Source organism: Actinomadura spongiicola, assembly GCF_003432485.1.
GTDB classification, from domain to species: Bacteria; Actinomycetota; Actinomycetes; order Streptosporangiales; family Streptosporangiaceae; genus Spirillospora; species Spirillospora spongiicola.
Genome location: NZ_QVNQ01000011.1, coordinates 224,568 through 282,238, shown reverse-complemented (window position 1 = coordinate 282,238; position 57,671 = coordinate 224,568). Strand labels below are relative to the sequence as shown.

At 71.8% G+C, this 57,671-nt stretch carries 44 protein-coding genes (1 of these 44 only partly in view); 32 read left to right on the top strand and 12 right to left on the bottom strand.

The window, feature by feature from the left end:
• On the bottom strand, positions 1–1,353 hold the 5' portion of the coding sequence (locus tag D0T12_RS30250; RefSeq protein WP_117403898.1) for a class I adenylate-forming enzyme family protein. The gene continues 228 nt to the left of window position 1, outside the view; the window shows 1,353 of its 1,581 coding nt (coding positions 1–1,353); it begins with the start codon at positions 1,351–1,353; its stop codon lies beyond the left edge, outside the window.
• 160 nt (positions 1,354–1,513) lie between these two features.
• On the bottom strand, positions 1,514–2,236 hold the full coding sequence (locus tag D0T12_RS30245; RefSeq protein ID WP_117403896.1) for a TetR/AcrR family transcriptional regulator: 723 nt from the start codon (positions 2,234–2,236) through the stop codon (positions 1,514–1,516).
• 117 nt (positions 2,237–2,353) lie between these two features.
• On the opposite strand from D0T12_RS30245, the gene D0T12_RS30240 reads away from it, so the two are divergent.
• The 15 genes from D0T12_RS30240 (at position 2,354) to D0T12_RS30180 (ending at position 29,678) form a co-directional block, all read left to right on the top strand.
• Positions 2,354–3,193 carry an alpha/beta fold hydrolase gene (locus D0T12_RS30240; RefSeq protein WP_117403894.1) on the top strand — a complete coding sequence of 280 codons (840 nt, stop codon included), beginning with the start codon at positions 2,354–2,356 and terminating at the stop codon, positions 3,191–3,193.
• Positions 3,190–3,483: a hypothetical protein gene (locus tag D0T12_RS30235; RefSeq protein WP_117403892.1), complete on the top strand. Its 294-nt coding sequence runs from the start codon at positions 3,190–3,192 to the stop codon at positions 3,481–3,483. Before D0T12_RS30240 ends, D0T12_RS30235 begins: the two co-directional genes overlap by 4 nt.
• A 2-nt stretch (positions 3,484–3,485) precedes the next feature.
• Positions 3,486–4,328: a DODA-type extradiol aromatic ring-opening family dioxygenase gene (locus D0T12_RS30230; RefSeq protein ID WP_117403890.1), complete on the top strand. Its 843-nt coding sequence runs from the start codon at positions 3,486–3,488 to the stop codon at positions 4,326–4,328.
• Positions 4,318–4,677, top strand: coding sequence for a non-heme iron oxygenase ferredoxin subunit (locus tag D0T12_RS30225; protein WP_117403888.1), 360 nt, complete (start codon positions 4,318–4,320; stop codon positions 4,675–4,677). The genes D0T12_RS30230 and D0T12_RS30225 overlap by 11 nt, the downstream gene beginning before the upstream one ends.
• Positions 4,674–5,981, top strand: coding sequence for an aromatic ring-hydroxylating oxygenase subunit alpha (locus D0T12_RS30220; protein ID WP_117403886.1), 1,308 nt, complete (start codon positions 4,674–4,676; stop codon positions 5,979–5,981). The genes D0T12_RS30225 and D0T12_RS30220 overlap by 4 nt, the downstream gene beginning before the upstream one ends.
• Positions 5,978–6,484 carry a 3-phenylpropionate/cinnamic acid dioxygenase subunit beta gene (locus tag D0T12_RS30215; RefSeq protein WP_117403885.1) on the top strand — a complete coding sequence of 169 codons (507 nt, stop codon included), beginning with the start codon at positions 5,978–5,980 and terminating at the stop codon, positions 6,482–6,484. Before D0T12_RS30220 ends, D0T12_RS30215 begins: the two co-directional genes overlap by 4 nt.
• Before the next feature lie 21 nt (positions 6,485–6,505).
• Complete coding sequence (gene hcaB / locus D0T12_RS30210; RefSeq protein ID WP_117403884.1) at positions 6,506–7,339, top strand: 3-(cis-5,6-dihydroxycyclohexa-1,3-dien-1-yl)propanoate dehydrogenase; 834 nt, start codon at positions 6,506–6,508, stop codon at positions 7,337–7,339.
• Entirely contained in the window at positions 7,336–7,980 is a 645-nt protein-coding gene (locus D0T12_RS30205) for an LLM class F420-dependent oxidoreductase (RefSeq protein WP_233526368.1), read from the top strand. The genes hcaB and D0T12_RS30205 overlap by 4 nt, the downstream gene beginning before the upstream one ends.
• Before the next feature lie 6 nt (positions 7,981–7,986).
• Positions 7,987–8,316 carry an LLM class oxidoreductase gene (locus tag D0T12_RS36820; RefSeq protein WP_233526367.1) on the top strand — a complete coding sequence of 110 codons (330 nt, stop codon included), beginning with the start codon at positions 7,987–7,989 and terminating at the stop codon, positions 8,314–8,316.
• The gene (locus D0T12_RS30200; protein ID WP_117403883.1) at positions 8,313–9,464 is read left to right on the top strand and encodes an NAD(P)/FAD-dependent oxidoreductase; all 1,152 of its coding nucleotides are present in this window, start codon (positions 8,313–8,315) and stop codon (positions 9,462–9,464) included. The genes D0T12_RS36820 and D0T12_RS30200 overlap by 4 nt, the downstream gene beginning before the upstream one ends.
• A 148-nt stretch (positions 9,465–9,612) precedes the next feature.
• The gene (locus tag D0T12_RS36815) at positions 9,613–9,930 is read left to right on the top strand and encodes a beta-lactamase family protein (protein ID WP_233526366.1); all 318 of its coding nucleotides are present in this window, start codon (positions 9,613–9,615) and stop codon (positions 9,928–9,930) included.
• Positions 9,927–10,301 (top strand): serine hydrolase, encoded by a 375-nt coding sequence (locus D0T12_RS30195; protein WP_233526365.1) that lies wholly within the window; start codon positions 9,927–9,929, stop codon positions 10,299–10,301. Before D0T12_RS36815 ends, D0T12_RS30195 begins: the two co-directional genes overlap by 4 nt.
• Before the next feature lie 11 nt (positions 10,302–10,312).
• Positions 10,313–11,854: an alpha/beta fold hydrolase gene (locus D0T12_RS30190; RefSeq protein WP_117403882.1), complete on the top strand. Its 1,542-nt coding sequence runs from the start codon at positions 10,313–10,315 to the stop codon at positions 11,852–11,854.
• A gap of 164 nt (positions 11,855–12,018) precedes the next feature.
• Positions 12,019–19,596, top strand: coding sequence for a SpvB/TcaC N-terminal domain-containing protein (locus tag D0T12_RS30185; protein ID WP_117403881.1), 7,578 nt, complete (start codon positions 12,019–12,021; stop codon positions 19,594–19,596).
• A gap of 11 nt (positions 19,597–19,607) precedes the next feature.
• Positions 19,608–29,678 (top strand): Tc toxin subunit A-related protein, encoded by a 10,071-nt coding sequence (locus D0T12_RS30180; RefSeq protein WP_117403880.1) that lies wholly within the window; start codon positions 19,608–19,610, stop codon positions 29,676–29,678.
• 73 nt (positions 29,679–29,751) lie between these two features.
• Here D0T12_RS30180 and D0T12_RS30175 read toward each other — a convergent pair whose 3' ends face one another.
• Entirely contained in the window at positions 29,752–30,774 is a 1,023-nt protein-coding gene (locus D0T12_RS30175) for a threonine ammonia-lyase (protein ID WP_117403878.1), read from the bottom strand.
• A 413-nt stretch (positions 30,775–31,187) separates the two neighbouring features.
• On the opposite strand from D0T12_RS30175, the gene D0T12_RS30170 reads away from it, so the two are divergent.
• The 3 genes from D0T12_RS30170 (at position 31,188) to D0T12_RS30160 (ending at position 33,570) form a co-directional block, all read left to right on the top strand.
• Positions 31,188–31,835 carry a DUF4360 domain-containing protein gene (locus D0T12_RS30170; protein ID WP_199487782.1) on the top strand — a complete coding sequence of 216 codons (648 nt, stop codon included), beginning with the start codon at positions 31,188–31,190 and terminating at the stop codon, positions 31,833–31,835.
• Positions 31,836–32,139: 304 nt separating this feature from the next.
• Positions 32,140–32,673, top strand: a complete 534-nt coding sequence (locus tag D0T12_RS30165) for a hypothetical protein (RefSeq protein WP_117403874.1) — start codon at positions 32,140–32,142, stop codon at positions 32,671–32,673.
• Between the two features lie 291 nt (positions 32,674–32,964).
• On the top strand, positions 32,965–33,570 hold the full coding sequence (locus tag D0T12_RS30160) for a TMEM175 family protein (protein WP_117403949.1): 606 nt from the start codon (positions 32,965–32,967) through the stop codon (positions 33,568–33,570).
• Between the two features lie 32 nt (positions 33,571–33,602).
• On the opposite strand, the gene D0T12_RS30155 is transcribed toward D0T12_RS30160, so the two are convergent.
• Positions 33,603–35,393 (bottom strand): family 20 glycosylhydrolase, encoded by a 1,791-nt coding sequence (locus D0T12_RS30155; RefSeq protein WP_117403872.1) that lies wholly within the window; start codon positions 35,391–35,393, stop codon positions 33,603–33,605.
• Positions 35,394–35,665: 272 nt separating this feature from the next.
• Between D0T12_RS30155 and D0T12_RS30150 the strand changes: the two genes are divergently transcribed.
• Positions 35,666–36,187: an alpha-ketoglutarate-dependent dioxygenase AlkB family protein gene (locus tag D0T12_RS30150; protein ID WP_117403870.1), complete on the top strand. Its 522-nt coding sequence runs from the start codon at positions 35,666–35,668 to the stop codon at positions 36,185–36,187.
• Positions 36,188–36,370: 183 nt separating this feature from the next.
• Here the strand turns inward: D0T12_RS30150 and D0T12_RS30145 are convergent, their stop codons facing one another.
• On the bottom strand, positions 36,371–36,733 hold the full coding sequence (locus D0T12_RS30145) for an SbtR family transcriptional regulator (RefSeq protein ID WP_117403868.1): 363 nt from the start codon (positions 36,731–36,733) through the stop codon (positions 36,371–36,373).
• Here D0T12_RS30145 and D0T12_RS36060 point away from each other — a divergent pair.
• Positions 36,653–37,123: an MFS transporter gene (locus tag D0T12_RS36060; protein ID WP_199487781.1), complete on the top strand. Its 471-nt coding sequence runs from the start codon at positions 36,653–36,655 to the stop codon at positions 37,121–37,123. The two genes, D0T12_RS30145 and D0T12_RS36060, sit on opposite strands and share 81 nt — an antisense overlap.
• 173 nt (positions 37,124–37,296) lie before the next feature.
• Here D0T12_RS36060 and D0T12_RS30135 read toward each other — a convergent pair whose 3' ends face one another.
• Positions 37,297–38,232 (bottom strand): NAD-dependent epimerase/dehydratase family protein, encoded by a 936-nt coding sequence (locus D0T12_RS30135; protein WP_117403865.1) that lies wholly within the window; start codon positions 38,230–38,232, stop codon positions 37,297–37,299.
• Between the two features lie 474 nt (positions 38,233–38,706).
• Entirely contained in the window at positions 38,707–39,048 is a 342-nt protein-coding gene (locus tag D0T12_RS30130; protein WP_233526364.1) for an ArsR/SmtB family transcription factor, read from the bottom strand.
• A gap of 82 nt (positions 39,049–39,130) precedes the next feature.
• Between D0T12_RS30130 and D0T12_RS30125 the strand changes: the two genes are divergently transcribed.
• Positions 39,131–40,204: a flavin-containing monooxygenase gene (locus D0T12_RS30125; protein ID WP_233526363.1), complete on the top strand. Its 1,074-nt coding sequence runs from the start codon at positions 39,131–39,133 to the stop codon at positions 40,202–40,204.
• Here D0T12_RS30125 and D0T12_RS30120 read toward each other — a convergent pair.
• Positions 40,167–40,541 carry an ArsR/SmtB family transcription factor gene (locus tag D0T12_RS30120; RefSeq protein ID WP_117403862.1) on the bottom strand — a complete coding sequence of 125 codons (375 nt, stop codon included), beginning with the start codon at positions 40,539–40,541 and terminating at the stop codon, positions 40,167–40,169. The two genes, D0T12_RS30125 and D0T12_RS30120, sit on opposite strands and share 38 nt — an antisense overlap.
• 78 nt (positions 40,542–40,619) lie before the next feature.
• On the opposite strand from D0T12_RS30120, the gene D0T12_RS30115 reads away from it, so the two are divergent.
• Entirely contained in the window at positions 40,620–42,182 is a 1,563-nt protein-coding gene (locus tag D0T12_RS30115; RefSeq protein WP_117403860.1) for an FAD-dependent oxidoreductase, read from the top strand.
• Complete coding sequence (locus D0T12_RS30110; protein WP_117403858.1) at positions 42,175–43,410, top strand: MFS transporter; 1,236 nt, start codon at positions 42,175–42,177, stop codon at positions 43,408–43,410. Before D0T12_RS30115 ends, D0T12_RS30110 begins: the two co-directional genes overlap by 8 nt.
• Here D0T12_RS30110 and D0T12_RS30105 read toward each other — a convergent pair.
• Positions 43,407–44,216 carry an SMP-30/gluconolactonase/LRE family protein gene (locus D0T12_RS30105; RefSeq protein WP_117403856.1) on the bottom strand — a complete coding sequence of 270 codons (810 nt, stop codon included), beginning with the start codon at positions 44,214–44,216 and terminating at the stop codon, positions 43,407–43,409. The two genes, D0T12_RS30110 and D0T12_RS30105, sit on opposite strands and share 4 nt — an antisense overlap.
• Positions 44,213–45,163, bottom strand: a complete 951-nt coding sequence (locus tag D0T12_RS30100) for a hypothetical protein (protein ID WP_117403854.1) — start codon at positions 45,161–45,163, stop codon at positions 44,213–44,215. Before D0T12_RS30100 ends, D0T12_RS30105 begins: the two co-directional genes overlap by 4 nt.
• A gap of 123 nt (positions 45,164–45,286) precedes the next feature.
• Here D0T12_RS30100 and D0T12_RS30095 point away from each other — a divergent pair, with 123 nt between their 5' ends.
• From D0T12_RS30095 to D0T12_RS30055, 9 genes are all read left to right on the top strand, one after another.
• The gene (locus D0T12_RS30095; protein ID WP_117403853.1) at positions 45,287–46,051 is read left to right on the top strand and encodes an IclR family transcriptional regulator; all 765 of its coding nucleotides are present in this window, start codon (positions 45,287–45,289) and stop codon (positions 46,049–46,051) included.
• Between the two features lie 84 nt (positions 46,052–46,135).
• Positions 46,136–47,203, top strand: coding sequence for an amidohydrolase family protein (locus tag D0T12_RS30090; RefSeq protein WP_199487780.1), 1,068 nt, complete (start codon positions 46,136–46,138; stop codon positions 47,201–47,203).
• Positions 47,200–48,624: an aldehyde dehydrogenase (NADP(+)) gene (locus D0T12_RS30085; protein ID WP_117403852.1), complete on the top strand. Its 1,425-nt coding sequence runs from the start codon at positions 47,200–47,202 to the stop codon at positions 48,622–48,624. The genes D0T12_RS30090 and D0T12_RS30085 overlap by 4 nt, the downstream gene beginning before the upstream one ends.
• Positions 48,621–49,967: an alpha-galactosidase gene (gene melA, locus D0T12_RS30080; protein WP_117403851.1), complete on the top strand. Its 1,347-nt coding sequence runs from the start codon at positions 48,621–48,623 to the stop codon at positions 49,965–49,967. The genes D0T12_RS30085 and melA overlap by 4 nt, the downstream gene beginning before the upstream one ends.
• Positions 49,964–51,259 (top strand): ABC transporter substrate-binding protein, encoded by a 1,296-nt coding sequence (locus D0T12_RS30075; RefSeq protein WP_117403850.1) that lies wholly within the window; start codon positions 49,964–49,966, stop codon positions 51,257–51,259. The genes melA and D0T12_RS30075 overlap by 4 nt, the downstream gene beginning before the upstream one ends.
• 3 nt (positions 51,260–51,262) lie before the next feature.
• A complete protein-coding gene (locus D0T12_RS30070) occupies positions 51,263–52,153 on the top strand; it encodes a carbohydrate ABC transporter permease (RefSeq protein ID WP_117403849.1) in 891 nt (296 codons plus the stop codon).
• Complete coding sequence (locus D0T12_RS30065) at positions 52,150–53,031, top strand: carbohydrate ABC transporter permease (RefSeq protein WP_117403848.1); 882 nt, start codon at positions 52,150–52,152, stop codon at positions 53,029–53,031. Before D0T12_RS30070 ends, D0T12_RS30065 begins: the two co-directional genes overlap by 4 nt.
• Before the next feature lie 39 nt (positions 53,032–53,070).
• The gene (locus D0T12_RS30060) at positions 53,071–54,144 is read left to right on the top strand and encodes an alanine racemase (RefSeq protein ID WP_117403847.1); all 1,074 of its coding nucleotides are present in this window, start codon (positions 53,071–53,073) and stop codon (positions 54,142–54,144) included.
• Positions 54,132–54,884, top strand: coding sequence for an SDR family NAD(P)-dependent oxidoreductase (locus D0T12_RS30055; RefSeq protein WP_117403846.1), 753 nt, complete (start codon positions 54,132–54,134; stop codon positions 54,882–54,884). The genes D0T12_RS30060 and D0T12_RS30055 overlap by 13 nt, the downstream gene beginning before the upstream one ends.
• Before the next feature lie 74 nt (positions 54,885–54,958).
• On the opposite strand, the gene D0T12_RS30050 is transcribed toward D0T12_RS30055, so the two are convergent.
• Both D0T12_RS30050 and D0T12_RS30045 read right to left on the bottom strand, forming a co-directional pair.
• A complete protein-coding gene (locus tag D0T12_RS30050) occupies positions 54,959–55,978 on the bottom strand; it encodes an endo alpha-1,4 polygalactosaminidase (protein ID WP_117403844.1) in 1,020 nt (339 codons plus the stop codon).
• A gap of 121 nt (positions 55,979–56,099) precedes the next feature.
• Positions 56,100–57,602, bottom strand: coding sequence for a PepSY-associated TM helix domain-containing protein (locus tag D0T12_RS30045; RefSeq protein ID WP_117403842.1), 1,503 nt, complete (start codon positions 57,600–57,602; stop codon positions 56,100–56,102).
• Between the last annotated feature and the right edge of the window lie 69 nt (positions 57,603–57,671).

Genomic DNA, 57,671 nt, shown 5'->3' with positions numbered 1-57,671 from the left:
GTCGGGGACGCCGACCGTGGCGGACTCGGCCACGGCCGGGTGCGCCAGCAGCACGTCGTCGATCTCGCGTGGATAGACGTTGAAGCCGCCCACGATGATCATGTCCTTCTTGCGGTCGACGATGTGCAGGTAGCCGTCCTCGTCGAAGCGCCCCATGTCGCCGGTGTGGAACCAGCCGTCGGTGAGCGCCTCGATCGGCGCGCCGTCCAGCCCGAGGTAGTGGCGCAGCATGTGCGGGGCGCGGACGCGGATCTCGCCCGTCATGCCCGTCGGCAGCGGCTCGTGGCCGGTCAGGTCGACGATCTGGATCTCGACGCCCGGGGTGGGCAGCCCGACCGAGCCGGGCCGCGGGGGCGCGTCGGGCGGGTTGCAGGCGATCGGCGCCAGCTCCGTCATGCCGTACGCCTCGTGGATGGACAGGCCGGTCGTCGCCCGCCAGCGTTCCTGGAGGTCCGCGGAGATCGCCGAACCGCCTCCCTGGCAGACCCGCAGCGCCGACAGGTCGACGTCCGCCAGCGCCGGGACGGACAGGACGCCGCCGTAGACGGCCGCAGGACCGCCGCTGAACATGGTCGCGCGGTGCCGTTCCAGTTCTTGGACGACGGTCGCGGGAACGAACCGGGGAACCATGACCAGGCCGCCACGCGCGTACACCGGGTGCAGGAAGCCGATCGCGAGGCCCCAGATGTGGAACATGGGCGCCACGTTGAGCCAGATCTCCTCGTCCAGCCGGGTCGGCCAGCACAGTTCGGCGCCCTCGACCGTGCTCAGCAGGGCCTCGTGGGTGTACTCCACGCCCTTGGGCAGGCCGGTGGTGCCGCCGGTGAACAGCAGCGCCGCCCGGTCGCCGGGCGCGGGGTCGCTCACCGCCTCGGGGGTGGAGCCGCCGTCCGGGCGCAGGTCCTGGTCGGTGACCGGAAGGATCGTCAGCCCGAGTTCGGTGGCGGCGTCGTGCGGTCCGGGCGCCTCGGCCGCCGCGTCGGTGAGCACGAGCGCCGGTGCCGACGCTCGTAGCAGCGGGGTCAGCTCGGCGGGGGTGTAGCCCGGGTTCAGGCAGGCGACGCGGCCGCCCGCGGCCCAGACCGCGAAGATCGCCACCGCCATGCGCGGCGAGTTGGGCATCGCGAGCGCGACCGTGCCGCCGCGTGCGCCCGCCGCCGCCAGCCGTGCCGCGAGGACGTCCGCGGCCCGGCCGAACTCGGCGTAGGTCAGGGTCTGGTCGCCGCACGTCACGGCCGTCCGCCCGGGGGCGTGGGCGACCGCGTCGCGCAACGCCCCGACGATCGTGGTGACGCGGCGGCCCTCCGCCATCGGCCGCTCACCACCGGGGACGGTCTCGTCCAGAGCAGGCATGGGGTTCTCCTCTCACCCGCGGTGGATTTTTTCTATCGTTCAATTGATTGAACGTCAACACCCACATCGACGCAGGTCGAACCCGCGAGGCGGACGAGAGGCGACCGGGAGGCGACCGGGAGGCGAGCCAAGGACGGCGCCGCCGGGTCGGCCGGACGGGTCAGTCGCCGGGCGCCGGGGGCAGCCCGATCAGATCGCAGAACGCGGCGGCGACCTGGTCGGCGTCGAACTCGTCGGGCTTGAACCACCAGTGCATCCAGCTCATCATTCCGAGGATCCCCTCGCTGACGACGCGCGTCGGATGCCCGGACGGCAGGATCCCCTGTTCCTGGGCGCGTGCCACCACCTCCTCGACCCGGACGACGAAGTCTCGCTCGTGGCCGCTGACCTCGCGGCCGACGTCCTTGGGCAGCGAGCGGAACTCCTTCCAGTACACCGCGAACGTGCGCTGGTTGAGCGCCAGCGCGCGCACGAACGCCTCGATCATGCGGCGCAACTGGATCTCGGGTGGGGCGGGCTCGGCGAGCGCGTCGTCCAGGGCGCCGGTGAAGTCGCGGTCGACCTGCCGCGCGATCTCCGTCATGAGGACTTCCTTGGAGCCCACATAGTGGTAGATCGTCGGCTGGCTCATCCCGGCCCGCTCGGCGATCTCCTTGGTGGTGCCCCGCTCGTAGCCTCGGGTGAAGAACACCTCGGCGGCCACGTCGAGGATCCGGCGGCGCTTGACCTCCCAGTCGTCGGCGCGGCTGCCGGGCTTGCGTCCCGGCCGCCTTCGCGTCGCCTTCACGCCGTTCCCGGTGCCGTTCTTTTCGCCGTTCGGTGCCTGGTCAGCGACCCCGCCGGGGGCCTGTTCCGTCTGTGGTGCCGCCTTCTCCGGTGTCATCCGCCGATGGTACCCAACGTCCGATCGGTCGACCGATCGGCTTTACAGTGCGGGGACTCGGCTGCTAACTTCCGTTTTATTCGATTGATCGACCGACCGAATTGAGGGGTGGTGTCGATGGACAGCGGGCTTCGCGACGAGGCCGCCCGGACCCGCCGGATCATGGCCGCCGGGCACGAGACCGTCTACCACGAGGCGGGCTCCGGACGGCCCGTGGTGCTGCTGCACGGGTCCGGGCCGGGCGTGTCCGCCTGGTCCAACTGGTCGCGGACCCTGCCGGAGCTGGCGCGGCACCACCGGGTGCTCGCCCCCGACATCGCCGGGTTCGGCCGCACGAGCTTCCAGGAGGACGCCACCTACGGCATCAAGCTGTGGGTCCGGCACCTGTTCGGGTTCCTGGACGCCCTGGCCATCCCGTCCGCGGTGCTGGTCGGCAACAGCTTCGGCGGCGGTCTGGCGCTGGCCGCCACGTTGCGCGACCCGTCCCGCGTGGACGGTCTGGTCCTGCTCGGCACCCCGGCCGGGACGTTCACGATGACCGAGGGGCTCCGGGCGGGCTGGCACTACGAGCCGGACCTCGACGAGATGCGCCGCATCCTGCGGCTGTTCCCGCACGATCCCGACCTGGTCACCGACGAGATGGTGCGCGCACGGTACGAGGCGAGCGCCCGTCCGGGCGCGCAGGACGCGTACCGCAAACTGATCCCCGAGCCCGCGCCGGGGGACACGCCCATCAGAGGCGTCCCCGAGGAGCGGCTCCGGACCATCGACCGTCCCACCCTGGTCGTGCACGGCCGCGAGGACGGCGTCATCCCGGTCGAGCTGGGCTGGCGCCTGGCCCGCGAGATACCGTCCGCCGACCTGCACGTGTTCGGCCACTGCGGCCACTGGGTGCAGTTGGAGCGGCACGCCGCCTTCACCGCCCTCGTCGACGACTTCGCCGGACGGCTGTCATGAGCCTCGCGGGCGTCGAGAAGGCGCTGTACGACCTGAACACCGACCGGCGCGCCCGGGAGACGTTCACCGAGGACCCCGACCGCTTCGCCCGCCGCTACCGGCTCACCGGCGGCGAGCTGCGCCTGCTCACCGACCGGGACGTGCGCGCCCTGGCCGGGCTCGGCGCCAACCCGATGCTGGTGTGGGGCTTCTGGCTGATGCTCCCCGCCGCGGGCGAACGGGGCGACAAGGCATATCTGGCCCGGATGCGCGGTGACGTCCCCGCGTCCGGCGGACCGAGGGGAGAGTGACCATGGGCACCGTCGTCGGCGGCTTCCTGCTGCCCCACGACCCGATGATGCTCACGCATCCGGACGCGCCGCCCGCGCCGGTGCGCGACCGGGTGCACCACGCCTACGCGGAGATCTCGCGGCGGCTCGCCGCGCTGGACCCCACCACCGTGCTGATCATCGGCGCGGACCACTACATCCTGTTCGGCCCCGGCTGCCTGCCGCAGATGCTCATCGCCACCGGCGACCTGGACGGCCCCGTCGAGCGGCTTCCCGGGCTGACGCGCGGCCCGCTGCCCGACAACGCGCCGCTGGCCCGGCACATCGCCGCCCACGGGCACCGCAACGGCGTCGACTGGGCGGTCGCGCCGACCTTCACCGCGGACCACTCCGTCGTCATCCCCTACCACCTGGTCGCCGAGCCGCTCGGCGTGCCCGTGATCCCCGTCTACCTGGCGTGCGGCGTCGAGCCGCTGATCCCGTTGCCGCGCGCCGTCCGCGTCGGCGAGGCGATCCGCGCGGCCGTCCAGGACGCGGACGAGGACGAACGCGTCGTCGTCATCGGCAGCGGCGGCATCAGCCACTGGGTCGGGACGGAGCGGATGGGCGAACTCAACACCGACTTCGACCGGATGGTCCTCGACCGCGTCACGGCGGGCGACACCGCCGGGCTCGCCGGGCTCGACGACGGGCGGATCCAGGCGGAGGCGGGCAACGGCGCCCTGGAGATCCGCACGTTCGTCGCGGCGATGGCGGCCGTCGGGCCGTGCCGGGGCGAGGTCATCGGCTACGAGGCGGTCCCCGAGTGGATCACCGGCCTCGGGTTCGCCGAGCTGCTCCCGCTGGAGACGGCCGATGCGCTCTGACGTCACCGACCGCGGGTGCCGCACGGTCCTGTGCCGCCTCGCGGACGTGCCGCCCGGACGGATGCTGCGCGTGGTCACCGAGGAAGCGGGCCCGGTCCTGGTCGCCAACGTGGACGGGACCGTGCACGTCACCGACGACACCTGCACGCACGCCGAGGCGTCCCTCAGCGACGGCGACCTGGAAGGCGACCGGGTGGTGTGCCCCGTCCACTGGGCGGAGTTCGACCTCGCGAGCGGGCGGCCCCTGTGTTTCCCGGCGACCCGTCCCCTCACCGTCTACCCGGCGGCCGTCGAGGACGGTCACGTCGTCGCCCACCTCGCCCCCTCGGCCCAGGAGGCATCCTCATGACCACCGGAACCGACCCGGAACTGCTTTCCCTCTGCGGCTTGGACGACGGCTGGCTCGACCGCCGCGTCTTCTGGGACCAGGCCGTCTACGAACTGGAACTGGAACGCATCTTCGCCCGGTGCTGGTTGTTCGTCGCGCACGAGTCCCAGCTGCCGAAGCCCGGGTCGTTCCTCACCACCTGGATGGGGGAGGACAACGTCCTCGTCGTCCGGCGGCGTGACGGGTCCATCGGCGCCTACCTCAACAGCTGCCCCCACCGGGGCAACCGAGTGTGCACCGCCGAGGCCGGGACCGCCCGCGGATTCGTGTGCAACTACCACGGCTGGTCGTTCGGCCTGGACGGGACGCTCAACGGCGTCCACGAATCGGCCGCGTACGGACGCGAACCCACCTTCGACCAGGCCCGGCTCGGCCTCACCCCCGTCGCGCGGCTCGACACCTACAAGGGACTGGTGTTCGCCACGTTCGACCCCGACGCGCCGCCGCTGCGCGACTACCTCGGCGAGTTCACGTACTACCTCGACGTGATGCTCGACAACGACGCGGGCGGGACCGAGTTCGCGGGCGGTTCGATCAAGTCCGTGCTGGGCTGCAACTGGAAGATCGCGGCGGAGAACTTCGCGGGCGACGCGCTGCACGCCGGATGGACGCACGCGTCCGGCGCGGAGGCCATGATCGGACGCGGTGTCGCCGAACTCGGCGCGGACGACGCCGATAGCTACCACGTCAACGCGCACGGCCACTGCTGGGAGTTCAACCTCGACGGCGTCGGCAACGCCGCCACCCTCGGCGACAAACGGATCATGAACTATCTGCGGGAGAACCAGGAACGGGTCGCCGAACGGCTCGGCGAGCTGCGCGCCCGCATGGTCGGGTCGATCAGCTCGGTGAACGTCTTCCCGAACTTCTCGTTCCTCCCGGGCCAGAACACGTTCCGCACCTGGCAGCCCAAGGGCCCGCACCGCACCGAGCTGCACACGTGGGTGCTGGTCAACCGGAACGCTCCACCGGAGGTCAAGGACGCCTGGCGCAAGGGCGCGATGATGACGTTCTCCCCGTCCGGCGTCTTCGAGATGGACGACGGCGAGAACTGGGAACTCGCCACACGCTCCAACCAGGGCGTGGTGACGCGGCGGCAGCGGCTCTACTACGGTCTCGGGTCCGACACCGCGATCGACCACCCCGAACTGCCGGGGAACGTGCACCGCGGCCAGATCAACGACGCCAACCAGCGGGCGTTCTACCGGCGCTGGTCACAACTGCTGCGCGCCGCGACATGGGACGACCTGGAGAAGACGCGATGACCTCGGCGGAGGTGTACTGGGAGGTCCACGCGTTCCTGGCGTACGAGGCGCGGCTGCTGGACGAGGAACGCTACCCCGAGTGGCTCGACCTGTTCTGCGACGACGCCCACTACTGGGTGCCCGGGGTGGAGAACCGGGGCCGGGCCGACACCGAGGGCAGCTACGCCCCGTCCCGCATGGCCTACTTCGACGACACGCTCGACGACCTGCGCCGCCGGGTCGTCCGGTTCACGGCCCCGACCGCGTGGGCGGAGGACCCGGCGACCCGGCACCTGCACGTGGTGTCCAACATCGAGGTCGAGGACACGGACACGGCGGGGGAACTGCTCGTCCGCTCGGTCATCGTCAACCATCGCGGACAGGGCGACATCGACTCGGCCACCCTGTACGGGCGGCGCGAAGACGTGTTGCGCCGCACCCCCGAGGGGTTGCGCATCGCGCGGCGGCTCGTCGTGCTGCGGCACGCGGTCCTGCCCGCCAAGAACATCAACACCTTCTTCTGACCCGCGAGGACGGCGACTGGAATGACGGCACAGCAACGACCCGCCGGGCCGCCCGGTCGGCTCGACGGCCGGGTGGCGCTGGTGACCGGCGGCGGCAGCGGCATCGGCCGCGCGGTCGTCGACCGCTACGTCGCCGAGGGCGCCCGTGTCGGCGTCCTGGAACGCGATGCCGGGCGGGCCGCCGCGCTCACCCGCGACCACGGCGACCTGGTCACGGTCGAGGTCGGCGACGTCCGGGCGGCGGACGCCCACGCCGCGTCCGTCGCCCGGACCCTGGACGCGTTCGGCCGCCTCGACGCCTACGTCGCCAACGCGGGCGTCTACGACTACGCGGCGTCCTTCGAGGACATGGACGGCTTCCGGCTCACCGGCGCGTTCGACGAACTGTTCCGCACGAACGTGCTCGGCCCGATGCTCGGTGCGCACGCGGCGCTGCCCGCGCTCCGCCTGACCGGCGGCACGCTCATCTTCACCGTGTCGTCCAGCGGCCTGTACGCGGGCGGCGGCGGGACGCTGTACGTCGCGTCCAAGCACGCGGTCATCGGTTTGATCCGGCAGCTCGCCCACGAACTGGCGCCCGAGATCCGGGTGAACGGCGTGGCCCCGGGCGCCACCCGCACGGCCCTGGCCGGGCTGGACGCGCTCGGCAGCGCAGGTCACCGCCTGGACGAGCGGCTCGGACGGATCGCCCGGCACATCCCCCTCGGGTTCGTCAGCGACGCGGACGACCACGCCGGGCTGTACGTCCTGCTCGCCGACCCCCGCGACTCCCGTTTCATGACCGGGACGGTGCTGCCCAGCGACGGCGGCCTGGAGGTTCGCGGCGGACGCCCCCGGACGGAGGCGGCCCGATGACCACCGGACCGGCCGCACGACTGTCGGTCTCCCTCGGCCTCTGGCAGGACAGGCCACCGGGGGAGGCGCTGGACACGGCCGTCCTCGCCGACGCCCTCGGATTTCCGGAGCTGTGGATCGGGGAGATGGCCACCTACGACGCGTTCGCGCTGGCGACGGCGATCGCCGCGCGAACCGGGTCGATCGCGCTGACGACCGGGCCGCTGCCGGTCGCGGTCCGCGACCCGGTGATGATCGCGATGGGGGTCGCGTCGCTCGCGGACCTCACCGGCCGTCCCGTCGCGGTGGCGCTCGGCAACTCCAGCCCCCATGTCGTCGAGCAGTGGCACGGCCGCGACCGGCGCAACCCGCCGGAGGCCCTCGCGGAATCGGCGCGGCTGGTCCGGCGCCTGCTCGCGGGCGACCGCCCGGACTTCGAGGGCAAGGTGCTGCGCACGCACGGATACCGGCTGCGGCTGCCCCCACCCGCGGCGCCCATCACCATCGCCGCGTTCGGACCGGCCGCGATCCGCGTCGCCGCGCGGCAGGGTGACCGGATGGTGGTCAGCCTCGTCACGCCGGAGGCGGCCGGGCGGCTCGCCGCGTCACTGCTGTCCGAGGCACTCGAACTCGACGTCGAGGTGCCGCCCGTCGCCGCGTGAGTCCCGGTGGCCGTGGACGGAGGCGACCAGGCCCGCGAGCAGGTCCGCCGGGCCGTCGTCGGCTACCTGGCCGCCCCCGGCTATGCCCAGATGTTCGAGGAGGCCGGGTTCGGGGACGTGGTCGCGTTCGCCCGGAGTCGCCCGCACCCCGGTGAGCTGCTGGCGGCCGTCCCGGACGAACTCGTCCACGCGATCGCGGCACTCGGCGACGAGGAGGCGGTCGGTGAACGCCTCGCGTCCTACGACGTCGACGAGATCGCCGTCCTGCCCTGCTGCACCGACGACGACCCGGCGGGCGAACGCACCCTGCGCGCGCTGACCCGGCACCTGTCATGAGCGGCGACACCCCGCGCCGCGTCGTCATCGTCGGCGGCGGCCTCGCCGGGCACACCGCCGCCGTGACGCTGCGCGCGGCGGGCTACGACGGCGGTATCACCCTGCTCACCGCGGAACCGCACCCGCCCTACGACCGTCCGCCGCTGTCGAAGGAACTACTGGCCGGGACGGTCGACGACACCACCCTCCCGACCGACCTCGCGGACCTCGACGTCGACCTGCGGCTACGGTGCCGTGCCCTGCGGCTGCGCCCGGACGCCGTGGAGAGCACCGGCGGCGCCCACCGCCACGACGCCGTCATCCTCGCGACCGGCTCGTCACCCATCGGGCTGGCCGGGGCGTCCCGCGCCGTCCACGAACTGCGCACGGTCGAGGACGCGCGGCGGCTGCGCGCGGCACTGCGGGAGGCCGACTCGGTCGCGGTCGTCGGCGCGGGCTGGGTCGGCAACGAGGTGGCCACCCGGGCCGCCGCCCTGAACCTGAAGGTCACCGTCGTCGACGCCGCGCCCACGCCCCTCGCGCGGGCGCTGCCCGCCGCGCTCGGCGAGCACCTCGTCCCGTGGTTCGCCGCGCAGGGGATCGATCTCCGGCTGAGAACGCTCGTCGACGGCGTGGACGAGCGCGGCGTCCGCCTCACCGACGGCGGCCGTGTGGACGCCGACATCGTCGTGACGGGCATCGGCGCCCGGCCCGACACCGGCTGGCTCCTGGGAAGCGGCGTCCCCCTTTCGCCGGACGGCGCCGTCGAGGCCGACGCGACCCTGCGCGCCGGGCCGGGCCCGGTGTACGCGGCCGGGGACATCGTCCGGTGGCCGTCCCGGCTGTTCGGCGCCCGGATCCGCGTCGAGCACTGGGACCACGCCGCGGCGTCCGCCCGGACCGCCGCCCGCAACCTCCTCGGCCACGCCGAACCCTACGACCCGGTGCCGTACTTCTGGTCCGACCAGCTCGGGCACCGCCTCCAGTACGTCGGCCACCACCACGGCGCCGACCGGCTCGTCCTGCGCGGCGACCCGGCCGGGGAGGACCCCTGGACGGCCCTGTGGTTCCACGGCGAACGGCTCCGCGCGGCGCTCGCCGTCGACGACCCGCGAGGCGCCCGCGACGCCCGCCGCCGCATAGCCGAACCGGACACTCGAAGTCGATGAGGGTGTCCCGAAGATCACCATAGGGGTGCCCCCACGGTCGCTCAGGGTGATCCCCGCAGTGTGCCCGGGTCGGCGACGATCTAGATTCGCCGATATGGACACGGGGGAGTCAGCGAGAAGTCATAGCCTTCGTCAAGGTGCCGTCGCGGTGCTGGCGGTCGCGGCCGCGATCGGAGGGACGGTCGCGGCCCCGCCCGCGCTGGCCGAGAGCCCGGCGCGCCGGTGCGACGATCGGGGCGCCGTCCGGCACGTCTTAAACCGGGTGACGGGCGTCCACGGCCTGACCGGGGCGACCGTTCGCGTGGACGATCCGCGGTGCGGAACGTGGACGGCGACGAGCGGGGTCGCCGACCGGCGCACCGGACGGCCGATGAACGCCGACCCGCGGTTCCGGGTCGGCAGCATCACCAAGACGTTCACCGCGACGACGGTCCTGCGGTCCGCTGGGACGACTACACCGAGATGAACACGTCCACGGCCTGGACCGGCGGCGCGTTGATCTCCACCATGCGGGACGTGAGCGTGTTCTACGACGCGCTCCTCGGCGGACGGCTGCTGCCGCCGAAGTCGCCGGCGGAGATGAAGGTGACCGTCGCCCTCGACCCCGACCGTGTCTGGGACGGCGCCGCGTACGGGCTCGGGCTGATCGGCACGCCGCTGCGCTGCGGCGGAACGTGGTGGGGCCACGCCGGTGACATCGACGGCTTCACCACGATCTCGGGTGTCGCCCCGTCCGGCCGCCGCGTCGCCATCGCCTTCAACGAGAACCCCTCGACCAAGGCGGCGTTCGACGAAGAGTTGAACCTCGTCCAGACCGCGCTGTGCGACCCGCGATGAACGGAGCGACCATGACGACGCTGCGCACCGCCGCCGCGCTGATGACCGGCGGCGCGGTGGCCGCCACGACGCTGGTGTCGATGGGCCCGTCCGCGGGTGGCGCCCCGGCCGGGCCGCTGAGCCGCTTCCACCAGCAGCGCCTCGTCTGGAAGGCGTGCACGCTGGGCCCGGACGACCAGGTCGGCAAGGACCTGGACGCGGCCGGTGCCCGGTGCGCGGACGTCACCGTCCCGCTGGACTACTCCCGGCCGGACGGCCGCACCATCAAGGTCGCGATCTCGCGGCTGAAGGCGTCCGGTGGGCAGCGACGGCTCGGCATGATGCTCATCAACGGAGGCGGACCCGGCCCGTCCCTCGACATGCCGCCCCACATACGGCAGGTGATGGGGGCGGCCGGGCCGCGCTACGACCTGGTCGGCATGGACCCGAGATCGCTCGGGCGCAGCGCCCCGGTCGACTGCGGATGGAAGGTCGGCACCTGGATCAAGGGCGCCGGGACGACCCGCCGTTCCTTCGAGAAATCCGCATGGTTCGCCAAGGACCTGGCGGACCGGTGCGCCAAGACGAACCGCGCGTTGCTGCCGCACATCAGCACGCGCAACATCGCCCGCGACATGGACGTCGTCCGAAGCGTGCTCGGCGAGCGGAAGATGTCCTACAACGGCGCGTCGTACGGCACCTACCTCGGCGCGGTGTACGCGACGATGTTCCCCGGACGGCTCGACCGCGTCCTCCTGGACAGCTCCATGGACCCCGACGTCTGGGGGGCGCGCCTGTTGGCGCCCGCAGTGGACGCCAACGAGAAGGCGCTCGCCGCCTGGGCCGAATGGGCGGCGAAACGCGACGCCGAGTACGGCTTGGGCGACACCGGGGCCGAGATCCTCAAGCTGGTGCGCCGCATCCACGCGGTGTCCGGCGAACGGCCGCTGAAAATAGGTCGGTACCGGGTGGACGCCACTCTGGTGCCGGTCGTCCTGGTCGACTTCCTCGGCACCGACGAGGACTCGTCACGTGCCTCCCTCGCCGGGGCCGTGCGGGTGATGCGGGAGGCGGCGGCGGGACGTCCCGCCGCGCCCACCCCCGACCTGGCCGACGAACTCGCGTACCTGATGGCGCCGACGGCCAAGGACGCGCGTGACGGCAGCGGACAGGTCTCACTCATCTGCGGGGACGTCGCCGCACCCCGCGACCCGGCCGTCTACTGGCGCGACATCCGGAAGCACCGGGCCGACGCGCCGATCTTCGGCGCGCTGGGCCACAACATCGGGCCCTGCGCGTACTGGCCGACCCGGCCCGCGGAAACGCCGACCACGATTAGAACGGACCTTCCGGCGCTGATGGTGGCCGCGACCGGCGACACCCGCACCACATACCAGAGCAACCAGGCACTGCACCGGCTGCTGCGCGGCTCAAAGATGATCACACTGGACGCCTTCGTCCACGCCCCGTACCAGCGCGGATATCCCAACGCCTGCGTCCGCGACCGGGTGAACGCCTACTGGCTCACCGGCCGCCTCCCCGGCGCCGACCTCACCTGCGCCCCGGAACACTGAGCAAGCGGCCATTTCCCAATCAAATCCGCATTTTTCGATATAAATGGCATCGACCAATTGTGGACACCATTGAGCGAAGAAATTTCGGCGACATATTAAGGCTCTTCTGCTTCCCTGTTATGTAGACGGTCAAGGATCGGTCGGCCGACTTCCGGGGAGAAGCGATGACGCCATGGCGGGCCGGTTCGGACGCGGACGACACGGGACGATCCGGTGCGGAGGGCCCGCCGCGCACCCCGGTGATCTCCACGCCGAAGGGCGGCGGGGCGATCCGCGACCTCGGCGAGACGTTCGCCGCCAACCCCGCCAACGGGACCGGCACACTGACGATCCCGATCCCGATCAGCCCGGCCCGCCAGGGATTCGCCCCGGCGCTCGCGCTCGGCTACGACTCGGGCGCGGGCGGCGGCGTCTTCGGCCTCGGCTGGCGCCTCGACGTCCCCGCCGTCACCCGCCGGACCGACCGGGGCGTCCCGCGCTACCGCGACTCCGGACCGCCCGGCGAGGAGGACACCTTCCAACTCCTCGGCGGCGACGACCTGGTCCCGGTGCCCGGCACGCGCCGCGTCGAACGCGCGGGCCGCCGATACGCCGTCCGCCGGTACCGTCCCCGGGCCGACCAGGCGTTCTCCCGGATCGAACGCTGGACCGACGGCACCGGCGACATCCACTGGCGCGTCACCGGCCGCGACAACGTCACCACCGTCTTCGGTCGCACACCCGGCGAGCGGATCGCCGACCCGTCCGATCCCGCCCGCGTCTTCACCTGGCTCGCCTCCGCGAGCTTCGACGGCCGCGGCAACGCGACCCGCTACGAGTACAAGGCGGAGGACGCGGCGGGCGTCGACGTCACGGCGCCCCACGAGAACGGTCGCGACCCCGCCGCTCGGACCGTGGCACGCCATCTCAAACGCGTCCGGTACGGCAACCTGATCCCGCTGTCCCCGGACGAGCGGCGCTCCACAGACTGGATGTTCGAACTCGTCCTCGACTACGGGGAACACGGCGACACGGGCGAGGAAGAACGCTCTTGGACGTGCCGCCCCGACCCGTTCTCGTCGTACCGCTCCGGGTTCGAGGTCCGCACGTACCGGCTCTGCCGCCGCGTCCTGCTCCTGCACCATTTCCCCGACGAGCCCGGGGCGGACGGGCTCGTCCAGTCGCTCGATCTGACCTACGACGTGCAGCGCCCGTCCGGGCTGACCACCCTCGCCTCCGTGACCGGGCGCGGGTTCCGTAACGGGACGGCGCGCGCCATGCCTCCCGTCGAGTTCACCTACGCCCCCGCGGAGATCGGCGACGAGGTGCGCGTCCTCGACGACACCGAGAACCTGCCCGCCGGGGTCACCACCCCGGCCTACCGCTGGACCGACCTCGACGGCGACGGGCTGCCGGGCATCCTCACCGAGCAGGCCGGAGCCCTGTTCTACAAGGCGAACCTCGGTTCCGGCCGGTTCGCCCCCCTGCGCGCCGTCGACACGCGGCCCGTGCCGTCCGGGCTGGGCGGCGGGCGGCGCGAACTGCTCGACCTCGACGGGGACGGCACCCTCGACCTGGTCGCGTTCGACGGGCCCGTCCCGGGGTTCAGCGAACGCGCGGACGGCACCTGGACGTCATGGCGGCCGTTCGGCTCCCGTCCCGTCCTCGACTGGCAGGACGCGCGGACCCGGCTGGTCGACCTCAGCGGCGACGGCCTCGCCGACGTCCTCGTCCTCGGCGACGACGACCTCACCTGGCACAGGTCCCTCGGCGAAGACGGTTTCGACGAGGCCATCCGAGCGGCCGTGCCGTGCCGCGCCGACGGGTGGCTCCATCCAAGCGATCCCGTCGAGACCGTCCAGTTCGCCGACATGACCGGCGACGGCCTGGCCGACCTGGTGCGGGTCCGCGACGGCGAGGTCAGCTACTGGCCGAGCCTCGGTCACGGCCGGTTCGGACGGCGGATCGTCATGGACGGCGCGCCGCTGCCCACCGGTCCCGACACGTTCGACCCCCGGCGCGTGATCCTCGCGGACGTCGACGGGTCGGGCACCAGCGACCTGATCTACCTGGGCGCGGACGGTGTCCGCCTGTACGCCAACCGGTCCGGCAACGGATGGGCGCCCGCCGAGGAGATCCCCGTCCGGTTCCCGCGCATCGACTCGGCGATCCAGGTCGGCGCCGTCGACCTGCTCGGCACCGGGACCCTGTGCCTCGTGTGGTCCTCGCCGCTGCCCGGCGACGGGTCCGCGCCGCTCCGCTACGTCGACCTGATGCGCGCGGGCAAGCCCTACCTGCTGACCGGGACGCGCAACAACCTCGGCTCGGAGACCACCGTCACCTACACGACGTCCACCAGGTTCTCCACGGCGGACCGCGCGGCGGGCCGCCCCTGGCCCACGAAGCTGCCCTTCCCGGTGCATGTCGTGGAGCGGGTCGAGACCCGCGACGCCGTCTCCCGCAACGTGTTCACCACCCGTTACGCCTACCACGACGGCCACTACGACGGCGTCGAACGCGAGTTCGGCGGGTTCGGCATGGTCGAGCAGTGGGACACCGAGGAGATCGGCGCCCTCGTCCCGTCCGGCGCGGCGGCGAGCAACCACGACCCGGCCACCGTGATCGCTCCCGTTCTCGTCCGGTCGTGGTTCCACACCGGAGCGCCGGGCGGTGCCACGTCGCGAGTCCTGGTGCGCGAGCCCGGCGGTCCGCCGCGTCCGGCGCGGCTCACCCCCGACGAGGAGCGGCAGGCCGCGCGGGTCCTGCGCGGAAGTCTGCTCCGCCAGGAGACCTACGGCCTCGACGGCACCCCCGAGAGCGACCGCCCGTACAGCGTCGTCGAGCACGCGTACACGGTCGAGCTGCGGCAGGCGGGGCACGGGTCCCCGCGCGGGGACGGTCACCGTCCCGCCGTCTTCACCTCCTACCTGACCGAGTCCCATGAGGAGCACCACGAACGCGTCAGGTACAGGGTGGATGGTCGCGAGGTCGCCGACCCCCGCGTCCAGGACGAGTTCGTCCTCGACGTCGGCGAGTACGGCGACGTGCTCCGCGCGGTCGCGGTGGCGTACGGGCGGCGGCACCCCGACCCCGATCCGGTGCTCACCGCCGCCGACCGCGCCGAGCAGGCCCGCACCCGCGTGCTGGTCACCGAGCAGCGGTACACGCACGCGATCGACACCGACACCGCCTATCGGACGCCGTTGCCCTGCGAGAAGAAGGTCACCGAGGTCGTCGGGCGGCGGCCGTCCGGTGACCGGTTCACCGAGGCCGAGCTGCGCGGCGCGCTCGACGCCGTCACCGCCGACCTGCCCGTCACCGCGTGGGACGACATCGGCGCGGACGGCCCCGCCCGGCGGCTCCTGGAGCGGGAACGGTCCCTGTTCTCGCGTGACGACCTGAGCGGCCCGCTGCCGTTCGGCGCGATCGAACCGCTGGCGCTGCCGTACGAGACCGTCCGGCAGATCCTCACCGACGAACTCCTCGACGCCGAGTACGGCGACCGGGTGGACGCCGCCCGGCTGGTCGCGGCGGGGTATGTGCGGGACGACGGAGCCTGGTGGGCGCCCTCAGGCCGGGTCCTGTTCACCCCCGAAGACGGCGGCTCACCCGCCGACCGCTTCTACCTGCCGCACGCGTTCGTCGACCCGTTCGGGGCCACGACCCGGCTCCGCTACGACCCGTACGACCTGCTCGTCGTCTCCACCACCGACGCCGTCGGCAACGTCGTCAGCGTCGGGGAGCGCGACGGCGACCGGGTTCTGCCCGGCGGTTACGACTACCGGGTCCTCCAGCCCCGGGTCACCTGCGACGCCAACGGCAACCTCACCGAGGCCGCCTACGACGCGCTGGGACGGCTGACCGCCACCGCCGTCCGCGGCAAACCGGGCGACGACCGCGACGACCTCGGCGACACCGTCGCCGGGCTCGACCTCGACCCCACCGACGAAGACCTGCTCGCCTACTTCGCCGACCCGCACCGGCCCGGCCTCGCGCAACGGCTCCTCGGCCGGGCCACGAGCCGCACCCTCCACGACCCCGACGCCTACCACCGCACCCGCGACGACACCGACCCCAGGCCGCCCGCGACGGCGCTGCTGAGCCGGACCGAACACGTGGCCGCCCGGCCACCCGACGCCCCCACCGACCTCCTTCAAATGATCACCTACTCCGACGGCGCCGGACGGGCGGCCCAGCACAAGGCGCAGGCCGAGCCGGACGCCGACGGCCGCCCCCGGTGGAGCGGCACCGGATGGACGATCCACAACAACAAGGGCCTGCCGGTCCGCGAGTACGAGCCGTTCTTCAGCCACACCCACGCGTTCGAGTTCGCCCGCACGGTCGGGGTGAGCGACATCGTGTTCTACGACCCGGTCGGCAGGGCCGTCGCCACGCTGCGGCCGGACGGCGCCTACGCCAAGGTCGTGTTCGATCCGTGGCGGCTCATCACCTGGGACGCCAACGACACGGTCGCCCTGCGTCCCGACGCCGACCCGGACGTCCGTGGACTCGTCGGCCGCTACCTCGACGGGCTCGACGCCGCCGGAACGCCCTGGCGCACCTGGTACGAGACGCGCGTCACCGGTGAGCTGGGCGAGGACGAGAAGGACGCCGCCGTCCAGACCCTCGCTCACGGCGGCACCCCCGACCGCGCCTGGTCCGACCCGCTCGGCCGCTCGTTCCTGACCGTCCGGCACGACCGCGGCGCCGACGGATCGGCGGGCGACCGGTACGACCGGACGCTGGTCCGGCTGGACGTCCAGGGCCGCACCCGGGAGATCCGCGATCCGCTGGGCCGCGCCGTGACCCGGATCGGCTACGACATGGCGGGCGCGGTGATCTCCAGCGCGGGCATCGACACCGGGCCCGGGCTCGTCCTGCACGACGTCCTCGGCACCGCCTGCGCGTCCTGGACGGCGCGCGGTCACACGTTCCGCACCGAGTACGACCCGTTGCACCGTCCCGTCCGGGCGTTCGTGGCCGGGCCCGGCATCGACGGTGAACGCGTACACCAGCGCGTCGAGTACGGCGAGAACCTCCCCGACGCCGCCGCCCGCAACCTGCGCACCCAGATGCACCGGACCTACGACGGGTCCGGTGTCGTCACGCACGATCGCTACGACCCCGAAGGGAACCTCGCCGAGGCGACCCGGCAGGTCGTCCGCGACTACCGCGAGGCCCCCGACTGGGCGGGCCCGGTCGAACTCGAACCCGAGCGGTACACCGGACGTGTCGCCTTCGACGCCCTGCAACGCCCGGTCCACGTCACCGCCCCCGACGGCGACACGATCACCGCCGCCTACAACCCGGCGGGCCTGCTCGAACGGCTCGACACCCGGCCCGCGGACGGCGACCCCGTGCCCATCGTCACCGGCGTGGAGTACAACGCGCGGGGGCAGCGGGTCACGGTCGAGCACGGCAACGGGGCCCGCACCGACTACGCCTACGACCCTTACACCTTCCTTCTGCGCGGCATCGTCACCGAACGGGACGGCGACCGGCTCCAAGACCTGTGGCACGTCTACGACCCGTCCGGGAACGTGACGTCCGTCCGCGACGAGGCCGAGCAGACACTGTTCTTCCGCAACCAGGTCGTCCGGCCCGGCGGCCGGTACCGCTACGACGCCCTGTACCGGCTGGCCGAGGCGACCGGGCGCGAGCACCTCGCCCAGGCCCACGGCCTCCGCCCGCCGGGCCCTCGCCGCGGCGGACCGCCCCCGCTCCATCCGCACGACGGCGGCGCCATGAGCCGCTACACCGAGCGGTACGCCTATGACCCCGCCGGGAACCTCCTCGACATCGTCCACGCGGTGGCCGACCCCGCCACCCCCGGCTGGACGCGGACCTACCGCTACGACCAGGACAGCCTCCTCGAACCCGGCGTTCCCGGGAACCGGCTCGGCGCGGTGAACGGCGACCGCCTCGACCACGACCGGCACGGCAACGCCACCGCCCTCCCGGGCCTCGCGTTCCTCGACTGGGACCCGGAGGACCGCCTGCACGGCACGGCGCACCGCCCGCCGGACGCGGGCGGCGGGCTGCTCGACGCCACCTGGTCGTGCTACGACTCGTCCGGCACCCGGGTCCGGAAGGTCACCGACCGGCCCGGCCCGGACGGCGAGCGCATCCGGGTCCGCGACCGCCTCTACCTCGGCCCGTTCGAGGTGTTCCGCGAGTACGCGCCCGACGGCGCGGTCACGCTGGAACGGACGACCCTGCACGTCCTGGACGAAGACCGCCGGGTCGCGCTCATCGAGAAACGCACCCGCGGCGACGACGAGGGCCCGGCGCTGCTCGTCCGCCACCAACTCGACGACCACCTCGGCTCCCCGACACTCGAACTCGACCAGTTCGGGCGGATCCTCACCCGGGAGGAGTACCACCCGTACGGCGGCACGGCCTACGAGGCCGTGTCGCCCGGCGCGCGGGCCGCCCCGAAGCGGTACCGGTTCACCGGACGCGAACGCGATCCGGAGAGCGGGCTCCAGTACCACGGCGCCCGGTTCTACGCGCCGTGGCTCGGCCGCTGGATCAGCCCCGACCCCGCCGGGCCCCGGGACGCGCCGTCCCCGTACGTGTACGTCGCCGCCAACCCCGTCCGCCTCACCGACCCGTCCGGCCACCAGGGCACGCCGCCCGGCGGGAACAGCATCGACGACATCTTCACCTTCATCCGCAACCAGGCGGGATTCGAGGCCGGAGCCGAGCGGACGCTCGACTTCACCAGACGTGGCGCGAGCCCCTTCGGCACGGCGGCCCACGCCAAGGCCACCGACCTTCTCGCGCGACTGAAGGCGGCCGAGTCTCCGTTCCGCGGTATCGAACGGGTCTACTCCGAGGTCCGGGTGGTCGCTGGACAGATCCAGCAGATCGGCGGCACCCCCGGCGGCCCGAAGGGCGCGCACAACCTGGACCTCGTGGCCGTCAAGGAGGGCCGGTCGCTGACGGTCGGCCAGCAACTGACGGCCGAGGTCGCGGAGAAGATCGGCGACATCAAGTACGGCGGCGGCACGATCAGCCAGAAGTACGGCGTCTACGGGGTCGAGCTGGTGACGGTCAACGGCCGGACCGTGCCCGGCGCGGTGCCCGTGGCGGCGACGGCCGCCGAGACCGGCGCGGCGGCCGAGGCGACCGCGCAGGCGGCGGCCCAGACCGCCGCCCAGGCCGAGGCTCCGGCCGCCAAGGCGGCGCAGGCCGCCGCCGGGGCCGGGGAGAGCGCCGCCGCGGCGGCACCGGCGACCGCGGAGGTCGCGGCGACCGGAACCAAGGCCGCGGCCGTCGGCGGCGAGGCCGCGACGGCGGCCAAGGCCGCGGGCATCGGGTCCAGGGTCGCGGGCGGCGCGGCGCGGGTGCTGCGCGCGGCGGCCCCGGCGCTGCGCGTGGTGGGCAAGGTCGCCGGGCCGGTGGCGCTGGCGGCGGGCGTCTTCCAGGCCGCGACCGCGCACACGACCGCCGAGAAGGCCGACGCGGCGGTGAACGTGACCAGCGGCGCGCTCGCGCTGTCGGCGAACCCCGTCACCGGCATCGCCGCCGGCGGCCTCGTCGCGGGCGGCTACGTCGGCGGGAAGGTCGAGGCCGCCGCCACCGAGCGCTACGGCCGCACCACGGGCGTCGCCGCGGGCACCATCGCGGGCGCCGCGACGGGCGCCGCGATCGGCGCGGTCGTCGGCTCCATCGTGCCCGTGGTGGGCACCGGCGTCGGCGCCGCTGTGGGAGCCGCCGCAGGCGCGGTCGGCGGATTCATCAAGTCGTACTGGAAATAGGGGGAACTCCCATGCCCGCTCTCATCGTCGTGAGGCTGCGCCCCACCCGGCCCGTCACCGGCGCCGCGTTCACCTCCGCGCTGTCGGGGTTGACCGTCGAGGCGTTCGACCTCGGGTTCGGCTCGACCGCCGACGGCACGTCCCTCGGCACGGCGAGCGGGGTGTTCACCTCGACCTCGGTCGCGGACATCGCCGTCGACCTGACCAGCACGGCGATCGTCCAGCATTTCGTCGATGTCGGGGCCATCCCGCCGCTGCCGCCGACGACGCGCCTGCCGATGGCGGCGGCCACCGCGGTCATCGTCGCCGAGCCGCCCGCCGACCACCCGGAGTATCCGGAAGGCACCTCGTTCGACCTGCGGTTGAAGCTCACCCGCGACGACGCCCCGATCGCCGACCGGCGGATCGACTTCAACGCCACCGTCGTCACCGTGACGCAGTTGCCCATCCTGCTCTCCGACGTGGTGGGGCTCGCGCCGAGCGCGTACGCGGCCCTGCCCGTCGCCGCGTCCGGTGCGGGCGGGCGCCTCGAACTGCCGCAGGACGGCACCCCGCCCGACTTCGCGTCCCTGGTCAAGGCCATCGACGCGGTCCTGGCGCTCGACCCGGCGGACGGCGCCACCATCGCCGAGCGCACCACGCTCAGCGCCGCCCAGGCGAAGCATGTCGCCGCCGAGATCGAATGGGACCGGACCGTCCACCCGGCGCCGCCGGAGCCCCGGCCGCTCGCCGAGATGTACACGGCCCCGGAGCCGGGTGTGCCGGGCAACGACGACGTCGACAACGCCCGGCGCCGGTTCGAGGCCGAACTGGACGGCTACTACGCGACGCACGACGGGAACGCGCTGCGGCTGACCGGGTTCGTCTACGCGGTCTGGGCCGCGATGATGTGCGAGCGGCTCAGCGCGGGCGAGAACCTCACCGGTCCGGGCCCGGCGCAGGGCCCGGTGAACGGGGCGCGCTCGGCGCTGCTGACGATTCCGCTGCCGCCCGGCGCCGGGGACGGGACGACGATCCGGCACGCCTCGGTGACGCTCACCGGCGATCCGGCGGGCAGCGTGCTGGCTCCGCCGTTCGTCGTCCCGGCGGCCTACTTCTACGCGCTCGGCGCCCAGCTTCCGCCCCAGGTGGACGTGGCGCAGCGGTTCGCGATGGCGAGCGCCGACACCGAGGCGAAGGTGCTCGTGGCGATCGAGACCGCGATCGAGGCGGGCATGGTCGCCGGCGCCGAACCGCCGGCCGCCACCACCGGGGCCGCGCTCGTCCCGGCGCAGGCGGCGCGGCGGCTGCGCGCGATCGGGCAGGCCTCGTCGCCCGCGCCGCCCGTCGTGCTGAACGCGGCGGTCCGCCCGCTCGTCGAGTCGTGGCTGGCGCACACCGGCCCGACCGCGACCATCGACCCGGAATTCTGGGGACCGGCGACGGCGGCCGGGCCGGGCGCGTCCGCGTACCTGGCGCTGCTGTTGCATGCCGTTACCGGCGGGTTCGCGCCCCTCATCACCGCCGTCACCACCGAGCTGGGGGTGACCACGGCGGCCGAGCTGCGCGCGGTCCCCGAGTCCCGGTGGCGCGCCCTGTTCCTGCCGCCGCAGGCGCCGCCGCGCCTCGACCTGTTGCCGCCGTTCACCGAGGCGGGCACGTCCAGCACTCCCGAGGACAGGGTCGACGCGTTCCTCCGGCACCTGCGTCAGTTCTTCACCGTCCCGTACTCGGCGGCGTCGTCCACGTCGCCGGAACCTGAGACACCGGCGACGCTGCCCCGGCCGCGACCCGACATCTTCGCGTCCTTCGAGGCGGGGTACGCGGCGCACGGCGGCGGCACGTACACGCCGGGCGCCCCGCGCGACCCGGACGCCACGCGCTCGGCCGTCCTCGGCGTGTTCCCCGGCGACCCGCGAGCGCGGGCGTGGCTGCTCGCGGCGCTCGACGCGATCGACGCGCTGCACATACTGACCGCGTTCGCGGCACCGGGCGAACCGCTCGCGGAGCTGCGGTTCTCGCTCATGGAGGCGCTGTACGCACGCGGGTTCACCACGGTCGACGCGGTGGCCGCGCTCAGCCCCGACGACTTCGAGGACGCGCTGGCGGGGACGGTCGCCCACCCGTTCGCCTTCGAGATCCAGGAGGCCGCGGGCGGTTCCCGCGCCGAGCCGCCGGGGGAGGGCGACGGGTTCGCGCCGGTCAACCCGGGGACGCTCACCGACTGCCTGCCGCCCGAACACCGGTCCCCGTTCGGCCTGGTGGCGTATCTGAGCGACCTGCTGCGGGTGTCGGACGGGAGCACCTGCGCGGAGCCGCTCCCGCCCGCCGAGGTGAACCTGGGCGGGCTGCTGGAAGAGCGCCGGGGGCCGCTCGGCGCGCTCGGCGCCACGGCCGCGAACCTGGCGACGCCCGTCCCGTCCGCCGACCTGGTCATCGAGAGTCTGGAGCGGCTCGTCGCGGCGGTGGTCGCCGGGGGCACACCGTCCGGCGCCGTGTTCGACACCGCCGCCGAGCAGGTCGGCGGGCACGCCGTCACGGGCCCGGACGCGCACGATCCCGGCACGCTGCTCGCGGCGCTCCCGGAGCACTCCGCGCCGTCCGCGCCGCTGCCCGCGGCCTACGCGGCGCTGCGCGCCGACGCCGGATCGCCGCTGCTGCCCTACGACCAGGGGATCGACACCGTCCGCGCCTACCTTCAGGCGGCGGGGACGAGCCGGTACGAGGTCATGCGCCGGTTCCGCAGGCGGATCACCGAGTTCGCGATCGACCCGGCCCACGAGCCGGCGGAGTTCGACGCGCACCGCCGGCGGTATCCGGTGCGGCTGGAGACGGCGCTGGAATACCTGTGCCTGACCGCGCACGAGTACGCGATGTTCTTCACCCGCACGCCGGGGGAGGAGCCGTCGGAGGGCGTGCCCGCGGCCTGGCAGTTGTACGGGTTCCCGCGTCCCACCATCGGCCGGACGCACTGGACGAAGATCGCCGTGCGGCTCCCCGAACTGCTCGCCCGCACCGGCCTGGAGTACTGCGACCTCGTCGAGATGCAGCGCGGCGGCATCGTTCCGTTCGACGTCGTGAAGATCGCCCGGCGGCGCCGGGACGAGGGCGAGGGGCGCCTGTCGGACTGCCCGCCGTGCGACCCGGAGGAGTACCGGGCGCGGTTCACCGGCGAGGGCGACGCCGACCGCTCCGCCGCGCTCGTCCGGTTCGCCCTGGTCGTGCGGCTGTGGCGGGCGCTGCGTCAGCGCCGCGGCGGTGGCCTGTCGTTCGGGACGCTCGCCGACCTCGACGCCGTCCTGCACATCTTCACGGCGGACGGCGCGGTCAACCCCGACTTCCCGCGCCAGCTCGCCGCGCTGCTGATGCTGTGCGACGATCTCCGCGTCCCGCTCGGCGGCGGCGACGGGTCGGGCCCGGTGGGCCGGGTGCCGCTGCTCGCCCTGTGGGCGGACGACGTCACCCCCGACGAGTGGGAACGCGCGACCCACCTGCTCCTGGACGGCGTGGAGGAGACCGCCGGTCGAGCCGACCCGAACCTGGAGACCACCCCCGAACTCATCAAGATCATCAGGGCGAACCTCGATCCGCTGTCGGTGCTGTGCGGATTCGACCCCGCCACGCCGTCCGACACCTGGCACGCCCGTCCCGCCGCCACCCTTCGGTTCGCCGAGGCGCTGCTGAAGATCTACCTGTCCCCGTTCACGGTGGGGGAGCTGCTGTTCCTGTTCACCACCGGCGAGCATCTCGGCGGCGACGACCCGTTCCCCCTCCAGGACCGCAACGAGGCCGCCGACGACCCGCTGGGACTCGGCGACACCGAGCCGTTCGACGGGCAGGGCCCGCACTCGCTGTGGGCGCTGCGCGGCGCCCTCGGCGACGTCACGGTGTCCGACGAGGACGCCGCCTCCTGGCCCTGGACGCGGATCGTCGCCTCGCTGCACGCCGACTTCGGGTACACCGCGCCCACCGGGGCGCCTGACCCGTTCGAACTGCTCGGTCGCCGCTTCTTCGCCGCCGAGCTGCGCCGCCGCGGCATCCCGGTGACCGCGGCGGAGACCCGGTTCGCCGTGCCGCTGCCCGCCGCCGACACCTCGCCGGACATGTGGGCGGGCGGCCCGCCGGAGGGCGGCTTCGCCTACGACCGCGCCACCGAGGAGCTGTACTGCCTGCTGCCGCTGCTGGACGCCGACGTCCTCGACCGGCTGCTGCACCTGCGTCCGCTCAACCCGGTCGAACGGCGCGCGGTGCGCGACCTGTACTTCGCGCCGCGTGCGGCGTGGGCGCCGTTCGCCGCGCTGTTCGAGAACCCGGTGCAGGCCATCGAGTCGCTCGTCCAGGAAGGGGACGACGACTCCCGCTTCGCCCTGTTCCAGCACGCGTACGCGTTGTTCGTGCGCCGCTGCCAGGTGGTCGCCGGGCATCTCGCCCGGCACGTGCTCGCCGCGACCGGGGACGAGTCCGGCGATGACGAGCGGGCGGTCGAGGCGGCGTGGCTGATCCTGCGCGGGCTGTGGGCGGACGAGAACTTCGGCCTGAGCCCGTGGGAGCGCGACTCCGGCGCCCCACCGGACGTCACCTGGCCGTGGCGGCCCGGCGCGGGCGCCTTCGCCGCGCTGCTCGGCCTGCGCGGAACCGGGCTCGTCGGTGAATACACCGCCGACGAACCGAACGCTTCGCTGCGCTGGCGCGAGGTGCGCGGCCCGCTGAGCGCGTTCGGGGCGGTCCGGAATGTGACGAACGCACCCGTGCCGACCGTCCTCCCCGCGATGGACCTGGAACTGACCGACGAGCAGGAACGGTACGTCAGCGTCCGGAACGGTCTCGCTCTCCTGGACGCCACGGGCGAGCCCCTCGGCGGAGCCGAGCCGTTCGCCGTGACCTGGAACGGCGTCCTGCTCGTCGAGAACGAGGGCACCTACCACTTCCACGCGGGCCAGACCCCCGACCAGACACCCGACGAGACCCACGCCGAGCCCCATGACGACCATGGGGACCGGTGCGGGGGACGGCGCTGGCGCGTCGTCCTGCGCCGGGGGCAGCGCACCTGGACCGTCCTCAACCACGGGATGCCCGGCGACGAGGCCCCCGGCCACCGGTCGGGCCCGCTGCGGCTGCGGCGCGGCGCCTACGAGATCACGATCGAGGCCCGGCAGGTCGAACCCGACTTCGCCCACCGCGCCGACACCGAGCCCGCACGCACCGGATTCCAGTTCGCCTACGCCGGACCCGACACCGGCGACGCCGTCACCGCCCTGCCGTTCGACCGGCTGTTCCGTGCCGCGAAGGACACGACGCTCGGCGACGGCGTCATCCGCAACCCCACCCTCGACGCGGACACGCGGACCTACACCGCCATCCGGCCGGGCGAGACCGCCGCCGCGTGGTTGAAGGGCCTCTACACCAGCAGCCTCCGCGACATCCGCCGCACCTACCAGCGGGCCTTCAAGGCGCTGTTGCTGGCGCAGCGGTTCGAACTGTCCGCGCGGCCGGTGCTCGGCTACCGGCAGTCGGAGCTGGGCTACCTCCTCGCGCACGGGGAGACGTTCGCGGGCACGTCCCACCTTCGGACCGGACCCGACTCCTTCGACACCCACCGCGCCTGGTTCGCCCCGGACCTGCTGCCCGTCGGCGACCCGTACCTCACCGATGTCGTCGCCGACCACCGCACCGATCCCGGACGCGCCCGGCAGGCCGCCCTCTTCGACGTGTGGGAACGGCTCTACGACTACCGCGACCTGCGGCGCGGCACCCGGACGGCGCGTGAACGTCCCGCCTGGCTGCTGTTCGCCGAGGTGTCCGAGCAGCAACCGGACGACCCCGCCAACCTGCTCCGCCACCTCGGCATCGACGCCGGCCACGCGCCGCTCGTCACCGCCTACTCCGACGTCCCACCCGATCCGTACCGGCTCGGCCCGCACGATCTGGAGGACGAGCGCTGGGCGATCCGCGCCTGGCACGGCTCGCGGCTGCTGCATCGGATCACCGGCCACCTCGTCCCCCGGGACATCGGCGCCGCCCGGCCGTACCTGTGGGCGGCCGACGACCCCGCCGCACCGGTCGGGACGCCGCCGCTGCCGGGCGTCGCCGACCTCCTCCGGTTCGTCGAGGACGCCTACGTCGAGAACGGCCACCCGCGCCGCTACACCGACCTGCGGCGCCTGAACGACGGGCTGCGGGAGCGGGCCCGGCGGGCGCTGCTCGCCTATCTGTGCGGGCCTGGACGGTTCGCCGCCGAACCCCGCGACCTGTCCGACCTGCTGCTCCAGGACGTCCAGGCGGGTCTCGGGCAGCGGGTGACCCGGATCGAGGACGGCATCGCCGCCGTGCAGGCGTTCATGCAGCGGGCGCTGCTCGGGGCCGAACCGGGCTTCGCCGTCCCGCCGGCGCTGCGCGAGGTGTGGCGGAACCGGTTCGCGACCTTCGCGCAATGGCGGACGTGCGCGTATCAGGCCGCGTATCCGGAGAACTGGATCGAATGGGACGACCTGCGCGACGCCCGCCGCTCGGAGGCGTTCCGGATGTTGGACGCGCGGCTCCGCGAGAACGCCCTGACCGTCCCGATCCCCGGCGGCCTGGCCTGGTGGCGCGGACCCCGCCCGCCGGAGCACCCCGACCTCACCCTCCTCCAGGACGGGACGCTCGCGCTGGAGCGGCTGCTGTCGCCCGCGCCGGAGGGGCTGGGGCTGCTCGGTACCCCCGTGCCCCCGGCACAGCCGTCGTGGCTCGCCCCCGTCGCCCTGCCCACCGCGCACGCCGACGCGGCCGGAGATGAGGGCGGCGCCCGCACCGTGGCCGAACGGACGCCCGCCGAACTCGAAGCGGCCGGACCCGGCACCGCGCCGCCGCTCTGGCTCACGGCGGCGATCTCGCTCGGCGTGCCGTTCGTCCGGGTCGCCGCCGCCGGGATCCCACCGGCGTCCGCGCACCTCGCACCGTTCGAACACGCCGGGGGCTGCTGCCAGGACTGCGGCGAAGAACGCCCCGAGGACGGGATCGACGAGTACTACTTCTGGCTGGCGGGCGCCGCCGTGTACGACGACGCGGACGCGGTCCAGGACGCCGACGCCGGTGTCGTGGTCTCGACACCGGAAGGCCCCGCCGACCAGACGTCCGACTGGCATCGGCCCGACAAGCTGCCCGGCCTCCTCGCCTGGCCTCCGGCGGACGGCGTGCACCTGTACTGGTGCCGGGTCCGCGACGGCCGGTTCGAGCCGCCCCGCCGTAGCGCCGAAACGGTACTCCTACGTCGCGGCCACGGCGGTGCGCGGCTGGAGTTCGAGGGCCGCACGGGCGACTCCCTGCGTTTCACCGTGCCCGATGCCGTGCGGCCCGCCGGCCACGCCGACCCCACCGCGCCGGGATTCCGCTACGACATGTCTTTGGACGACGCGGTCGTCCTGCCCCTGGTCACGGCACCCGACGACGCGGACGTCCCCCTGCCGGGCGCCATGGCCGCCTACCCGTACTTCACGATGAGGCCGCCGGGCGCGCCCCTGCAACCGTCGCCGTTCCCGATCGCGACGGCCGTCGCGGGCGCACTGCGCGCCCACTGCCGCAACGACGCCGCGCTGGCCTGGTACGGCCTCGCCTACCGGCCGCTGGAATCCGACAACACCTGGCGCACGGACTACGTCGGGGTGGAGGTGGCGCGACGCCAGAACGTCCTGTTGTCCTACGCCGAGACCCTCGCCCAGGCCGCGGACACCGCGTTCACGCGCGGCGACCTGGAGGCGGCGCGGCAGGCCCGCGTCCTGCTCGACATGCTCGCCCGTCTCCTCGGCCCGCCGCCCCGACGGATCGGCGGGGAGGTCGACCACGCCCCGGCCGTCCTCGCCGACTTCGTGCCGCGCTCCGCCCCGCTGAACCCGCGGCTCCTCTCCCTGTACGAGCGGACCGGTGACCGGCTCGCCCTCGTCCGGCATGACATCGACGCCCATCGGCTGCACCGCGGCCCGGACGTTCCCGCGGACCCGGTGGACCTCTGCGCGGACGGCTGCGACGGCGCGAACTGCCACGGCCCGGTCGGCCCGTACCGGTTCACTTACCTCGTCCAGAAGGCGTTGGACCTGACGGGCGAGGTCCGCGCGCTCGGCGCGAACCTGCTCGCCGCCTACGAGAAGGGCGACGCCGAGGCCCTCGCCGTCCTCCGGACGACGCACGAACGGCAACTCGCCGAGTTGAGCCTGCGGACGCGGCAGTTCCAGTGGCGGGAGGCCGACTGGCAGGTCCAGGCGCTCCAGAAGACCAAGCAGGGCGCGCTGACCCGGCTGGCGTACTACCAGGCGCTGCTCCGGGTGGGCAACAACGCGGGCGAGCTGGGATACGAGGCCATGACCGTGGTGTCGACGGCGTCGCGGATCGCGGGCAACGTGTCCGAGGGCATCGCCCAGGGCCTCGGCATGACGCCCGACTTCTGGCTGGGCATCGCCGGGGTCATGGGCACGCCGCTCCAGTTCAACCAGTTCCCGCTCGGCAACAAGCTCGCGGCGGGTTTCAGCACGGCCTCCCGCATCCTGAACCAGGTCGCGGAGAACGCGGGCACCAGCGGTGGCCTGAGCCTCACCGAGGGCGGCTGGGAGCGCCGCGACGACGAATGGCGCCACCAGATCCAGGTGGTCGGCGTCGAACTCCAGCAGATCGAACGGCAGATCCTCGCGGCGGAACGACACCGGGACGCGGCGCTGCGCGACCTGAACGTCCACGAACGGCAGATCGACAACGCCCGCGAAGTCCAGGACTACCTGCGCGACCGGTTCACCAGCGCCGAGCTCTACCTGCACCTGCAACGCGAGACGGCCGCGCTGCACCGGCAGTTGTACGACCTCGCGCTGCGGCTCGCCCGCCGCGCACGGCGCGCCTTCGTCCACGAACGCGGCAACGCGGCCCCCGCCCTTCCGTCCGCCGGCTGGGACTCGCTGCGCGAAGGGCTCCTCGCCGGGGAAGGCCTTCACCTGGCGCTACGCCGGATCGAGACCGCCTACATCGAGGAGAACTGCCGCGAGTACGAGTTGACGCGGCACCTGTCCCTGCGCGTCGACTTCCCGCTGGCGTTCCTGCAACTCCAGCAGACCGGGCAGTGCGAGATCGAGATACCGGAATGGCTGCTCGACCTCGACCATCCCGGCCACTACATGCGACGGATCAAGAACGTCACGCTGACGATTCCGTGCGTGGTCGGCCCGTACACCAGCGTCAACTGCCGCCTGACCCTGCTGAGCAGCCGGACGCGCGTCGACCCGTCCCTACGCGACGGACCCGCCCGGTGCTGCGACTCTCCGTCCACATCGGCCGCGCCCGCGCCCTGCCGCTGCGCCGCCGGAGGTCTGCCGCGCACCTGCCCCTGCGCGTCCGGTGCCTGCACCCGCTGTGCGTCGGACTCCGGCGCGACCTCGGGTTATGACGCCGCCGCCGACGACCCCCGGATCGTCCACGCCTATGACGCGACGGAGGCCATCGCCACCTCCAGCGGCCAGAACGACTCGGGCATGTTCGAACTGAACTTCCACGACGAGCGCTACCTGCCGTTCGAGTTCCGCGGCGCCGTCAGCCGCTGGCGCGTCGAACTGCCGCCGGAGGACAACCGGTTCTCTCCGGACAGCGTCAGCGACGTCGTGATGGCCCTGAACTACACCGCACGGGAGGGCGGCGACCTGCTCCGCGCCGCCGCCCGCGGCGCGGCCGCCCACCGTCTTCCCGGCGCCGGGCTCCGGCTCATCGACGTCCGGCGCGATCTCCCCGATGATTGGCACCGCCTCCAGACCCCGGGACGTCCCTGGCCGCTGCGGCTGCCCCGCGAGCTGTTCCCCTACGTCCCCGGCGGCTGCGACCTCCGCATCACCCGGATGGACCTGTTCATCGAAGCGGCCGACCCTGGATGCCGCTCCGTCCTGCCCGTCCTGTTCACGCCCCGCCAGGGTGAGGGCCCCTGCGCGGACGTGCCGGTCGACTGCGTGGCGAGCGCCGACTGGCCCTGCCTGTTCCACGGCGTTCTCGACACCGACCTGCCGGTGCGTTCCGTTCCGTCCGGTGAACTCGTCCTTCCCGACCTGCCGGGCGGGATCACCGCCCTGTACCTGCTGTGCGCCTACGCGAGCGTTTGATGGCGCGCCGCCTCCCAAAGGCGCACCAGGTCGCCGGTGGGCTCCCCGTCGAAGACGAACGGAGAGAATCCCGTCAGGGCGAGACGCGGCCGTGTGATTCCGGGCCGTGGTCGACCTCCCTAATCGGGGGGAGGGGAGTCGCGCCGATCCAGCGGTGGTAGGCGTCCACGTCGACGTTGCCTCCGCACACGATGGTGACCACGTGGCGTCCGGCGAAGCGGTCGGGGTCTTCGAGGATCGCCGCGACGCCGAGCGCCGCCGACGGTTCGACGACGAGCCCCGCGTGGTCGAAGAGCAGCCGCATTCCGGCGATGATCGACGCATCCCGAACCAGGACGGCGTCGTCGGCGACCAGCAGCAGATCGTCCAGGACGGCCGGGATGGGACGGCGCCCGGCGACGCCGTCGGCGATCGTGTCGGTCGAGTCGGTGGTGACGACCTGCCGCCGCCGCCACGACAGCGTCATCGCCGGTGCGCCGCCCGGCTGGACGCAGATCACCTCGACGCCGGGCGCGCGGGCCTTCAGCACATGCCCCACCCCGGTGGCCATCGCCCCGCCGCCGAGCGCGATCAGGACGGCGTCGAACGGCCCGGCGTCCACGAGTTCCAGGCCGATGGTCGCCGCGCCCTCACAGGTCTCGACGTCCAGGCTGTCCTCGACGAGCCGGACGCCGTCGCGTTCCGCGATCGCCGCCGCCCGCTCGCGCGCCATGTCGAAGTCGCCGTCCACCAGCTCCAACTCGGCGCCCAACGCGCGGATGCGGTCGAGCTTCGCGGCGGGCGCGAAGCGGGACGCCACGACGGTGACGTAGAGCCCCCGCCCGCGGCCGGACCACGCGAGGGCCTGACCGAGATTGCCCGCGCTCGCGCACACCACGGCACGCGAACCATTCTCGGCGAGCCCGCTCGCCACGAGCTCGGTACCGCGTCCCTTGAAACTGCGGACCGGATTCGCCGTTTCGAGCTTGACGCTCACCGCGCATCCGAGGTCGGGCTCCAGCGCCTCGCAACGGTACAGCGGAGTGTCGAGAAAGACCGGGTCGATCACCTGGCGGGCCGCCCGAATCCGAGCGAGGTCGAGGCGCGTCTTCGGCACGGGACGACAGCGTAACCTCGCCGCCGCCACCGCGGCGACACGACCGCCGACCGACCCGCACCGCCCACGAAGGTGCGGGACGAAAGCGGACCGCCTGAGCGGGGTGTCCGTTCCCGGCCATTCACTGATACGCGTGGCGCCCACCATGGCCCCCGCACAATGCCGGAACGTTCGTTGGAACGATACTTCGAAGACCGGGTGCCACTGATCAACGTCAACGGGCGCCCCGTTGCCTGTAGATCGATAAAATTCAAAGTTGAAAATTGTTGATTGACAGCACTTGACTGTAAAAGTTATCATTTGCCTGGTTCTCGGGTCCATCTCATTGGAGATGACCGTTCGGTCCATACTTCCGGCGCTGCCTCCTCGTCGTCGAAGGAACGGAAGCGCCCACTTCCGAATTGAGGAATCGCATGCGCAGACGAATCCCCATGTCCTTCGCGGCCGTCACGCTCGCCATGACCGCGGTGACCGTCGCCCCGGCCGCCGCGTCCGAGCAGGTGCTCGCGCACGGCCCCGATGGGGTCGGCATCGAGATCGCGAGCGTCAACGGCAGCGGTTGCCCGATCGGCACCGCCGCGGTCGCCCTGTCGGAGTCCAACGACTCCTTCACGGTCACCTACGGCGATTACCTCGCCCGGGTGGGAGGAAAATCAAAGGTCACCGATGAGCGCAAGAACTGTCAGATCAATCTGAGAGTGCACGTTCCGCACGGCTACCAGTACGCCATCTCGTCGGTGGACTACCGTGGTTACGCCTCGTTGCAGGAAGGCGCGAGAGCGTTCCCACGCGCCTCCTACTATTTCCAAGGCAGAATGGAGGGCAGGGCTTGGGAAGTATCCCTGGAGGGCCCTTTCGAGAGAAGCTGGCATATCAGGGACCTGGTGAACAATACCGAGCTTATGTGGTCGCCGTGCGGTGAGCAGCGAAATTTCAACATCAACACGCAGTTGCTGCTCGATCTGGGAACCTCGGACAAGTCGGAGGTCAGCTTCATCAGCATGGACTCCACCGATGGCAACCTCAAGACGACCTACCACTACGACTGGAAGCGCTGCTGACAGCGAAGACCCGACAACTTCGGGAAAATCCCAGGCCAGGTGCTCAGGCCGGCTGACCACCTGGCCTGGACGAGCGCGGACTTCGAGAATGGGCGCCTCCCGTGACGTCCTGCCGTACTGTCCGAGAGCGGACAAGCGCCCAGGGCGCCGGCTCCGACGCACCTACAATGTCGGAGGTCCGCCGCTGAACCGGCGTCCGGTCACGTTGACGAGTCACGGGGGTCGCCATGGCATTTTGTGCGTTATGCGGGATTCCCTACGTTGTGGGTGAGTCACACATGATCGTCCGTGGCGGGTCACCAAGGTGACGGATTTCCCGAGTGATGGACGGATCAAGCATCTGGAGTTCATCCAGTCCGCGATAACGCGACTCGCCGGGAATTCGTTCCTGGCCAAGGGCTGGGCTCTGACGGCGTCCGCCGCGCTCTACGGCCTCGCCGCAAGCGGCAGTAATCCATGGCTCGCGCTGGCCGCCACCGGTTTGAACGTCGCCTTCTGGTGGCTTGACGGCTACTTCCTGCGCCAGGAACGCCTGTTCCGGTGTCTTTACAACGACGCGCGCAAGCCCGACTCGGCCGTCGAACCGTTCTCGATGGACACCCGGCCATACCTCGGCGACCCCTACACCGCACCACGCAAAGTGACGATGTCGCACACGCTGCTCGTATTCTACGGGGCTTTGCTGGTGACGGGCGTGGCGATCAGCATCGTCACCTTCATCCACGATTCCGATGGCAACAAGGACTCGCCCGTTCCCGCGCTTTCGATGGCTGCCGGTCAGCTCGCGCCCGCAACGAAGTCCGAGATGCTCTGCAACAGTTCCGCCATCGTCCGATAGCCGCCCTTGGCCCACTCGGTTATGACCGGCATGTGCGCCCTCGACCGTCTGGCTCGGCGGGACCATGGGCACAAACCTCTGTGAATCGTTCTGGCCGGCGTAGAAGGCGTCGCGAATCACGGTCGGACGACAGGTCGTCCGGGAGCGCTGTTCCCAAGCACTCCCGAAAGGCACGACCATGCAGTTCCCCACCGAACGCGCCTCGGCGGCGGGGTCCTCGAACGCGGTTTCATCCTTTCGTTGCCGGATCCTTTACCTCCCGTCGCCGGGACGGGTGGCAGAGTGATCGCGGTGGCCATTCCCAGGGACCCCGACCGGCTCGTGTACTTCACCGACGCCGTCGTCGCGATCGCCGTCACCCTGCTCGTCCTGCCCCTGGTGAACGTCGTTCCCCAGGCGGAGCGGAACGGGCAGAGCGCAGCCGAGGTGATCACCGAGCATCAACCGGAGATCTTCGGATTCCTGCTGAGCTTCGCGGTGATCAGCCGCCTGTGGCTGGTGCACCACGACTTCTTCCGGCACGTCCGCGCCTACTCGAAGCCGCTGCTCATGTGCAACGTCGGGTGGCTGCTGACCATCGTCGTGCTGCCGTTCCCCACGGAGATGGTCGGCGTCTACGGCGACGACCGTTTCACGGCCGGCTTCTACATCGCCACGATCCTCGCCGCCGTCCTCTTCCAGACCGGGCTGGAACTCATCGTCCGGGCGAACCCCGAACTGGCGTCCGAGACGGCTCCACCACCACCCGAGTCCCTTCCCGGATCGGTCACCGCCGCCGCGCTCCTCGCCCTCGCCCTCGTCCTCGCGCTGACCGTCCCGAGCCTGAACTACTGGACGCTCCTCCTCCTCTTCCTGTCGTCGCCCATCGAAAAGGCCTGGCACAAATACCGCAGGTAAGTGGTGTTACCGGCGTTCTGTGTAGCCGGACGTCAGCAGGGGCCGTTGTCGGTCCAGACGTCCTGGGGGTTGTTGCCGGGGGCGTCGCCTCGCGTCCACCATCGGGCGGTCCAGGTGTGGTCGTTGTACGACACCTTGTCACCGCCGACATAGGTGGCCGTGCCGTCCCACTCGGGTTCGGTGCACTTGCCCGGGTTGTTGTTGTCGGTCCTCCAGGGCACCTGGCTTGAGCGGTAGAAGTTGACGCCCATGACCTGCCAGCGCGGTCCCTGCGCGCCCAGCCGTTGCCGGAAGGCGTTCCAGTTGTGGGTGGACTGCGGCGACCAGGCGAGTTCGGCGATGGCCGGAAGCCGGGGGAACGCCATGTACTCGATGTCGGCGATGTTCAGCAGGGTTTCCGACCACAGTGGTGCCTCGACGCCGAACACCTGCGACTCGGTCACGCCGGTCATGTGCGTTCCGGGGTTCCATTCGTAGGCGGTCTGCACCTCGATGTAGCCCGCCCAGCTGAGCCCGAGACGGGTGCTGGAGTTGTACTTCATGTCGAGGTAGGACTTGTTGGCCGGGGACATGAGGATCTTGTTGCCTCGGCGTGCCGCCGCCTGAACTCCCGCGTGCGACGTCCCCGTCTGCCAGTACTGCGGGACGGCCGAGGTGGGCAGGGTGGCGTCGACGATGTCGTGCCAGCCCATCGCGATCTTGCCCTGTTCCTGCACCATCGGCAGCACCTTGTTGAGGAATGTGACGTAGTCCTTCTGGGGCGTGGCGCTGGCCTCGTCGCCGCCGATGTGGAGGTAGGGGCCGGGAGTGAGCGCCGCGACCTCGCGGATGACGTCGGCGACGAACTTGTAGGTGATGTCCTTGTTGATGCACAGGGAGCTGTAGCCGACCTGGATGTCGGTGCGGCGCGGCGGCGCGACGTTGTTGCAGTTGAGTTCCGCGTACGAGGCCAGCGCCGCGTTGGTGTGGCCCGGCATGTCGATCTCGGGGACGACGGTGATGTGGCGGCTCTGCGCGTACGCGACGATGTCCTTGTACTGGTCCTGGGTGTAGTACCCGCCGGGGGTGCCGCCGACCTCGAGTTCGCCGCCGTACGTCGCCAGCCGGGGCCAACTGTTGATCTGTATCCGCCAGCCCTGGTCGTCGGTCAGATGCAGATGCAGATAGTTGATCTTGTATAGGGCGATCTCGTCGACGTACCGCTTGACCTCGTCGACGGTGAAGAAATGGCGGGCGACATCGAGGTGGGCGCCGCGATAGGCGAACCGTGGATAGTCGACGACGCGGCCGCCGGGGATCTGCCAGGGGCCCGGTTGCGTGGTGGTGCTCTCGACCGCCGCCGGGAGAAGCTGCCGCAGCGTCTGCACGCCCGCGAACAGTCCGGCGGGCTGGTTCGCCCGGATGACCACCGTGGAGGGCGTGACGTTGAGCTGGTAGCCCTGGCTGCCCACGGTCTGGTCCGCGCCGGTGAGCAGCAGCGATATGCCGTCGGTGGGCGTGGCGGTGGCGCTCCTGACCGGCAGCGGGTAGCCGGTCGACCGGCGCAGGAGGGCGGCGAGGTAGTCGCCGACGCCCGCCGAACCGGTCTGGACGTAGATCGCCGTGTCGCCGGTGATCGTGTGGTCGGCGCCCGTGGCCGGTTCGGCCGTGACCGGCACCGGAACGATGTCCTGCATGCTCGCGACCTTGGCGGCGCCGGACGCCGGACCGACGTCCGCGCGCACCGCCGGTCCCGTACCGGCCACCGACAGCACCAGCGAGGAGAGGATGGCCACCAGCTGCTTGGAGCGCGATCCGGCGCGCGGCGGTCGGGAGGAGTTCATGGGAGCGGATCCTTCAGCGGGGGAACAACAGAAAGGTTTGTTGCCAGTTAGAACGCTTCCCGCCCCGCTGTCAAGGGCTTCCCCTGCCCGGCCGCTCCGTGTGCCGGTCGCGCGGTCCGCGGTCGGGCGCGCGACCGGTGCGGTTGTTATTCGGTGGTCGTCGGGTTCGGGGCCTTCTAGGATCCCGAGCCATGTCGTCCCTTCGCCGCGAGCGACAACAACGTGAGCGCCCCCGCACCGCTGCTTGAGCTCACCTTCGCGACGGAGAGACCATGACCGCACTGCCCCTCGGCGTCCGCCATTTCCCGGCCGCGCTGCCCGACGCCGACGCTGATCTGGCGTTCCTCCTGACCGAGGTGGCCTGGGACGACCGCATGCGTGCGCGCCGTACCGCAAGTTTCGGTGTCCCCTACAACTACTCCGGCCAGCACTACGACCCCGTGGAGATGCCTCTGCGCATCACGGCGATCGCGGCCCGCGTCGGCGAGTTCGCGGGCCATCCCTTCAACAACTGCCTGGCCAACCGGTACGAGACCGGCGACAACACCATGGGCTTCCACCAGGACTCCTACGAGGGTCTGGTTCCGGCCACCGCGATCGCGATCGTCTCGCTCGGCGCGACCCGTCCCCTGGTGTTCCGTAGCATCGACCGGATTCACCGCACCGAACTCGCCCTTGAGCACGGATCGTTGCTCCTGATGACGCGGGCGACTCAGCGCGCCTGGACGCACGGCGTGCCCCGCGCCGGTTCCGCCGGACGCCGTATCAGCCTCACGTTCCGTTGTTTCGAGTGAGCCGCCCTGCATCGCTGGACGTGGCAATCTGATCGCCGATCACCCTCCTCCGATCGAGGAACTAATACCGGCGCAGGCGACCACCGTGCCGGGCGCGGTGGTCAGGTCGAGCAGGGCGGTCGACTCGGCCGTGCGGACGCGGTCGCCCGGCCCGGCGGGGTCGACGGTGTGGTGGGGGTCGGCCTATACATCGCTCCCGGTGGCGAGTCCTTCCAGGATCAGCTTCAACAGGCGGTCGCTGCGGTCGCGGTCGGCGGGAGAGTTCTCGCGCACCCACCCCACCCCGGTGAGCAGGTCGAACAGCTCGTCGGGGGAGAGGGCGGCACGTACCCGGCCGGCCTTCGGCGCGGTGCGCAGCAGCGTCGCGCCGCTCTCGTGCATGGCGCCGCACATCTCGTGCGAGGGGGTGCCCTCGTCGTACATGCTCCGCGCCAGGATGCCGACCAGGCCGCGGAGGGTGCTGAAGTGCCGGACCGCCTGCCGCGTCCACTCGGCCAGGGCGTCCAGCGGATCGGGCGCTTCGGACAGGCGCTCGGCCCGGGCCACCAGGTCGCCCAGGCCGTCGCGGTTCGGCCGCGCCGCGGCGCCGAACCGCTGCTGCCCGCCGCCGTGTTCGCCGACCGCGACCGCGCCGCCGCGTTCCTGAACCTCCTGCTGTTGGCGCTGGTGCTCACCAGCTTCCTGGTCTACCTGGTCCAGTACCTTCAAGGCGTCCTGAGGTTGGACGCGCTGGAGAGCGGCCTCGGCATCCTGCCGTTCGGCCTGGCCCTGCTGGTCACCACGCAGCGGCTCACCAAGCGGCTCGTCAGGATCGACCTGAAGGCGCGGGCGGCGGCCGGGCTGGTGCTGCTGTTCTGGTTCGGCCCGGGCGCGCGGCGCCGCGCGGACGGCCCGGCGGACGCGGAGAAGGCCGCCTCCGCTACCGACGAGGGCTGACGGAGGCGGCCCTCCCGTCGTGACCTCCCGGTGGATCTCCCGGCGGCGCTTCGGGCACGTCGTGAGGCGTCCCCGCCCTTGTCAGCGCCGCCGGGAGCGCAGGCGCATGGCCGGTGGCCACGCGGTTCGCGGGTGGTCGGATGTGGGGTTCGTTCGCCGGGATCGGCCCGGGGTCAAAGGGCCGCCTTGAGGCCCTGGCGCCAGGTCGGGTGCGCCGGACGCCAGCCCAGCTCGCGCTTGGCCTTCGAGTTGGACGCGCCGCGGAGTTCGGTCATCAGGACGACGCCGACCGGCCCGGCGGCGAGCCGTCCGACGAACCGCGGTACGCGCATCGGCTTCTTGGCGCCCAGCATCGCGGCCACCTCCGGCAGCCAGTCGGCGACCGGCGCGGGATCGTCGTCGACGATGTTGTAGACACCGCGGTGGCCCTTCTCGATCGCCGCGACCGTCGCCTCCGCCGCGTCGGCGACGTGGATGAACGACCACACTCCGTCGCCCTTGCCGACGACCGGGAACCTGCGCTTGCGGATCATCTCCAGCTGCTCCGAGCCCGGCTCCATCGACGTGCCCGGTCCGTAGAACGCGCCGTAGCGGAGCACGATCCCCTCGGGCCGGTCGGAATCCAGCACGGCCTGCTCCAGATGCCGGACCGCCCCGATCATCGAGGCCATCTCGCTGACCGGCGACGAATCCAGCGGGTCCTCCTCGGTCTTCACCGGGCCGCCCGTCCGGGCATAGGTGAACGCGCCGTTGCTCTGCGCCACGAAGCGCCGCACTCCCGCCGCGCGTCCCGCCGCGAGCAGGTTGTCGGTGCCCTCGATCCGCAGCCGGTCGGTGGCGGCGAAGCTGCGCTGGAAGTGGCGCGTGTCGATGTGCCCGATGGCGGTCAGCTGGTGGACGATCACTTCCGGGTTCGCCTCCCGCACCGCCGCCTCGACCTGCTCACGGTCGAGCGCGTCGGCGATGACCGGCGCCGCGCCGAGCCCCGTGGCGGCGGCCCCGGCGGACTCGCTGCGAACCATGGCGAACACCTCGTGTCCCGCGTCGACCAGACGCGGCACCAGCTGCTTGCCCAACGCTCCGGTCGCTCCTGCCACAAGCACTCTCATGATCGGCTCCTGTTCTGTGTCGTCCCCTTGGACGGGGCGACGGCACCGATTTGTGACGTCCACAGCGCTCCAGGCTTCATTTCCCGTGTGCACGCACCCAGACACCACCACGGAACCGGAACCGGCGTCCGGCCCCTCCACCGGTTGGTCCTGCCGCACAGCTCCAGGACCGCGAAACAAGGGCCATCCGGACGTCACAGCGACGTCGGTGCCAAGCGGAAGGTGCTCAAGACGGCGGTCGCGCCGGTACTCCTCGCCGTGGCGCTCGCTCTGATCGGGCGTGGCTCAGCCGGTGACGCGGCGGCACCATGCAGGGCCTCCACGAACTCCCCGTGACCTGGTGACAAGCACCCGGCACACGAGCGGTTCCCATTGCCTCGACGGAGGGTGAAGCCGGCCTGGCCGGGCGATCTGCATCAACGATTCCGTCGCCGCCTTCGCCTCCGTCGTCAGGAGCCTGGCCAGGGGGATCCGTTAAGGCGGTGGGCAGCAGGTGCGCAGGTAGGTCTGCAACTCGGTGAGCGACTGCTCCACGGCGGCGACGTCGACGCGGTAGAAGACCTGCTTGCCGTGTTTGCGGGACGTGAGCAGGCCGCCGCGACGCAAAAGCGCGAGTTGCTGGGAGGCGGTCGGTTGGGCGATGCCCAGCCGTTCGGCGACGGTGCCCACGGTGAGTTCGGTCCCGCCGGTGAACAGCTCCAGCATCTGTTGGCGCTGCTCGCTGGCGAGGGCTTTGAGGAACTCGCGTGCCTGCGGGCCGAGCCGGACGGCGCCGTCGGCGCCGCAGCCGAGTGTGCTCGCCACCGGTTCGCTCACGCCACCTCCCGTCCTCTGCCCGGGATCCTAGCGCACCCATCGTTATATTGACATTTAACGAAATGAAAATATGTTGGCGCTCATGGATGCCGACATCGTCATCATCGGAGGTGGTCAGGCCGGGTTGGCCACCGCCCACGTAGCCCGTGCGCTCGGCCTGGCGCCGGTGCTGTTGGAAGCCTCGCGGTCCACCGCCGGGTCGTGGCCGCACTACTACGCCAGCCTCACGCTGTTCTCCCCGGCCCGCCGCAGCGCACTGCCCGGGGCTCGATTTCCCGGCGACCCGGACGGCTATCCCACGCGGGACGAGGTCATCACCTACCTGACCGGCTATGCCGAGCGCCTCGACGCCGACATTCGCACCGGACATCGCGTGGTGAAGGTCGCCGCCGACTCCACCGGGCGGCGATTCGAGGTCGTAGAGGACGGGCAGAGCTTCAGCGCGCCGATCGTGATCGCCGCGACGGGCGCGTTCGGCCGTCCGTACCGTCCCGAACCACCAGGACTGGAAACGTTCTCCGGCATCGTCCTGCATTCCTCGGACTACCGGCGACCGGAGGACTTCGCGGGCAGGCGGATCGTGATCGTCGGCGGCGGGAACTCGGCTGTGCAGATCGGCATCGAGCTGAGCGGGCAGGCCCGCGTCACACTGGCCACCCGGCATCCGCTGCGGTTCATGCCCCAACGGCTGCTCGGCGTGGACATGCACATCTGGCTGCAACGCACCGGCCTGGACACCGCCGGTCGGGCGCGCCGGCTACTCACCGGCGGGAAGGGCACACCGGTGTTGGACACCGGCACCTACCGGGCGCGGATCGCCACCGGTAATCCCGACCGGCGGCCCATGTTCACCCGCCTGGACGGTGACGACGTGGTGTGGCAGGACGGCACGCGCGAACACATCGACGTGCTCCTGCTGGCCACCGGATTCCGGCCCGGCGTCGAGTACCTGACCGAGTTGGGCGCACTCGACGAACACGGACAGCCCAAGCATCGTCACGGTGTCTCGGCCACTCATCCGGGGCTGGGTTATGTGGGGTTGGAGTGGCAGCGCTGCTTCGCGTCCGCGACGCTGCGCGGTGTCGGCGCGGACGCCCGACACGTCCTCGATCATCTGCTCAAGGCGCACCGGCCGAGGCGGGGTCGGGCAGCGTGAACAGGCCCGCCAGCCGGGTCACTCGCTCGGGGATCACCCGGTAGTACACCCAGGTCCCGCGTCGTTCACCGTCGATCAATCCGGCCTGGCGCAGCACTTTCAGGTGGTGAGAGATCGTCGGTGCGGTCAGGTCGAACGGGACGGTCAGGTCGCACACGCACGCCTCCCCGCTCTCGGCCGAGGCGATCATGTTCAGCAGTCGGAGCCGGATGGGGTCGGCCAGGGCCTTGAACACCCCGGCGAGTTCGACGGCCTCCGCCTCGCTCAAGTCGGCCTCGCTCAGCGGTTCGCAGCACACCGAGGTGGTGACGTCTTCCAACTCCAGCAACTTAGACATGCATCTAATTTGACATCCATCTATGTAAGATGCAAACTGGCGCCTGATTAGAAGAGCATCGAAGCAAGGGAGAGGTCCATGGCCGAGGTGAACCAGTCTCAGGTGGAGAGCGCCTGCTGCGGAGTCGGCGGTTGCTGTACCGGCACCGAACGGTCTCTGGATCCGACGGTCACCGTGACCGAGGCCAAGAAGGCCGCCGGATGCGGATGCGTCGACGACACCGAGCAGGCGGGGCTTCCGGTGGTGGTCGTCGGAGCCGGGCCGGTGGGGCTGGCCGCGGCGGCGCATCTGGCCGAGCGAGGGCTGGACTTCGTCGTCCTCGAAGCCGGGGACGCGGTCGGGGCGGCGATCTCCGAATGGGGACACGTCCGGCTGTTCTCCCCATGGCGCTACGACACCGACGCCGCCGCCCGGCGCCTGCTGGAGCCGACCGGCTGGACGCCACCCGCCCCCGACACGCTGCCCACCGGGGCCGAGCTCGTCCGCGACTACCTGACACCGCTGGCCCGCGTCCCCGAGTTGGCCGGACGAATCCACACGCGAACCCGCATGGTCGCCGTGTCCCGACAAGGCATGGACGTCACCCGCACCCTGGGCCGCGACGAGCGCCCGCTGCTCGTGCGAACCGTCGGCCCGGACGGCACCGTCACCGACCTGCCCGCCCGCGCGGTCATCGACGCGTCCGGAACGTGGGGCCACGGCAACCCCCTCGGACACTCCGGCCTGCCCGCGCCCGGTGAGGAAGAGGCCGCCGCGCGTCTGACCGGGCCGCTGCCGGACGTCCTGGGCCGCGACCGCGACCGTTTCACCGGACGTCACACCCTGGTCGTCGGCATGGGCCACTCGGCCGCCAACACCCTTCTCGACCTGGCCGAACTCGCCAGGACGGCGCCCGGCACGCGCATCACCTGGGCGGTGCGCGGGTCGTCGGTCGCCCGCCTGTACGGCGGCGGCGACGCCGACGGCCTGCCCGCCCGCGGCGCACTCGGCACCCGATTGAAGAACGCCGTGGAGAACAACGAGATCGACCTGATCCGCGGCTTCACCATCACCCGCTTCACCACCGGTGACGGAGCCGTCCAGGTCACCGGCACCACCGAGGACGGCGACCGCGTCATCACCGCCGACACCGTGGTCGCGGCCACCGGCTTCCGCCCCGACCTGGACATACTGCGCGAAGTTCGGCTCGACCTCGATCCCGCCACCCAGGCCCCGACCAAGCTGGCCCCGCTGATCGACCCGAACTTCCACTCGTGCGGAACCGTCCCGCCACACGGCGAACGCGACCTCGCCCACCCCGAACCCGGCTTCTACCTGGCCGGAATGAAGAGCTACGGACGCGCCCCCACCTTCCTCCTGGCCACCGGCTACGAACAGGTCCGCTCCATCGTCGCCGCGCTCGCCGGGGACCGGGACGCGGCCGACACCGTCCAACTCGACCTACCCGAGACCGGCGTCTGCTCCACCGACCTGGTCACCGAAGACCGACCCACCGCACAGGACGGTGGATGCGGGACGTCCTGCTCGACACCGTCGGCCGCCGAGCCGATAAGCATCAGTACTGGTGCACCGACCGGACTCGGATTCTCGACCGGGATCGAGCACGGCTACTCGGGTGAGGCCGAACCCGCCGATGCCTGACGCGGCGGGCGGCCACGCGCGGCGCGCGATGAACAGCCCGCTGGCCGCGTTGTCCGTCACAGAGATCACTAGTTGGGGCGTGCTGTACTACGCCTTCCCCGTCCTGGCGCCGACCATCACCCGCGACACCGGCTGGTCCACCGGCGCGATCACCGCCGCGTTCTCCGCCGCCCTGATCGTCGCCGCACTCGGCGGCATCCCGGTCGGCCGTGCCCTGGACCGCCACGGCCCGCGCACCCTGATGACCGGCGGCTCGATCCTGGCCGTGCTGGCCCTCTCGGGACTCGCGGCGGCGCCGAACCTGTGGTGGTTCACCGCCTGCTGGCTCGTCGCCGGAATGGCGATGTCCGCCGTCCTTTACCAACCGGCCTTCGCGGTGCTCACCCGCTACTACGCACCCCGGCACGTCACCGCGCTGACCACCCTCACCCTGATCGCGGGGCTGGCCAGCACGGTGTTCGCGCCGCTCACCGACGCGCTCGCGTCCCACCTGTCCTGGCGCGGCACCTACCTGGCACTGGCCGCCGTGCTGGCCGTACTGACCATCCCGCTGCACTGGCTGGCTCTGCGCCGCCCATGGCCGTCACCACATGACGGCCCGTCGAACCGGGCCGTCCAAACCCACCCCACGAACCGCGCCGTCGTGTGGGGCACGGTACGCAGCAGGCCGTTTCTACTGCTCACCGCCGCGATGACCCTGTCGGCCTTCACGGCGTTCGCGGTGGTGGTCAACCTGATCCCGCTGCTCGTCTCCCGCGGAGCGGATCCCAGCGTCGCGGCCTGGGCGCTCGGCCTCGGCGGCGTCGGCCAGGTCACCGGACGCCTCGGCTACCGCACCCTGGCCCGCCGCACCGGCGTCCGCGCCCGCACCGTCTCGATCCTGGCCCTGTCGGCCGCCACCACCGCCGCCCTCGCCCTCGTCCCCGGCCCGATCGCCCTACTGATCGCGGTGGCGTTCCTCGCCGGGACGACCCGCGGCATAGCCACACTCCTCCAGGCCACCGCCATCTCAGACCGCTGGGGCACCGCCGCCTACGGCTTCCTCTCCGGCATCCTCGCCGCCCCCGTCACCATCGCCACCGCCATCGCCCCCTTCGCCGGAGCCGCCCTTGCGACCGCGCTGGGCGGCTACCCGAACATGTTCCTCGCCCTCACCGCGGCCGCCGCCCTGGCCGCCCTCGCCGCCACCGGCACCACGCCGCCCCGCAGGGGGACCGTGGCTCCTTAGCCGGCGAAGGGGGTGGGGGGTAGGCCTTGGCCCGCGTCGGGGACGACGAAGAGGGGGCCGTCCGCGCTGGTGATGTAGAGGTCGTGGAGGTTCGGGCCGCCGAAGGCGCAGGCGGTGGTGAGGGGGACAGGGAGATCGATGACGAGGTCGAGCCCGCCGTCCGGGGTGTAGCGGTGGACGGCTCCTCCCTCCCAGATCGCGGTCCAGACGCAGCCGTCGGTGTCGACGGTCAGGCCGTCCGGCAGGCCGGTCACGGAGGTGAAGGTATGGCGGTCTGTCGGCAGGCCGGAGTCGTCGAGGTCGAACACGTCGATCCGGCGGGTGGGGGTGTCGGCGTAGTACATCCGGTGGCCGTCGGGACTCCAGGCGATGCCGTTGCTCACCGTCACCCCGGCGAGCACGGTATGGAGGCGGTGGTCGGGGCCCAGTCGGTAGAGGCTTCCTCCGCCGGGCGCCTCGTCGTAGCGCATGGTGCCCGCCCAGAGCGCGCCGTGCGGGTCGACGGCCGCGTCGTTTCCGCGGCGGCCGTCGGCGCGGAGGTCGGCGAGCCATGTGAAGCCGCCGTCCGCGTCGTAGGCCCCGATTCCGTCGCGGAGGTTGACCACATGGCCGCCGGCGGCGCGGGGTTTGGCCGCGCCGACGTGCTGGCCGGTACGCAGCAGGACGCGGTCGGCCCCGGAGGACGGCCCGTAGGCGTGGACCTCGCGGGCGAGGATGTCGACCCAGAGAAGGTGCCCGGCGGCGGGGTCCCAGGTGGGGCCTTCGCCGAGCCGCGCCGGTCCCCGCCAGGCGATCTCGGCCTTCATACCGTGACGGGGACCGGGAACCTGACCAGGTTCCCCGGCTCCCGGCTGCCGAGGGGGGACATGGCGGCGTCGGCTCCGTAGCGTTGGAGCAGGTCGAGCACGAGCCGGCCGCGCCGGACGCGTTCCCGTCCGCTCGCCACGGCGACGTCCCGCAGATGTCGTCCCACCGGGTAGACGGACGCGGCGTTGCGCAACCCGAACTTCAGGTAGATGGGCGCGCCGCACCGGACGAGTTCGGCCGCCTCGTACAGCCGGACGAATCCGCCGAGGTCGTCGGGGGCCTCGATGTAGAAGTCCACGGGGCAGGCGCTGACCTGCCGGATCTCGGCGAGCTGGTGCAGGGTGAGGTCGCTCGGCACGTTGATGGAGTCGGCGCCGAGGCCCTCCCAGATGCCGTAGGCGATCGGGTTGACCGGCCCGACCAGCGCGGAGACCTTGAAGGTGGTGTCGGCGGGCAGCCGTCCGCCCGCGCGCATCTGGTGCAGGGTCCACAGCACGCCCTCGTCGGCCACCAGCAGGCACCGCACGCCCAGCGCCGCCGCGCGCTCGGCCTCGGCGACGCACTGGGCGAGCTGGTCACGGCCGCGCGCCCGCAGCCCGGCGCCGCCCGAGTCCGAGCGCACCGAGCCGCCGATGTCCCAGGTGCCGCGGGGGCCGAGGAACAGGCAGAGTTCGATGCCGCGCTCCGCGCAGGCGCCCACCATCTCGGTGATCTCCGCGTCGGTGAGCATCCACACCCCGCTGCCCTGGCTGACCCGGTGCACCGGCACGTCGAGGCGCTCGATCTCGGCCAGCACTCCCTGGAGGACGGCGGGCCCTTCGACGGAAGGTATCTCCGTCCGCCAGGAACCGGAGTCGGGGAACCGCGCCGTGGAGCCCGCGGGGCCCTCCCCGCGGGCCGGGAGTCCGAGGTCCCGAAGCGCGGCCTCGCCGGGAAGATCGCTCATCCTGCCTCCGAGTTCGATATTTCGAACAATGTCCGATATCCTGTGCCGGACGATAATCTCTGTCCGTGTGGGGTGTCAACGCCGCCCCCGTCCCGTCCCTGCGGCACAAAGAAGAGGTGGACCATGGCGCGTGAGGTTCCGGCGGTGAGCCGGGCGCTGAACATTCTGGAGCTCTTCCTCGACGTCCCGACGCTGTCGGCCCCCGACATCGCCGCGCGCCTCCGGCTTCCCCGGACCACCGTCCACGAGCTGCTCACCACGCTCGTCGGCCGCCACTACCTGGTCGCGGTGCCCGGCCAGCCGACGCGCTACCGCCTGGGGGTCCGGCTGTTCCAGCTCGGCGGGGTGTTCGCCCAGAACCTCGACCTGATCCGCGAGGCCCAGGAGGTCGCCGACGAGACGGCCGCCGCCTGCGGAGAGACGGTCCAGGTGGGGGTACTCGAAGGCGACCAGGTGCTCTACATCGCCCGCGCCGAGAGCACCCATCCGGTGCGGATGGTCTCGACCGTCGGCCGGCTCCTGCCCGCGCACTGCACCGGCCTCGGCAAGGTGCTGCTCGCCGGGCTGCCGCCGGAGGAGCTCGACGAACTCTTCCCGGACGACCGCGAACTCGTCACCATGACCGCGAACAGCATCGCCTCACCGGACCGGCTGCGCGAGGAGATCGCGCGGACCCGCGAGACCGGTCTCGGCCACGACGACGCCGAGTCCAACGACGCGGTGCACTGCGTGGCGGCGGGCGTCCACGACCACACGGGCGCGCTGGTCGCCTCGATGAGCATCTCCGTTCCGTCGCCGCGCTGGGACGACGACGTGCGGGACCGGCTCGGTGATCTCGTGCGGGAAAGGGCGGGTGTGCTGTCCGCCCGTCTCGGCCACCTCGTCTGACCTTGACGATGAAATAAAACGTCGATTACGGTCCCGCCATCAGCATTTCGAATGCTGTTCGAAATCTCGAACACAACGGGTGGCATGATGTCCGACGCACTCCTGCTGAGCCGGTACGTTCCGCGCCGGCGGCTCACCGTCCGGGAACACGAGGTCCCGCGAGCCAGGTTCCCCGCGGTCGACGCCCACGCTCACCTGGGCCGATGGCTGAGCGACTGGGACGGCCGCCCCGGCGAATGGATGGTCCCCGACGTCCCCGCGCTGCTGGCCGCCATGGACGAGCACAACGTCCGGAGCCTGGTCAACCTGGACGGCCGGTGGGGCGCCGAGCTTGAGGCCAACCTCGCCCGCTACGACGCGGCCCATCCCGGACGGTTCGTGACCTTCTGCCATGTCGACTGGGCGGAGCTGGCCCTGCCGGACGGCGACACCCGGCTGGTGAAGAGCCTCACCGAGTCGAAGGAGGCCGGAGCGGGCGGCCTCAAGGTGTGGAAGGACCTGGGCCTGGAGGTGCGCGACGGGCGCGGCGAGCCGGTCCTGCCCGACGATCCGCGGCTCGACGCGCTGTGGGAGGCCGCCGGCGAACTCGACCTGCCGGTCTGGATCCACACCGCGGACCCGAGGGCCTTCTTCGACCCCGTCGACGAGCGCAACGAGCTGCTGGAGATCCTCCTCGCGCACCCCGAGTGGTCGTTCGCGCGGCCCGGACTGCCGAGCTTCGAGCGCCTCATGGACGCCCTGGAGGCCGTGGTCGGCGCCCATCCGCGGACCACGTTCGTCGCGGTGCACGGCGGCGGCAACGCCGAAGACCTCGGCTGGGTGAGCCGGATGCTCGACACCTATCCCAACCTGCACATCGACATCGCCGCCCGGCTCAACCAGCTCGGCCGCCAGCCCAGGGCCACCCGCGCCCTGATGACGCGCCACCCGGACCGGGTGCTGTTCGGCACCGACGAGATCCCGCACTCGGGCACGGCCTACCCGCTGCACTTCCGCTTCATGGAGACCGACGACGAGTGCTTCCCGTACTCGCCCGAGGAACCGCCGCCGATGGGACGGTGGACGATCTCCGGCGTCCACCTCCCGGACGACGTGCTCGCACTCGTGTACGCCGAGAACGCGAGGCGGTTGCTGCCGGGGCTCGCCCGATGAGCGCCCCGGCCGAGACCACCGTGGACGGGGTCGCCGACATCTGCGCCGCAGCGGCCGCGGCCGCGCCCGGTTTCGCGGCGCTGCCCCTGCCCGAGCGGGCCGGGCTCCTCCGCGACGTGGCCGCCGCGCTCCGCGCGGCCGAGCGGGATCTCGTCGCGCTCGCCGACGAGGAGACGGCGCTCGGCGCCGAGCGGCTCACCGGCGAACTCGCCCGCACCACCCACCAGCTCGACCTGTTCGCGGACGGCGTCCTCGACGGCCGGTTCCGGGAGATCATCGTCGACCGGAACGGACCCGGACCCGACCTGCGCCGCATGCTCGTCCCGATCGGCCCGGTCGCGGTGTTCGCGGCGTCCAACTTCCCGCTGGCCTTCTCCGTCGCCGGCGGGGACACCGCGAGCGCGCTCGCCGCCGGCTGCCCGGTGGTCGTGAAGGCGCATCCGGGGCATCCCCGGCTGTCCGAGCTGTGCGCGGCGCTGGTCGCCGAGGTGCTCCCCGAGGGTGTGCTCGACCTGACGCACGGGATGGAGGCCGGACGGGCGCTGGTCACCAACCCCGACATCCGCGCCGCCGCCTTCACCGGATCGGCGACCGGCGGACGGGCCCTGGCGGACCTCGCGCACGCCCGCCCCGACCCGATCCCCTTCTACGGCGAACTCGGCTCGCTGAACCCGGTGGTGGTGACCGCCGCCGCGGTCGAGGCCCGGGGCCCGGAGATCGCCGACGGTTTCGTCGCGTCCTACACCCTGGGCGCGGGCCAGTTCTGCACCAAACCGGGAGTGGTGCTGATCAGCCGCGGGCACGGCCTGGACGACCGGCTCGCCGAAGCCGTGTCCCTGGTGGAGCCGCGGCGGCTGCTCGGCGAACGGATCGCCGCCGCCTACCGGGACGGCGTCGCGGCCCTGGCCGAGGCCCCGGGGGTGACGCCGCTCGTCCGTCCGATACCGACCAGCGGGGACGTCGCGGCACCGGCACTGTTCAAGGTTCCCGCGCGAGAACTGGCGGGCCCGCTACTGGAGGAGTGCTTCGGCCCGGTTTCGGTGCTGGCGGAGTACGACTCGGTCGCCGAACTCGTCGCGGCCGTGGAACGGCTGCCCGGCAGCCTCACGATGACGATCCACGCCGAGCAGTCCGACACCGCGCTGGTCCGCACGCTGCTCGTCATGGCGGCGGCGCGGGCCGGGCGGATCGTGCACAACGGCTGGCCGACCGGCGTGACGGTGAGCCCGGCGATGCAGCACGGCGGCCCGTGGCCGTCCACGACCGACCCGCTGCACACCTCGGTCGGATTCACCGCGATCCGGCGCTTCCTGCGTCCCGTCGTCTTCCAGGACGTACCGGACGAGTTCCTGCCCGCCCCCCTGCGCGACACCCCCCTGCGCGACACCCACGACCGGCACCCCCAGACAGGAGACTCATGACGAAGATCGCGATGATCGGCGCCGGGGGACAGGAGTTCCCGCTGCGCCTGATGACCGACTTCCTGGCGCTGGAGAGCCCGCGCGAGGCCGCCTACACCCTGATGGACATCGACCCGGTGCCGCTCGCGCGAACCGAGCGTCTGGTCAGGCGGGTCGCGTCCGCCCACGGGTACAAGATCGAGCTGGAGACCACGACCGACCGCCGCGCCGCCCTCGACGGCGCCGACTTCGTGATCGTGTGCTTCCAGGTCGGCAGCCAGAGCGCCTACACCCTGGACATGGAGATCCCGCGCAGGTACGGGATCGACCAGACCGTGGGCGACACCCTCGGCCCCGGCGGCGCGATGCGCGGGCTGCGCACGATGGCGGTGCTCGACGGGCTCGCCGACGACGTCCTGGAGCTGTGTCCGGACGCCCTCGTCCTCCAGTACGCCAACCCCATGTCGATCAACTGCGCGTACCTCCAGAGCCGGGGCGTCAAGGCGGTCGGGCTGTGCCACTCCGTCCACCACACCGCCGGTCAGCTCGCCGACATCATGGGACTGGCCCCGGGCACCTGGTCGTTCCGCGCCGCCGGCATCAACCACCAGGCCTGGATGCTGGAGTTCAAGCACGAGGGCCGTTCGATCCTGCCTCGCCTGTACGACACGATGCTCGCCTACAGTCGCGGTGAGCACGACCCGGTCGTGGAGATCGACGAATGGTACGCGGGCGGCCGCGAACGGGTCCGCACCGAGGTCATGAAGCTCACCGGCTACTTCCCGACCGAGTCCAGCCACCACGTCTCCGAGTACTTCCCGCACTTCCGCCGGTCGCCGGAGCTGATCGCCGAGCTGCTGCCCGAGCGCTGGGACTACCACGCGATCGGCAGCGGGCAGGGCGACGCCGAACAGGAGGCGCTGGCAGACGAGCTGGCCGCCGAGCCGCTCACGCTGAGCGGGGAGTACGCGGCGGGCATCGTCGACTCGATCCTGACCGGCACACCCCGCGTGATCTACGGGAACGTTCCCAACGACGGCCTGATCACGAACCTGCCCGCCGGCGCCTGCGTGGAGGTCCCCTGCCTGGTCGACGCGAGCGGCGTCCAGCCGACCCGCGTCGGTGACCTGCCCGCGGCCTGCGCCGCCGTCAACCTTCCCTCGATCGCCTTCCAGTCCTGCGTGGTCGAGGCCTACCGGACCCGCTCCCGTCGGCTCGTCAACACCGCGCTCACCCTCGACCGGCTGACCGCGGCCCTGCTCCCTCTGCCCGACATCCAGGCGTTGACCGACGAACTCCTGGACGAGCAGGCGCGCTGGCTACCCGCCTTCCACGACAGCGACGGGAAAGGAGATCGACGATGAAGATCGGTATAGGGTCGGCCACGGCCTGCGCGGCCGTCCTCGCGGGCGCCCTGCTGAGCGGGTGTTCGGGAGACGACGGCGGGGTCTCCGCCGACGGCACCGTGCGCATCGTCTTCTGGCACGGCCAGACGCAGATCGCGCAGAAGGCCCTGGACGGGCTGGTGGCGGAGTTCAACCGCACCCACCCCAAGATCAAGGTGGTGAGCCAGAGCGGCGGGTCCACCGCCGACCAGCTCCTGCCGAAGGTCACCGCCGCCCTGGTCTCGGGCAGCTATCCCGACATCAGCTACATCTACGGTTCCGACCTGGCCAGCATCGCCCGTAACCGGAAGGTCGCCGACCTGACCTCCGCCGTGCAGGCGCCGGGGGTCGACTGGAACGACTTCTGGCCCGCCGCCCGCGCGGCGGCCACCGTCGACGGCCGGGTGCGGGCCATCCCCGCGCTGACCGACAACCTCGCCGTCATCTACAACAAGAAGCTCTTCGCCGAGCAGAAGGTGGCGCCGCCCAAACCCGGCTGGTCCTGGGACGACTTCCGGGCCACCGCCAAGGCACTGACCGACCCGTCCAAGGGCACGTACGGAACGGCGTGGCCGATCGCCGACGGCGAGGACGTGACCTGGCGGCTGTGGCCGCTGGTCTGGCAGCAGGGCGGCGACATCGTGACGCCCGACCGCCGCAGGTCCCGCTTCGCCGGTCCCGAGGGGGTACGCGGGCTCACGGTCTGGCGGGACATGTCCGTGGCCGACAAGTCGGTCTATCTCGACCAGGACTCGGCCGGCGCGCGGATGGGTCAGCTGTTCAACAATGGGAAGATGGGGATGTTCGTCGCCGGTCCGTGGGCGCTCGCCGACATCGGACCCGCGAAGATCGACTATGCGGTGGCGCCGCTCCCCGGGTTCAACGGCGACAACACCACGATCGGCGGCCCGGACAACTGGGTGGTCATGGACAAGGGGTCCGAGCGCCGGAAGGCGGCCACCGAGTTCCTGCTCTGGCTGACGCGCCCGGCACAGGACCTGCGCTGGGACCTGGCGACCGGTCAGTTGCCGCTGCGTGCGAGCGCGTCCCGTCACCCGAGCTACGCGGCCTACCAAGCCCGGTGGAAGCTCGACGTCTGGATCGACAACCTGCCCAAGATGCGCACCCGTCCGACGCTGCGCGCCTACCCCAAGCTCTCCCAGGCCGTGCAGGAGGCCATCGCGGCCGTCCTGCTGGGCAAGATGGAGCCGGGGCCGGCACTGGACCGGGCCGCGAAGGCGGCCGACTCGGCGCTCGCCACGGAGGAGTGACCGATGGCCCGCCCCATGAAGAGGGCACTCGGCGAGACCCCGGCCGCATGGGCCTTCGTGCTGCCGGCGACGCTGCTCATCCTCGGCCTCAGCCTGCTGCCGATGGTCTGGTCGCTGCTGCTCTCGTTCACCGACTCCGATCTGGTGACCTCGGGCCGCTGGGTGGGGATGGACAACTACGAGCGGCTGCTGGACGACCCGGCCTTCCGCCAGTCGATCCGTAACACGCTGATCTTCACCGCGCTGTACGTCCCGGGCAGCGCGGGCCTCGGCCTGCTGATCGCGATGGCGCTGAACCGGCCGCGCACCAAGCTGATCGGCATCTACCGGACGTGCGTGATCGTGCCGTTCGTGGTGTCGCCGGCCGCGACCGGGGTGTTGTTCGCCTTCATCTGCGACGCCCGGTTCGGTGTGGCCAACCGGATCCTGTCGGCGTTCGGGATCCCCCGCCAGGGCTTCCTCGAAGATCCCAACACCGCGCTCTACACGCTGACCGGGATCGGGCTGTGGGGCGGTACCGGCTTCTGCGTGATCATCTTTCTGGCCGCGCTCCAGGACATCCCGCCGAGCCTGGTGGAGGCCGCGCGGATCGACGGCGCGGGCCGGTGGAACATCTTCCGCCACGTCACGCTGCCGAGCGTGCGGCCGGTCACCACCTTCGTGGTGATCTGGCAGAGCCTGGTCGCCATGCAGCTGTTCGACCTGGTCTACGCGACCACCCGGGGCGGGCCGCTGGGCTCCACCGCCGTCGTCGTCTACTTCATCTACAACCAGGCGTTCAAGGTGTTCGACGCGGGCTACGGCGCGGCTGCCGCCTACGTCCTCGCCGTGGTCCTGCTGGCCCTCGGCGGCGTCCGCTACCTGCTCACGCGCGCTCGACGGAGGTTCGCGTGAAGACTGCCGAAGAAGTGCGCTCCGGGACGTCCCCGTCCCGGACGGTGGCGGCACCGTCCCGTCCCCGGCGCCGGATCGACTGGTCCCACGTCGGGCTGGCGCCCCTGGCCCTGCTGTTCGTGCTGCCGCTCCTCTGGGAGGTCCTGGCGTCGTTCATGGCCGACGCGCAGATCAACAAGTACCCGCCCGCGCTGGTGCCCGACGGGATCCACCTGGACGGCTACCGCTACGTCTTCACCAACACCGACTTCCCGCGCTGGTTCCTCAACTCGGTGCTGGTCTCGCTGGTGAGCGTGGTCTCCAACCTCGTGCTGTGCTCGCTGGCCGCCTACGGGTTCGCGCGGCTGCGGTTCCGCGGCTCCGGCGTGCTGTTCGGGCTGCTGGTCGCGACGATCATCATCCCGTTCCAGCTCACCATGATCCCCACCTTCATCCTGATGAAGAACCTCGGCCTGGCCGACTCGCTGGGCGCGCTGATCCTGCCCAACCTGGTCTCGGTGTTCGGCGTCTACCTGCTGCGGCAGTTCTTCCTCGCGCTGCCGCGCGACATCGAGGAGGCCGCGATCATCGACGGCTGCGGTCGCCTCCAGGTCCTGGTCAGGATCGTGCTGCCGCTGGCCAGACCGGCGCTGGCGACCCTGGCGGCGCTGACGTTCCTCACGTCCTGGAACGATCTCACCTGGCCGCTCATCGCCATCTCCACCGACGACAACTACACCCTGCAACTCGGGCTGACGACCTTCGCCGGGCAGCACCACACGATCTGGTCGGCGGTGATGGCCGGCAACGTCATCACCACGCTGCCCGTCCTGATCGTGTTCCTGCTCACCCAGCGCACCTTCATCCAGTCGCTCACCTCGACCGCCGTCAAGGGATAGCGCGGCGCCGGGCGTTCGCGCGACGAAGGGAACTCGACGATGCCGCCGGAAATCCAGACGCCCGCGCTGATCGTGGACCTGGACAGGGCCCAGGCCAACATCGACGCGATGGCGCGGCTCGCGGAGGCGGGCGGGACCCGGCTGCGCCCGCACATCAAGAGCCACAAGATGCCGTACCTGGCGGGACTCCAGCTCGCGGCCGGGGCGTCCGGGCTCACCTGCGCCACGCTCGACGAGGCCGAGGTGATGGCCGACGCCGGATGCGCCGACATTTTGCTGGCCTATCCGGTCTGGGGCGCGCACAACCTGGCCCGGTTGCGGCGGCTGCGGGAGCGCGTCCGGCTGCGGGTGAGCCTCGACTCCGCCGAGGTCGCCGCGGGCGTGGGGGCCATGGCCGGACGCGAGCCGGTGGAGGTCCTGGTCGAGGTCGACTCGGGGCTTGGGCGGCTGGGCCGTCCGCCCGGCAGGCGGTCGGCCGAACTGGTCGCGGACATCGACCGGGTCCCGGGGGTGACGGTCGTCGGCCTGTGCAGCCACGCCGGCCACTCCTACCGGGCCCGGTCGACCGCCGAGCTGCGCGAGATCGCCGAACGTGAGGTCGCCGAGCTTGCCGAGACGGTCCGGCTGTGCGGCGGCGACCTGGAGATCAGCCTCGGCGCGACCCCGACCGCCCGGTGGGAGGCGGCCGCCGCGGAGGTCGCCGAGATCCGTCCCGGAACCTACGCCCTCAACGACACGACGATGGCCGGGCTCGGCGTCGCCACACACGACACCTGCGCCGCACGGGTGCTGGCGACGGTCGTGGCCACGCCCGTGCCGGGACGGTTCGTCGTGGACGCCGGCACCAAGGCACTGGCGGCGGACGGCGCACCGGGCACGATCGGCGTCGTCGGCCGTCCCGGGCTCCGCCTCGACATGCTCTACGAGGAGCACGGCGTCGGCCACGGCCCGGAGACCGGCGGTCCGGCCATCGGCGACCGGATCGAGCTGATCCCGAACCATGTGTGCCCGGTCAGCAACCTGTTCGACCTCGCGTTCGGGGTCCGCGGGGGCCGGGTCGAACGCGAACTGGAGATCACGGCGAAGAGGAGGTCGGTCCGATGCGCGGACTGAGGGACCGGGGAGTTCTGATCACGGGCGGCACCAGCGGCATCGGCCACGCCACCGCCCGGCGGTTCCTGGACGAGGGGGCCCGCGTCTTCGTCTGCGGCCTGGAGGGCGTCCAGGAGACCCTCGACGAGTTCGACGGGGTCGGCGGGGCGCGGTGCGACGTGTCCGACGAGTCCTCGGTCGAGCGGATGCTCGCGGCGGCGGGGGAGTTCCTCGGCGGCGTGGACATTCTGATCAACAACGCCGGGATCGCCCACCGCGAGCCGTTCCTGGACATCGCCACCGACCGGTGGGACGCCGTGCTCGCGGTCAACCTGCGCGGGATGTTCCTCGTCGCCCAGCGCGTGGCGGCCTCGATGCGCTCCGCCGGCACCCGCGGCGCCATCGTCAACATGGCCTCGACCAACGCCCTCGGCGGCGAGGCGGGCTACGCCCACTACAACGCCAGCAAGGCCGGCGTCCTGCTGCTGACCAAGACGATGGCCGTCGAACTGGGCCCGTACGGAATCCGCGTCAACGCCCTCTGCCCCGGCTATATCCGCACGCCGCTCAACGCCGCCATCGAGGCCGAGAGCGGCGACCCGGACTACGTCGCCGCCTACGAACGCGAGCACATCCCGCTGGGCCGCGCCGGACACCCCGACGAGGTCGCCGCCGCCTACGCGTTCCTCGCCTCCGACGACGCGTCCTTCGTCAACGGCGCCGAACTCGTCATCGACGGCGGCCAACTCGCCATCATGTAGACATCAGCCGCGCAATCCCTACCGACACCACAATGGGGGTGCTGGGCAGAAACCCAGCACCCCCGAGCCGTGGGTTACAGCTTACATTGCAGACGGTACGCGGACGTGGGCGGCTCGTCCTTGATGATTCCGTCGAAGTCGTACCTCACATGCGTCTGGCACGTCCTCCTGTCGGTTTGTGAATTGACCGTGTAGTCGACGGCGAACACGGCTTTGCCCGCGGCGATGAAGGGACTGAGGTTGCCGCACTGTTCGAGCGAAACGCATTCCTCGGGGAGCGCCCAGTCGAAGGCGTTCACGAGTTCCGGGAACCGCGTGCGGTCGTTGAGGTCGTGACCGTTCTTCAGACCCACCGACAGGCCCAACGCGTGCGCCTGCCTGGCCACTTCGAGGTACCAGTCGATTTGGTCGTCGTCCGTCATTTCCCATCCCGGGGAGTTTCCGGAGCTCGGACCCATGTCGTTCTGGTCGGGCTCGACGCCGTCGCAGCCGAGGCGCTTGGCGAGCGCGAACCGCGCCCAGATCAGATGCGCGAACTTGGGCCAGGAGTCCCGCCGGATGTCGAGGTAGCGCTCTCCCGGCCACTGCCCGTCGTTGGTGTGCCACCCGATGACCGAGTCCGGCTCGGGCCGGGTCGGATTGTCGGGGATGTCAGCCAGATTCGGCTTGAAGCCGGGGAACAGATGCCGGTCCGCACGGTTCTCGTCGTGCTCGTAGGCGCCGGAGTCGAGGTAACAGATGACCTTGGCTCCCTTGCGGTGGAGCTCGTCGACTTTACCCGCGAGCGCGCCCTCTTCCACGTGAATCCGGGGAAGCTCCGGATGTCCCGGATACTCCAGATAGGAGTTGGGCCCGCCGTCGGCCAACTCCCAGAGGTCGAGGTCGTACATCGTCCGGGTTCGTGAAACGTTGTACGGCTCGTCGATCTGCCAGTCCCAGTTCTTCGCCTCACCGGGGCGCGGCTGCCACCATGCCGCGGACGAGGCCTTCGCGGAACTTTTCGCCTGGACGGAACCTATGGTCCCGACCAGCAGGGCCAGGGCCGCCAGTACGGCACCGATCGTTCTGAGTCGATTTCCTCTCGCTCTCCTCATGATCTCGATCGTCGGTCGCAGATCAAGACGAGTCAATGGTTTTCCTGAAATTGATCCGAAATACGGATTGACGTTCGAAATATCGAACACAACCTTTCGGTGGCCACCGGACCCGGCGCGGTCAGCCGGTGCCGGTCGGGGCCGTCCGGCGGCGGCGCCACGCACCCAGGAGGCCGTCGATCGTGAGGAAGGCGACCAGGGTGATCCCCAGCATCGGCACCGCCCACCCCACCAGCAGGACGGCGGGGACGCCGAGGAGGAGAAGGGGACGCGGAAGGTCTCGCCAGGCGCCGCGGGCCGGTGGGCGTCCGAAGGACGCGCGGCGGTCGGCGCGGGTGGGACGGCGCTGCCACCACATCCGGTAGCCCCAGAAGATGACTCCGAGCAGGCCGAGCGCGGCGGCACCCAGCAGAATCTGGTTCGCCAAGCCGAACAGCCGACCCATGTGGAACTGGATGCCGAGGGAGGACAGCTTCGCGAGCCAGGGTGTCTCGGCCCAGGTCACGCGGTCGGTGACCCGCCCGGTGGAGGCGTCGACGGCGACCTTGTCCCGGTGCACCGGCCACCGGTTGTCGACCTGCGCCACGCTCCACACGCCGCGGGCGTCCTCGGGCGTGCTGATCTCGACCGGGCCGGCCATCCCGGCCCCTCGCGCCGTCGCCAGCACCGCGTCGACGTCGGCGGCCGGGTCGGCCGTTCCGGATGGAGCGCTTCCGCCGCCGTGATGCCCACCGCCGCCGCCGGGGGCGGGCGTGGTTCCGGGCCGTGCGGTGTCGAGCTTGGGCGCGGTCGACCGAAGCTTCTCCTGAGCCGTGTCGAACCGGGCTCCGGCATGGTCGGACCAGGTCAGGCCGGTCGCGCTCAGGAACAGCAGAATCCCGGCCAGCCACGCGCCGGTCACGGCGTGCCTGCTCCGCGTGCGCCGCACGCCCTTCGCCGAGCGGTCGAACCGGAACGCCCGGAGGGACGGGCCGCGGCCCCGGTAGTGGCGGCGTCGGCCCAGCCACATCAGCGCCCCGGCGGTCACGATGACCCACAGCCAGCTCGCGGCCGTCTCCGAGTACAACCGTCCGGGGGTGCCGAGGTGCAGGCTGCGGTGCAGTTCGTCCAGCCAGGCGGTCATCGGCGTGCTACCGGACCACGTGGTGTGCACGCCCAGTACGCGACCGGTGTAGGGGTCGACGTACACGGTGCGGTCCTTCTCGCCCAGTCCCGGCACGGACAGGACCACCTGCGTCGAGGCGTCCGCCTCGGCCGGGGGGACGATGGTGGCGACGGCGCCGGGCTGCACCGCCATGGCGGCCCGGACCTGGTCGGCCAGCGGCAGGCGCGCACCGGCCACCCGGTCGACGCGTAGCTCGTCGCTGTAGACGACGGCGTCGAACTGCGGGGTGAAGGCGTAGGCCAGCCCGGTCAGGGCGGCCAGGGCCAGGAAGGGCGCGACGAACACGCCCGCGTAGAAGTGCAGCCGCCGCACCAGCGGCCACACCTCGCGCCGAGCGGAGCGGCGGGTCGTGCCGGGATGGGCGGCCGGGTCAGGGGCGGCCGGGTCAGGGGCGGCCGGTTCAGGGGCGGGACGGTCGCGGTCCGGTTTCGTGGACGGCGAGTCGGACGTCGTTGACATACGGGCTCCAAGGCATGGCGCCCAGCCGGTACGGCACGCGCCATGCGGCGGGAGCACCGCACCGACCGG

What these genes read in the sequence shown, in the direction of transcription:
- D0T12_RS30075 (WP_117403850.1), top strand. Translation starts at nt 49,964, where the DNA reads ATGAAGATCGGTATAGGGTCGGCCACGGCCTGCGCGGCCGTCCTCGCG.
- D0T12_RS30120 (WP_117403862.1), bottom strand. Translation starts at nt 40,541, where the DNA reads ATGTCTAAGTTGCTGGAGTTGGAAGACGTCACCACCTCGGTGTGCTGC.
- D0T12_RS30110 (WP_117403858.1), top strand. Translation starts at nt 42,175, where the DNA reads ATGCCTGACGCGGCGGGCGGCCACGCGCGGCGCGCGATGAACAGCCCG.
- D0T12_RS30200 (WP_117403883.1), top strand. Translation starts at nt 8,313, where the DNA reads ATGAGCGGCGACACCCCGCGCCGCGTCGTCATCGTCGGCGGCGGCCTC.
- D0T12_RS30205 (WP_233526368.1), top strand. Translation starts at nt 7,336, where the DNA reads ATGACCACCGGACCGGCCGCACGACTGTCGGTCTCCCTCGGCCTCTGG.
- D0T12_RS30050 (WP_117403844.1), bottom strand. Translation starts at nt 55,978, where the DNA reads ATGAGGAGAGCGAGAGGAAATCGACTCAGAACGATCGGTGCCGTACTG.
- D0T12_RS30090 (WP_199487780.1), top strand. Translation starts at nt 46,136, where the DNA reads ATGATGTCCGACGCACTCCTGCTGAGCCGGTACGTTCCGCGCCGGCGG.
- D0T12_RS30045 (WP_117403842.1), bottom strand. Translation starts at nt 57,602, where the DNA reads ATGTCAACGACGTCCGACTCGCCGTCCACGAAACCGGACCGCGACCGT.
- D0T12_RS30170 (WP_199487782.1), top strand. Translation starts at nt 31,188, where the DNA reads ATGCGCAGACGAATCCCCATGTCCTTCGCGGCCGTCACGCTCGCCATG.
- D0T12_RS30220 (WP_117403886.1), top strand. Translation starts at nt 4,674, where the DNA reads ATGACCACCGGAACCGACCCGGAACTGCTTTCCCTCTGCGGCTTGGAC.
- D0T12_RS30070 (WP_117403849.1), top strand. Translation starts at nt 51,263, where the DNA reads ATGGCCCGCCCCATGAAGAGGGCACTCGGCGAGACCCCGGCCGCATGG.
- D0T12_RS30060 (WP_117403847.1), top strand. Translation starts at nt 53,071, where the DNA reads ATGCCGCCGGAAATCCAGACGCCCGCGCTGATCGTGGACCTGGACAGG.
- D0T12_RS30215 (WP_117403885.1), top strand. Translation starts at nt 5,978, where the DNA reads ATGACCTCGGCGGAGGTGTACTGGGAGGTCCACGCGTTCCTGGCGTAC.
- D0T12_RS30055 (WP_117403846.1), top strand. Translation starts at nt 54,132, where the DNA reads ATGCGCGGACTGAGGGACCGGGGAGTTCTGATCACGGGCGGCACCAGC.
- D0T12_RS30115 (WP_117403860.1), top strand. Translation starts at nt 40,620, where the DNA reads ATGGCCGAGGTGAACCAGTCTCAGGTGGAGAGCGCCTGCTGCGGAGTC.
- D0T12_RS30180 (WP_117403880.1), top strand. Translation starts at nt 19,608, where the DNA reads ATGCCCGCTCTCATCGTCGTGAGGCTGCGCCCCACCCGGCCCGTCACC.
- D0T12_RS30235 (WP_117403892.1), top strand. Translation starts at nt 3,190, where the DNA reads ATGAGCCTCGCGGGCGTCGAGAAGGCGCTGTACGACCTGAACACCGAC.
- D0T12_RS30095 (WP_117403853.1), top strand. Translation starts at nt 45,287, where the DNA reads ATGGCGCGTGAGGTTCCGGCGGTGAGCCGGGCGCTGAACATTCTGGAG.
- hcaB (WP_117403884.1), top strand. Translation starts at nt 6,506, where the DNA reads ATGACGGCACAGCAACGACCCGCCGGGCCGCCCGGTCGGCTCGACGGC.
- D0T12_RS30190 (WP_117403882.1), top strand. Translation starts at nt 10,313, where the DNA reads ATGACGACGCTGCGCACCGCCGCCGCGCTGATGACCGGCGGCGCGGTG.
- D0T12_RS30085 (WP_117403852.1), top strand. Translation starts at nt 47,200, where the DNA reads ATGAGCGCCCCGGCCGAGACCACCGTGGACGGGGTCGCCGACATCTGC.
- D0T12_RS30245 (WP_117403896.1), bottom strand. Translation starts at nt 2,236, where the DNA reads ATGACACCGGAGAAGGCGGCACCACAGACGGAACAGGCCCCCGGCGGG.
- D0T12_RS30195 (WP_233526365.1), top strand. Translation starts at nt 9,927, where the DNA reads ATGAACACGTCCACGGCCTGGACCGGCGGCGCGTTGATCTCCACCATG.
- D0T12_RS30225 (WP_117403888.1), top strand. Translation starts at nt 4,318, where the DNA reads ATGCGCTCTGACGTCACCGACCGCGGGTGCCGCACGGTCCTGTGCCGC.
- D0T12_RS30135 (WP_117403865.1), bottom strand. Translation starts at nt 38,232, where the DNA reads ATGAGAGTGCTTGTGGCAGGAGCGACCGGAGCGTTGGGCAAGCAGCTG.
- D0T12_RS30155 (WP_117403872.1), bottom strand. Translation starts at nt 35,393, where the DNA reads ATGAACTCCTCCCGACCGCCGCGCGCCGGATCGCGCTCCAAGCAGCTG.
- D0T12_RS30230 (WP_117403890.1), top strand. Translation starts at nt 3,486, where the DNA reads ATGGGCACCGTCGTCGGCGGCTTCCTGCTGCCCCACGACCCGATGATG.
- D0T12_RS30100 (WP_117403854.1), bottom strand. Translation starts at nt 45,163, where the DNA reads ATGAGCGATCTTCCCGGCGAGGCCGCGCTTCGGGACCTCGGACTCCCG.
- D0T12_RS30185 (WP_117403881.1), top strand. Translation starts at nt 12,019, where the DNA reads ATGACGCCATGGCGGGCCGGTTCGGACGCGGACGACACGGGACGATCC.
- D0T12_RS30240 (WP_117403894.1), top strand. Translation starts at nt 2,354, where the DNA reads ATGGACAGCGGGCTTCGCGACGAGGCCGCCCGGACCCGCCGGATCATG.
- D0T12_RS30105 (WP_117403856.1), bottom strand. Translation starts at nt 44,216, where the DNA reads ATGAAGGCCGAGATCGCCTGGCGGGGACCGGCGCGGCTCGGCGAAGGC.
- D0T12_RS30150 (WP_117403870.1), top strand. Translation starts at nt 35,666, where the DNA reads ATGACCGCACTGCCCCTCGGCGTCCGCCATTTCCCGGCCGCGCTGCCC.
- D0T12_RS30125 (WP_233526363.1), top strand. Translation starts at nt 39,131, where the DNA reads ATGGATGCCGACATCGTCATCATCGGAGGTGGTCAGGCCGGGTTGGCC.
- melA (WP_117403851.1), top strand. Translation starts at nt 48,621, where the DNA reads ATGACGAAGATCGCGATGATCGGCGCCGGGGGACAGGAGTTCCCGCTG.